Annotated in this window: 50 protein-coding genes and 2 tRNA genes (2 of these 52 cut by a window edge); 14 read left to right on the top strand and 38 right to left on the bottom strand. The window is 59.6% G+C overall.

All coding sequences use genetic code 11. The annotated features are described in order from the left end of the window. Positions 1-82 carry the start of a hypothetical protein gene (locus ABWV42_RS15085; protein WP_353340893.1) on the bottom strand. 332 nt of this gene lie to the left of the window's left edge, so 82 of the gene's 414 nt are visible here — the first part of the coding sequence; its start codon is at positions 80-82; its stop codon lies beyond the left edge, outside the window. Positions 83-99: 17 nt separating this feature from the next. Next, entirely contained in the window at positions 100-1,200 is a 1,101-nt protein-coding gene (locus tag ABWV42_RS15080) for a PQQ-dependent sugar dehydrogenase (RefSeq protein WP_353340892.1), read from the bottom strand. 146 nt (positions 1,201-1,346) lie between these two features. Between ABWV42_RS15080 and ABWV42_RS15075 the strand changes: the two genes are divergently transcribed. From ABWV42_RS15075 to ABWV42_RS15055, 5 genes are all read left to right on the top strand, one after another. After that, complete coding sequence (locus tag ABWV42_RS15075; RefSeq protein WP_255106713.1) at positions 1,347-2,531, top strand: ABC transporter substrate-binding protein; 1,185 nt, start codon at positions 1,347-1,349, stop codon at positions 2,529-2,531. 96 nt (positions 2,532-2,627) lie between these two features. Beyond that, the gene (locus ABWV42_RS15070) at positions 2,628-3,410 is read left to right on the top strand and encodes an ABC transporter ATP-binding protein (RefSeq protein ID WP_255106711.1); all 783 of its coding nucleotides are present in this window, start codon (positions 2,628-2,630) and stop codon (positions 3,408-3,410) included. A 138-nt stretch (positions 3,411-3,548) separates the two neighbouring features. Beyond that, positions 3,549-4,256 carry an ABC transporter ATP-binding protein gene (locus tag ABWV42_RS15065; protein WP_255106709.1) on the top strand — a complete coding sequence of 236 codons (708 nt, stop codon included), beginning with the start codon at positions 3,549-3,551 and terminating at the stop codon, positions 4,254-4,256. Between the two features lie 48 nt (positions 4,257-4,304). Further along, entirely contained in the window at positions 4,305-5,315 is a 1,011-nt protein-coding gene (locus ABWV42_RS15060; protein ID WP_353340891.1) for a branched-chain amino acid ABC transporter permease, read from the top strand. After that, positions 5,312-6,613 (top strand): branched-chain amino acid ABC transporter permease, encoded by a 1,302-nt coding sequence (locus tag ABWV42_RS15055; RefSeq protein WP_353340890.1) that lies wholly within the window; start codon positions 5,312-5,314, stop codon positions 6,611-6,613. The genes ABWV42_RS15060 and ABWV42_RS15055 overlap by 4 nt, the downstream gene beginning before the upstream one ends. 93 nt (positions 6,614-6,706) lie before the next feature. On the opposite strand, the gene ABWV42_RS15050 is transcribed toward ABWV42_RS15055, so the two are convergent. After that, positions 6,707-8,254 carry a helicase HerA-like domain-containing protein gene (locus ABWV42_RS15050; protein WP_353340889.1) on the bottom strand — a complete coding sequence of 516 codons (1,548 nt, stop codon included), beginning with the start codon at positions 8,252-8,254 and terminating at the stop codon, positions 6,707-6,709. A gap of 121 nt (positions 8,255-8,375) precedes the next feature. Continuing rightward, on the bottom strand, positions 8,376-8,651 hold the full coding sequence (locus ABWV42_RS15045) for a hypothetical protein (RefSeq protein ID WP_353340888.1): 276 nt from the start codon (positions 8,649-8,651) through the stop codon (positions 8,376-8,378). 34 nt (positions 8,652-8,685) lie between these two features. On the opposite strand from ABWV42_RS15045, the gene ABWV42_RS15040 reads away from it, so the two are divergent. Beyond that, complete coding sequence (locus ABWV42_RS15040; RefSeq protein WP_353340887.1) at positions 8,686-9,267, top strand: invasion associated locus B family protein; 582 nt, start codon at positions 8,686-8,688, stop codon at positions 9,265-9,267. Positions 9,268-9,338: 71 nt separating this feature from the next. Here the strand turns inward: ABWV42_RS15040 and ABWV42_RS15035 are convergent, their stop codons facing one another. From ABWV42_RS15035 to ABWV42_RS15020, 4 genes are read right to left on the bottom strand one after another with little or no spacing between them, the layout of a single operon-like run. Next, positions 9,339-10,547: a beta-ketoacyl-[acyl-carrier-protein] synthase family protein gene (locus ABWV42_RS15035; protein WP_255106699.1), complete on the bottom strand. Its 1,209-nt coding sequence runs from the start codon at positions 10,545-10,547 to the stop codon at positions 9,339-9,341. 27 nt (positions 10,548-10,574) lie between these two features. Further along, positions 10,575-10,832: an acyl carrier protein gene (locus tag ABWV42_RS15030; RefSeq protein ID WP_255106698.1), complete on the bottom strand. Its 258-nt coding sequence runs from the start codon at positions 10,830-10,832 to the stop codon at positions 10,575-10,577. Positions 10,833-10,864: 32 nt separating this feature from the next. Further along, positions 10,865-11,956, bottom strand: a complete 1,092-nt coding sequence (lpxD, locus tag ABWV42_RS15025) for a UDP-3-O-(3-hydroxymyristoyl)glucosamine N-acyltransferase (protein WP_353340886.1) — start codon at positions 11,954-11,956, stop codon at positions 10,865-10,867. A 25-nt stretch (positions 11,957-11,981) separates the two neighbouring features. Then, a complete protein-coding gene (locus ABWV42_RS15020; protein WP_353340885.1) occupies positions 11,982-13,595 on the bottom strand; it encodes a L,D-transpeptidase family protein in 1,614 nt (537 codons plus the stop codon). Positions 13,596-13,907: 312 nt separating this feature from the next. Here ABWV42_RS15020 and mepK point away from each other — a divergent pair, with 312 nt between their 5' ends. Beyond that, on the top strand, positions 13,908-14,477 hold the full coding sequence (gene mepK, locus ABWV42_RS15015) for a peptidoglycan L,D-endopeptidase MepK (RefSeq protein WP_255106695.1): 570 nt from the start codon (positions 13,908-13,910) through the stop codon (positions 14,475-14,477). A 303-nt stretch (positions 14,478-14,780) separates the two neighbouring features. On the opposite strand, the gene ABWV42_RS15010 is transcribed toward mepK, so the two are convergent. The 23 genes from ABWV42_RS15010 to ABWV42_RS14900 all read right to left on the bottom strand — a co-directional run bounded on the left by ABWV42_RS15010 (position 14,781) and on the right by ABWV42_RS14900 (position 42,119). Continuing rightward, positions 14,781-15,443, bottom strand: a complete 663-nt coding sequence (locus ABWV42_RS15010; protein ID WP_353340884.1) for a cytochrome b/b6 domain-containing protein — start codon at positions 15,441-15,443, stop codon at positions 14,781-14,783. Beyond that, the gene (locus ABWV42_RS15005; protein WP_353340883.1) at positions 15,436-17,046 is read right to left on the bottom strand and encodes a tetrathionate reductase family octaheme c-type cytochrome; all 1,611 of its coding nucleotides are present in this window, start codon (positions 17,044-17,046) and stop codon (positions 15,436-15,438) included. The genes ABWV42_RS15010 and ABWV42_RS15005 overlap by 8 nt, the downstream gene beginning before the upstream one ends. A 112-nt stretch (positions 17,047-17,158) precedes the next feature. Then, positions 17,159-18,514, bottom strand: a complete 1,356-nt coding sequence (locus ABWV42_RS15000; protein WP_353340882.1) for an MmgE/PrpD family protein — start codon at positions 18,512-18,514, stop codon at positions 17,159-17,161. A gap of 138 nt (positions 18,515-18,652) precedes the next feature. After that, positions 18,653-21,220 (bottom strand): calcium-binding protein, encoded by a 2,568-nt coding sequence (locus ABWV42_RS14995; RefSeq protein WP_353340881.1) that lies wholly within the window; start codon positions 21,218-21,220, stop codon positions 18,653-18,655. Positions 21,221-21,402: 182 nt separating this feature from the next. Then, entirely contained in the window at positions 21,403-24,705 is a 3,303-nt protein-coding gene (locus tag ABWV42_RS14990; protein ID WP_353340880.1) for a calcium-binding protein, read from the bottom strand. Between the two features lie 199 nt (positions 24,706-24,904). Beyond that, on the bottom strand, positions 24,905-31,576 hold the full coding sequence (locus ABWV42_RS14985; RefSeq protein WP_353340879.1) for a hypothetical protein: 6,672 nt from the start codon (positions 31,574-31,576) through the stop codon (positions 24,905-24,907). 289 nt (positions 31,577-31,865) lie between these two features. After that, positions 31,866-32,315 (bottom strand): hypothetical protein, encoded by a 450-nt coding sequence (locus tag ABWV42_RS14980; RefSeq protein WP_353340878.1) that lies wholly within the window; start codon positions 32,313-32,315, stop codon positions 31,866-31,868. Positions 32,316-32,427: 112 nt separating this feature from the next. After that, on the bottom strand, positions 32,428-32,715 hold the full coding sequence (locus ABWV42_RS14975) for a hypothetical protein (protein WP_353340877.1): 288 nt from the start codon (positions 32,713-32,715) through the stop codon (positions 32,428-32,430). A gap of 4 nt (positions 32,716-32,719) precedes the next feature. Further along, positions 32,720-33,427 (bottom strand): hypothetical protein, encoded by a 708-nt coding sequence (locus ABWV42_RS14970; RefSeq protein WP_353340876.1) that lies wholly within the window; start codon positions 33,425-33,427, stop codon positions 32,720-32,722. A 37-nt stretch (positions 33,428-33,464) separates the two neighbouring features. Then, a tRNA-Arg gene (locus ABWV42_RS14965) sits at positions 33,465-33,541 on the bottom strand. Between the two features lie 63 nt (positions 33,542-33,604). Beyond that, positions 33,605-33,671 (bottom strand) — tRNA-Arg (locus ABWV42_RS14960). A 55-nt stretch (positions 33,672-33,726) separates the two neighbouring features. After that, positions 33,727-34,947 (bottom strand): cysteine desulfurase, encoded by a 1,221-nt coding sequence (locus tag ABWV42_RS14955; protein WP_353340875.1) that lies wholly within the window; start codon positions 34,945-34,947, stop codon positions 33,727-33,729. Then, positions 34,947-35,528 carry a Yip1 family protein gene (locus ABWV42_RS14950; protein WP_353340874.1) on the bottom strand — a complete coding sequence of 194 codons (582 nt, stop codon included), beginning with the start codon at positions 35,526-35,528 and terminating at the stop codon, positions 34,947-34,949. The genes ABWV42_RS14955 and ABWV42_RS14950 overlap by 1 nt, the downstream gene beginning before the upstream one ends. Further along, on the bottom strand, positions 35,525-36,010 hold the full coding sequence (locus ABWV42_RS14945; RefSeq protein WP_255106679.1) for a YIP1 family protein: 486 nt from the start codon (positions 36,008-36,010) through the stop codon (positions 35,525-35,527). Before ABWV42_RS14945 ends, ABWV42_RS14950 begins: the two co-directional genes overlap by 4 nt. Continuing rightward, positions 36,010-37,296, bottom strand: a complete 1,287-nt coding sequence (locus ABWV42_RS14940; protein ID WP_353340873.1) for a SufB/SufD family protein — start codon at positions 37,294-37,296, stop codon at positions 36,010-36,012. The genes ABWV42_RS14945 and ABWV42_RS14940 overlap by 1 nt, the downstream gene beginning before the upstream one ends. Next, entirely contained in the window at positions 37,296-38,051 is a 756-nt protein-coding gene (gene sufC, locus ABWV42_RS14935) for a Fe-S cluster assembly ATPase SufC (protein ID WP_255106675.1), read from the bottom strand. The genes ABWV42_RS14940 and sufC overlap by 1 nt, the downstream gene beginning before the upstream one ends. 43 nt (positions 38,052-38,094) lie before the next feature. Then, complete coding sequence (locus ABWV42_RS14930; protein WP_353340872.1) at positions 38,095-38,409, bottom strand: heavy metal-binding domain-containing protein; 315 nt, start codon at positions 38,407-38,409, stop codon at positions 38,095-38,097. Between the two features lie 3 nt (positions 38,410-38,412). Further along, a complete protein-coding gene (locus ABWV42_RS14925; RefSeq protein WP_353340871.1) occupies positions 38,413-38,613 on the bottom strand; it encodes a hypothetical protein in 201 nt (66 codons plus the stop codon). Beyond that, the gene (locus ABWV42_RS14920; RefSeq protein WP_353340870.1) at positions 38,613-38,807 is read right to left on the bottom strand and encodes a hypothetical protein; all 195 of its coding nucleotides are present in this window, start codon (positions 38,805-38,807) and stop codon (positions 38,613-38,615) included. The genes ABWV42_RS14925 and ABWV42_RS14920 overlap by 1 nt, the downstream gene beginning before the upstream one ends. Further along, a complete protein-coding gene (locus ABWV42_RS14915) occupies positions 38,804-39,073 on the bottom strand; it encodes a hypothetical protein (RefSeq protein WP_353340869.1) in 270 nt (89 codons plus the stop codon). Before ABWV42_RS14915 ends, ABWV42_RS14920 begins: the two co-directional genes overlap by 4 nt. Before the next feature lie 3 nt (positions 39,074-39,076). Next, positions 39,077-40,600 carry a Fe-S cluster assembly protein SufB gene (gene sufB, locus ABWV42_RS14910; RefSeq protein WP_353340868.1) on the bottom strand — a complete coding sequence of 508 codons (1,524 nt, stop codon included), beginning with the start codon at positions 40,598-40,600 and terminating at the stop codon, positions 39,077-39,079. Positions 40,601-40,617: 17 nt separating this feature from the next. Beyond that, positions 40,618-41,661 carry a cysteine desulfurase family protein gene (locus ABWV42_RS14905; RefSeq protein ID WP_353340867.1) on the bottom strand — a complete coding sequence of 348 codons (1,044 nt, stop codon included), beginning with the start codon at positions 41,659-41,661 and terminating at the stop codon, positions 40,618-40,620. Continuing rightward, positions 41,658-42,119 carry an Rrf2 family transcriptional regulator gene (locus ABWV42_RS14900; RefSeq protein WP_255106661.1) on the bottom strand — a complete coding sequence of 154 codons (462 nt, stop codon included), beginning with the start codon at positions 42,117-42,119 and terminating at the stop codon, positions 41,658-41,660. The genes ABWV42_RS14905 and ABWV42_RS14900 overlap by 4 nt, the downstream gene beginning before the upstream one ends. Before the next feature lie 160 nt (positions 42,120-42,279). On the opposite strand from ABWV42_RS14900, the gene ABWV42_RS14895 reads away from it, so the two are divergent. The 6 genes from ABWV42_RS14895 (at position 42,280) to typA (ending at position 47,357) form a co-directional block, all read left to right on the top strand. Further along, the gene (locus ABWV42_RS14895) at positions 42,280-42,936 is read left to right on the top strand and encodes an alpha/beta hydrolase (RefSeq protein ID WP_353340865.1); all 657 of its coding nucleotides are present in this window, start codon (positions 42,280-42,282) and stop codon (positions 42,934-42,936) included. Positions 42,937-42,939: 3 nt separating this feature from the next. Then, positions 42,940-43,170: a hypothetical protein gene (locus ABWV42_RS14890; RefSeq protein WP_255106658.1), complete on the top strand. Its 231-nt coding sequence runs from the start codon at positions 42,940-42,942 to the stop codon at positions 43,168-43,170. Further along, on the top strand, positions 43,170-44,336 hold the full coding sequence (locus tag ABWV42_RS14885; RefSeq protein ID WP_353340863.1) for an HD domain-containing protein: 1,167 nt from the start codon (positions 43,170-43,172) through the stop codon (positions 44,334-44,336). The genes ABWV42_RS14890 and ABWV42_RS14885 overlap by 1 nt, the downstream gene beginning before the upstream one ends. 100 nt (positions 44,337-44,436) lie before the next feature. Further along, the gene (locus ABWV42_RS14880) at positions 44,437-45,057 is read left to right on the top strand and encodes a YitT family protein (protein ID WP_353340861.1); all 621 of its coding nucleotides are present in this window, start codon (positions 44,437-44,439) and stop codon (positions 45,055-45,057) included. 86 nt (positions 45,058-45,143) lie between these two features. Next, positions 45,144-45,479 (top strand): DMT family transporter, encoded by a 336-nt coding sequence (locus ABWV42_RS14875; protein WP_255106652.1) that lies wholly within the window; start codon positions 45,144-45,146, stop codon positions 45,477-45,479. 60 nt (positions 45,480-45,539) lie between these two features. Beyond that, on the top strand, positions 45,540-47,357 hold the full coding sequence (gene typA / locus ABWV42_RS14870; protein ID WP_353340859.1) for a translational GTPase TypA: 1,818 nt from the start codon (positions 45,540-45,542) through the stop codon (positions 47,355-47,357). Positions 47,358-47,422: 65 nt separating this feature from the next. Here typA and ABWV42_RS14865 read toward each other — a convergent pair whose 3' ends face one another. From ABWV42_RS14865 to recA, 5 genes are all read right to left on the bottom strand, one after another. After that, a complete protein-coding gene (locus tag ABWV42_RS14865; RefSeq protein WP_255106648.1) occupies positions 47,423-48,205 on the bottom strand; it encodes a class II glutamine amidotransferase in 783 nt (260 codons plus the stop codon). Positions 48,206-48,224: 19 nt separating this feature from the next. Beyond that, a complete protein-coding gene (locus tag ABWV42_RS14860; protein ID WP_255106646.1) occupies positions 48,225-48,512 on the bottom strand; it encodes a DUF1330 domain-containing protein in 288 nt (95 codons plus the stop codon). A 78-nt stretch (positions 48,513-48,590) separates the two neighbouring features. Then, positions 48,591-51,263: an alanine--tRNA ligase gene (gene alaS / locus ABWV42_RS14855; protein ID WP_353340857.1), complete on the bottom strand. Its 2,673-nt coding sequence runs from the start codon at positions 51,261-51,263 to the stop codon at positions 48,591-48,593. 98 nt (positions 51,264-51,361) lie between these two features. Beyond that, positions 51,362-51,892 carry a hypothetical protein gene (locus tag ABWV42_RS14850; RefSeq protein WP_353340943.1) on the bottom strand — a complete coding sequence of 177 codons (531 nt, stop codon included), beginning with the start codon at positions 51,890-51,892 and terminating at the stop codon, positions 51,362-51,364. 23 nt (positions 51,893-51,915) lie between these two features. Beyond that, on the bottom strand, positions 51,916-52,998 hold the full coding sequence (gene recA, locus ABWV42_RS14845) for a recombinase RecA (RefSeq protein WP_303623691.1): 1,083 nt from the start codon (positions 52,996-52,998) through the stop codon (positions 51,916-51,918). A gap of 194 nt (positions 52,999-53,192) precedes the next feature. On the opposite strand from recA, the gene ABWV42_RS14840 reads away from it, so the two are divergent. Beyond that, a complete protein-coding gene (locus ABWV42_RS14840) occupies positions 53,193-53,789 on the top strand; it encodes a sulfotransferase family 2 domain-containing protein (protein ID WP_353340856.1) in 597 nt (198 codons plus the stop codon). Here ABWV42_RS14840 and ABWV42_RS14835 read toward each other — a convergent pair. Both ABWV42_RS14835 and ABWV42_RS14830 read right to left on the bottom strand, forming a co-directional pair. Further along, positions 53,771-56,074 (bottom strand): hybrid sensor histidine kinase/response regulator, encoded by a 2,304-nt coding sequence (locus tag ABWV42_RS14835; protein ID WP_353340854.1) that lies wholly within the window; start codon positions 56,072-56,074, stop codon positions 53,771-53,773. The two genes, ABWV42_RS14840 and ABWV42_RS14835, sit on opposite strands and share 19 nt — an antisense overlap. A 105-nt stretch (positions 56,075-56,179) precedes the next feature. Beyond that, positions 56,180-57,218, bottom strand: partial view of an RsmB/NOP family class I SAM-dependent RNA methyltransferase gene (locus ABWV42_RS14830; protein WP_353340853.1) — the 3' portion only. Its footprint extends 113 nt past the window's final position; only the last 1,039 of its 1,152 coding nucleotides appear in the window; the start codon falls outside the window, past its right edge — the gene reads right to left on this strand; it ends in the stop codon at positions 56,180-56,182.

The raw sequence follows: 57,218 nt of genomic DNA, 5'->3' as shown, positions 1-57,218 counted from the left end.
CGTAGCTGTCGAAAACCGAATCCTCGGCGAGGGCTGGCAGTGGCAGCAAAAGCGCCGCAAGGGCGAGTTTTCCAAGTTTCATCAATAGCTCCTTTTTGTTCAATTTTTGGGTGTGATCCGGAACACCGAACCGTTATCTTCCGCTATAAACCAAATGCTTCCGTCCGCAGCCTCACGTATATCACGAACGCGCGCGGTGCGGTTGCTTTTCAGTTGCTCCACTTCTTTTAAAGTAACGCCTGAAAGCCTTGAAATATAATCATATTTCAAGCTTCCAACAAAGGTATCTCCGCGCCATTCCGGGAAGAGACGTCCCGAGTAGATCATCATGCCGGAGGGCGCAATCGACGGGTCCCAGAAAAAGGCGGGTTGCTCCATGCCGGGTTTGGCCGTGCCCTCGCCGATCTTGAACCCCGAATAGTGACGGCCGTAGGCAATGACGGGCCAGCCATAGTTAGCCCCTTTGCGGATGCGGTTAACCTCGTCGCCGCCCTTGGCCCCGTGTTCTACGGCCCAGAGTTGCCCCTTAAGATCAAGTGCTGCGCCCTGAGGGTTGCGGTGGCCGTAAGACCAGATTTCAGGTTGCGCGCCTTCGAGGCCGACAAAGGGATTGTCCCGCGGGATCGATCCGTCGCGGTTCAGGCGGATAATCGCGCCGTTGTGCGAGGCGAGATCCTGCGCCGAAGGCCGGTCACCGCGTTCGCCGATGGTGATGAACAGCTGGCCATCCCGGGATTCGACGATGCGGCTTCCGAAGTGGCGGCCACCGGAAGAGCCGGGCGCCATTTCGAACAGCGTCACGACATCCTGAAGGCGCGTTTGGCCCTGTGGCAGGATGGCACGGGCCAGTGCGGTTCCGGAGCCGCCTTTCTGGGCCTTCACATAGGTAAAGAGAATCTCGCGGGTCGACGCGAAATCGCGGGGGACCAGAATATCGAGCAGACCACCCTGCCCCTGTACCTTGATGTCGGGAAGTCCGGTGATTTCCACGCGCCGCCCGTCGGTGCCGACACGCCAGAGACGTCCGCGTTTTTCGGTGACCAGAAAGCCGCCGTCCGGCAGGAAAGCAAGCGACCAGGGGCCTTTGAACCCGTCGGCCATGCGGGTGACGGTGATCTTGCCGGCGCTGGAATCGATGGATTGCGCGGACAGTGGCAGGGCTTGCAGGACAAGCAGGGCCAGGATCATGAGGGGCTTCATACGACAGTTCTCCCTGTTGCGACGACAGACAACGAATTAGTTTCACGCTTCCCTAGGGAAACGGCGTCTGCCCCCCTTTTCTTTTGTTTTTTTCGGCCATAGGCTCGGGTCTGGAACAACAATATCCACTTAGGGAGTGTGAAAACATGAAAAAACTGCTGATGGCATCCGCAGCGGCTTCTCTGATGGCGGGCGCGGTTTCGGCCGATGACGTCAAACTGGGCGTGATCCTGGGCTTTACCGGTCCGATTGAATCGCTGACCCCGGCCATGGCCGCCGGTGCAGAAGTTGCAATGAAAGAAGTGTCCGACAGCGGCAAGCTCTTGGGCGGTTCGACCGTTACCCCTGTGCGTGGTGACTCGACCTGCGTTGACGCGGGCGCGGCATCGGCTGCGGCAGAGCGTCTGATCACCGCAGACGGCGTCAAGGGCATCATGGGCGCGGACTGCTCGGGTGTGACCGGTGCGATCCTTGCAAACGTGGCCGTTCCGAACGGCATGGTCATGATCTCGCCGTCGGCGACCTCGCCCGCGCTGTCGAGCGCAGAGGACAATGGCCTGTTCTTCCGCACCGCACCGTCGGACGCCCGTCAGGGTCAGGTTCTGGCGCAGGTGATGAAAGACAAGGGTATCAACTCGGTCGCGATCACCTACACCAACAACGACTATGGCAAGGGTCTGGCAGACAGCATCTCGGCGGCCTTCACCGCGCTGGGTGGCGAAGTGACCGCAACCACCGCACATGAAGACGGCAAGGCCGACTACTCGGCAGAAGTTGCAACGCTGGCAGCCGCTGGTGGTGACCTGCTGGTTGTTGCCGGTTACGTCGACCAAGGTGGCCCGGGCGTTATCCGTGCAGCCCTCGACACCGGCGCATTCGACACCTTCGCCCTGCCCGACGGCATGATCGGTTCGGCGCTGGAAGCGGCCTTTGGTGACGAGATCGAAGGTTCGATCGGCACCGTTCCGGGCAGCGAGTCGGCAGACGCTTCGATGGTAACCGAAAAGGTATCGGCAACCGGTGCGGACGCATCCGGCCCCTACATCGGCGAAAGCTATGACGCGGCTGCCCTGATCATGCTGGCCATGCAGGCCGCTGGGTCTTCGGACGCAAGCGCCTATGCTGCCAAGATCATGGACGTTGCCAACGCTCCGGGTGAGAAAATCTATCCGGGTGAGCTGGGCAAGGCGCTGGACATCATTGCCGGTGGCGGCGATGTCGACTATGTGGGCGCGACCGCGGTCGAGCTGATCGGTGGCGGTGAAGCCGCTGGCGGCTATCGTGAGATCGTGATCGAAGGTGGCAAGATCACCACGGCCAAGTTCCACTAAGCCAGCAAGAGTTCAATCTAGGGCAGCCCGGATTTCCGTTCGGGCTGCTCCACCATTTCAGAAGGCGCGCCAAAAAGCGCCTCGGGGGATAACCACATGATCGTCGTCGAAGACGTTCACAAGCATTTTGGCGGCTTTCGTGCCGTCGATGGGGCCACGATGTCCATTGCACCGGGATCGATCACCGGCCTGATCGGACCAAACGGCGCCGGGAAAACCACCCTCTTCAACGTGATTGCCGGGGTTCTGAAACCCACCAGTGGCCGGATCACCATGGATGGCGAGGACATCACGGGCCTGCCGCCGCACCAGCTGTTCCACAAGGGATTGCTGCGCACCTTCCAGATCGCGCATGAGTTCAGTTCAATGACCTGCCGCGAGAACCTGATGATGGTGCCGGGCGGTCAATCCGGTGAAACGCTGTGGAACACATGGTTTGGCCGCAAGCGTATCGCCGACGAAGAGCGCGCGTTGCGGGCCAAGGCGGACGAGGTTCTCGAGTTCCTGACCATCAGCCATATCGCCGATCTGAAGGCCGGCGAGGTGTCAGGTGGCCAGAAGAAGCTGTTGGAACTTGGCCGCACGATGATGGTCGATGCCAAGATCGTCTTTCTGGATGAGGTGGGCGCCGGTGTGAACCGGACCCTGCTTTATACCATCGCCGATGCCATCAAGCGCCTGAACCAGGAGCGCGGCTATACCTTTGTCGTGATCGAACACGACATGGAGTTCATTGGCCGTATCTGCGATCCGGTGATCTGCATGGCCGAAGGCAAGGTTCTGGCACAGGGGACGCTGGACGAGATCAAGGCCAACGAACAGGTGATCGAAGCCTATCTCGGCACCGGTCTCAAGAACAAAGAAATGATGGAAGCCTGACGAGAGGCCATGCCCGCCACGAAGGCGGGTGCCTCTTTGCGGGTTGGTGCGCCAACCCGAGCGACGTCTACCCTTTTCGCGCAGATACGCCCGAGCGGCGACAGGCGGACAGGGTGAGCCAGGAAGGATAACGACAAGATGAGCTTTCTGATCGGACAGAACATGACCGGCGGATATGGCAAGGGGCCGGACATCCTGCACGATTGCACGATCTCGGTCGACAAGGGCGAGATCGCCGTGATTGTCGGGCCGAACGGTGCCGGCAAGTCAACTGCCATGAAGGCGGTGTTCGGGATGCTGAACGTGCATACCGGCAGCGTGCTTTTCGATGGTGAGGACATCACCAAACTGAGCCCGCAACAGCGGGTTGTGAAGGGCATGGGCTTTGTGCCCCAGACCCACAACATCTTTACCTCGATGACGGTGGAAGAGAACCTCGAGATGGGGGCCTTCATCCGCACCGATGACATCAGCGAGACGATGGAACAGGTGTATGACCTGTTTCCGATCCTGAAAGAAAAGCGGTACCAGCACGCGGGCGAGCTTTCGGGTGGGCAGCGTCAGCAGGTGGCCGTGGGCCGCGCGCTGATGACCAAGCCGAAGCTGTTGATGCTCGACGAGCCGACGGCGGGTGTGTCGCCCATCGTGATGGACGAACTGTTTGACCGTATCATCGAGGTGAGCCGCACCGGCCTGCCGATCCTGATGGTGGAACAGAACGCCAAGCAGGCGCTCGAGATTGCCGACAAGGGCTATGTGCTGGTCCAGGGCAAGAACGCCTATTCGGGCACCGGGAAAGAGCTACTGGCCGATCCCGAAGTCCGCAAATCGTTCCTGGGAGGCTAAGCCAATGACCAAGAACACGACTGACGAATTCACGAGAGAGATGACCTGATGGACTTTCTGAATGGCCTTGTGGCCCTCTCCAACTTCGTGCTGATCCCCGCGATCGCCTATGGCAGCCAGCTGGCTCTTGGCGCGCTTGGGGTGACGCTTATCTATGGAATCCTGCGCTTTTCGAACTTTGCCCATGGCGACACCATGGCCTTCGGAGCCATGCTGGCGGTGCTGGTGACATGGCTACTGCAGGGCATGGGTATTTCCTTTGGCCCGCTGCCCACGGCGCTTTTGGCCCTGCCCTTCGCGATTGTCGGAACCATGGCACTGGTGCTGATCACGGACAGGATGGTTTACAAGTTCTACCGCGACCAGAAGGCCAAGCCGGTGATCCTCGTGATCGTGTCGATGGGTGTGATGTTCATCATGAACGGCCTTGTGCGTTTCATCATCGGCCCAAATGACCAGAAGTTCGCCGATGGCGAGCGCTTCATCATCTCGGTACGCGAGTTCAAACAGATGACCGGCCTCCGGGAAGGTCTCGCGATCAAGACGACGCAGGGCCTGACCGTTGTTGTCGCGGTGATCTGCGTTGCGGCGCTGTTCTGGTTCCTGAACCGCACCCGCACCGGCAAATCGATGCGCGCCTATTCGGACAACGAGGATCTCGCGCTGTTGTCGGGCATCAACCCCGAGCGGGTGGTGATGTATACCTGGATGATCGTGGCGGCACTGGCGACGATTGCCGGCGTCCTTTACGGCCTCGACAAGACGTTCAAACCCTTCGTGTACTTCCAGCTGTTGCTGCCGATCTTTGCCTCGGCCATTGTCGGCGGGCTCGGTAGCCCCTTGGGCGCCATCGCGGGCGGTTTCGTGATCGCCTTTTCGGAAGTCACCATCACCTATGCGTGGAAGAAGGTTCTGACCTACTGGATGCCCGAGGGGCTGGAACCCAGCGGTCTCGTTCAGCTTCTGTCCACCGACTACAAGTTCGCGGTCAGCTTCGTGATCCTGATCGTCGTGCTTCTGTTCAAGCCAACCGGCATCTTCAAGGGGAAATCGGTATGAGCGATACAGTGAAAAACACTGCCCTCTTCGCAATTGTTGCGGCGCTGATCATCGGCACGGGTGTCATTCAGTCGTGGAACTCGGCGCTGTTCATCCTGAACATGGGGCTGATCTCGGCGATCATGGCGCTTGGGGTGAACCTGCAATGGGGCTTTGCCGGCCTGTTCAACGTGGGCGTCATGGGTTTTGTGGCCCTGGGTGGTCTGGCGGTTGTCCTGACCTCTATGCCGCCGGTGGGGGAAGCCTGGGCCGCAGGCGGCACGCGGGTGATCTTTGCGCTTCTGGTGGGTGTTGGCACCATCGCGGTGGCGATCCTGCTGAATGGCCGTCTCAAGGGCCGTATGCGTGGTCTGGCGATGCTGGCCGTGCTGATCGCGGGCTTCTTCCTCTACCGTGGCCTTTTCGATCCGGCGGTGAAGGCCATCGAAGCTATCAACCCGGCGGCGACCGGTAACCTGGGTGGCCTTGGCCTGCCGGTCCTGTTCGCGTGGATCATCGGCGGCCTTCTGGCGGCGGGTGCGGCCTGGCTGATCGGTAAAACGGCGCTGGGTCTGCGCTCGGACTATCTTGCCATTGCGACGCTGGGCATCGCGGAGATCATTCTTGCGGTTCTGAAGAACGAGGACTGGCTGGCGCGGGGCGTGAAAAACGTGGTGGGCCTGCCCCGCCCTGTGCCGCGCGAAATCGACCTCCAGAACTCCGAGACCTTTGTCAGCAACGCGCAGTCACTTGGGCTCGATCCGGTGGTGGCCTCGACGCTGTACGTCAAACTGGGCTACTCGGTTCTGTTTACCATCGTACTGGTGATCATCCTCGTAATGGCGCAGCTGGCGCTGAAATCGCCCTGGGGCCGCATGATGCGTGCGATCCGTGACAACGAGGTGGCCGCAGAGGCGATGGGCAAGAACGTGACCCGCCGCCACTTGCAGATCTTCGTTTTGGGTTCTGCGGTCTGTGGCATCGCGGGTGCCATGCTGACCACGCTGGATGGCCAGCTGACGCCGGGGACGTATAACCCGCTGCGCTTTACCTTCCTTGTCTGGGTGATGGTGATCGTGGGCGGTTCGGGCAACAACCTCGGTTCGGTTCTGGGTGGGTTCCTGATCTGGTTCCTTTGGGTGCAGGTGGAACCGCTGGGCCTTGGCCTGATGCAGCTGATCACCTACGGCATGGCCGAGGACAGCGCACTCAAGGCACATCTGATCGACAGCGCCGCGCATATGCGCCTGTTGACGATGGGTGTTGTGTTGTTGCTGGTGCTGCGGTTCAGCCCACGGGGCCTGATCCCCGAGAAATAAGGACTGTTACGATAGGTCCAAAAGAAAGGCCGCTCGAGTGAGCGGCCTTTTTGCCTCCGGCGGGAGTATTTTGGGTGCATCGAAGCGGGGCTGTCAGCGCCCCTTGAACAAGCCGCCGAGGATGCCCCGCACGATCTTGCGGCCGGTGGTGCCGGTCAGTTCCTTCATCACCATCTTGCCCATGGCGGTGCCAAAGCTGTCATCCTTGGAAATGCGCATGCTGCGCGAGGACGAGCGGGATACGCGGCTGCCGGAATAGCGGCGGGCGGCGTTGAATTCGCGTTCTGCCATCGACATTTCCTCTTCGCGGGCCTCGGCGGCTTCGGCTTCGGAGGCGGCCTTTTCGGCGCGTTGCTTGAGGATTTCATAGGCCGAGCGGCGATCCTGAACGGTTTCATATTTTCCGGAAACCGGAGAGGTGGCGATGACCTGTTTGCGCAGTGTGTCGTCAAGCGGCCCCAGTTGCGAGGACGGTGGGCGGATCAGGGTGCGTTCGACCACGCCGGGGATGCCCTTTTTCGCCAGCATCGAGGTGACTGCCTCGCCCACCCCGACCTCGCGGATGGCCTGTTCGGTGTCAAAGCGCGGGTTTTCGCGGTAGGTTTCGGCCGCGAGGCGCAGTTGTTTCTTGTCACGTCCGGTAAAGGCGCGCAGGGCGTGCTGGATGCGGTTGCCCAGCTGGCCCAGCACATCCTCGGGCACGTCGGCGGGGTTCTGGGTGACAAAGTAGATGCCGACGCCCTTGGAACGGATCAGGCGGGCGACCTGTTCGACCTTATCGACCAGCGCCTTTGGTGCGCCATCGAAAAGGAGGTGGGCCTCGTCGAAGAAGAACACCAGCCGGGGTTTGTCAGGGTCGCCCACTTCGGGCAGCTCTTCGAAGAGTTCGGAGAGAAGCCACAGGAGGAAGGTTGCATAGAGGCGCGGAGACCCCATCAGCTTGTCGGCGGCAAGGATGTTGACGCGGCCGCACCCGTCCGGGTCGGTGCGCATGATGTCGGAAAGCGCAAGTGCGGGTTCGCCGAACAGCTTGGTGCCGCCCTGGTTTTCGAGGATCAGGAGACGGCGCTGGATGGCGCCGATCGAGGCCACCGAGACCGCGCCGTAGCGCAGCGAGAGTTCCTTGCGGTTTTCGCCCACCCAGACCAGCAGCGCCTGCAGGTCCTTGAGGTCGAGAAGCGGCAGGCCCTGTTCGTCGGAGAGGCGGAAGGCGATGTTGAGGATACCTTCCTGTGCCTCGGTCAGGTCCATCAGGCGCGACAGCAGCAACGGCCCCATTTCCGCAACGGTGGTGCGCACGGGATGGCCCTGTTCACCGAAGAGATCCCAGAAGGTAACCGGGAAGCTTTCGTAGGTGTAGTCATCAAAGCCGATCTTGGTGGCGCGGTCGGTGAAGGCCTGGTGCAGCTTGAACCCCTCGCTGCCCGCCGCTGCCAGTCCCGAGAGATCTCCTTTCACGTCCGACAGGAAGACCGGCACGCCGGCCTTGGAAAAGCCCTCGGCAAGGATCTGAAGCGTGACCGTCTTGCCGGTGCCGGTGGCCCCCGCAATCAGGCCGTGGCGGTTGGCGTATTTGAGCTTGAGGCCCTGTTTGGTGGCATAGGCTTCTCCGCCACCGCCGATGAATACTGAATCTTGCACCTGTTACGTCCTTTGCTGCTCACTGCCCGCGCCCTTCGAAAATACAATGTTAAGGCTTTCCTGCCAGTGTTGTTTGCATTCGTTTTTCCCTTTGTACGGGAAAGAGCGAAATTCCTCCCTGTCAGACTGGGCCGGGCAAAACACGTCCGGCCATTTTTTCGTGGAAAATCAGGCTGAAATAAGAAATTTTTCCTGTTGACGGGTGCCGTTTCATTTCGTAGCGTTTCGGCAATGAATAAGTCGGCCAGTCCGACGGGGAGTGAAAATGGAAAAGAGGCCTGCGGGCCTCTTTTTCTTTTACCCTCCCAATACGGTGCATTCGGCGGGCGAAATTCTGCTGTAGTGCTGCTAAACCGTTTGGTTCGCCTGACAATTGACGTTGGGCATGGTAAGCCATGTTCGACTCGGATCTGATTTATACGGAAATACCAATGTCCAAGATTGTGAAAATTCTTGCCGCTGTCTCAATGCTCGCAGCGACGCCCCTGATGGCCCAGGTCGGATCGCTGTCTGACGGCTCTCTGATGGAAAGCAAGCCGGCGGCCCCGCCGCGCCCCCCTGTGCCTGAAAATGTCACTTCGGAAATCATCGGTGACTGGGATCTACGGTGTTCGAAGGAGGGGCCAGATCCAAAGCCCTGCGTGCTTTATCAAACACTCGTTGATCAGGAAAACTATCCGATTATCGAAGTAGAACTGGCAAAAATGCCGGAAGGTGGCACCGTTGCTGCCCAAGCGACATTCATTGCTCCTCTGCAAACGCTGCTTGGCGCGGGCCTTGGCATTGCAGTGGATGGCGTTCTCGTCCAGCGTGTTCCATTCATTTTCTGCCATGGCGGCGGATGTATCGCCCGCATGAGTCTTTCCCCGATCGAGGTGAAGGCGCTCAAAGAAGGGACGGAGGGAGTAGCCGTGATCTACCACGCTTTGACACCTGAAAAGCCCGTTCAGGTGCGACTGTCCTTGACAGGGATCACCAAGGCATATGACAGGGCGACGCCCGTTCCCCAGTAAAGTTACCTGCTTGATACCAAACACAGACGCCGCACTGGATTACAGTGCGGCGTTATTTTTTATCAACCGGATCAGACTTTGCGCAGGGCCAGGACCGCGTTCAGGCCGCCAAAGGCGAAGGCGTTGGAAAGGGCCACGTCGACCTTGGCTTCGCGCGCCTCGTTCGGCACGACGTCAAGGGCGCATTCGGGATCGGGCTCTTCATAGCTGATGGTGGGCGCGATCACGCCATCCCGCAGAGCCATGATACAGGCCAGAAGTTCTACTGCACCGGTGCCGCCGATCAGGTGGCCATGCATCGACTTGGTCGACGAGATCATCAGATCATCCGCGTGCTGGCCAAATACATCTGCCACGGCGGCGCATTCCGTCTTGTCATTGGCGGCGGTGCCGGTGCCGTGGGCGTTGATGTATCCCACCTCGTCGCGGTTGATGCCGCCATCGGCCAAGGCGCCCGAGATCGCCCGTGCCGCGCCCTGTTTCGAGGGCATCACGATGTCGGAGGCATCTGACGACATGGCAAAGCCCACCACTTCGGCGAGGATTTCCGCGCCGCGCGCCTTGGCGTGTTCGTATTCTTCGAAGACAAACACCCCTGCCCCTTCGCCCTGAACCATGCCATTTCGGTTGGCCGAGAACGGACGGCAGGCATCCTTGGACATGACGCGCAGGCCTTCCCAGGCCTTGACGCCGCCAAAGCACAGCATGGATTCCGACCCGCCAGTTACCATCACGGGGGCCGCACCGTAGCGTACCAATTGGAAGGCCTGGCTCATGGCGTGGTTGGACGAGGCACAGGCGGTGGCCACGGTAAAGCTGGGGCCCTTGAGATTGAACTCCATGCTGATGTGGCTGGCCGCGGCGTTGTTCATGAGCTTGGGCACAACGAAGGGGTGCACGCGGTTTTTTCCGTCCTCATAGACCGTGCGATAGTTCTCGTCGAGCGTCTGCATACCTCCGCCCGAGGTGCCAAGCACAACGCCGGAGCGGGCCGCCATTTCGCCAGAAAACTCAAGGCCGGATTGGGCGATGGCCTCGCGGGCGGCAACCAGGGCAAACTGGGTAAAGCGGTCATAGAGCGCGTTTTGCTGGCGGTTGAACAGGTTTTCGGCCTCAAAGCCGCGCACCTGACCGCCGATCTTGATTGCAAGACGGTCAACGTCGCGCATTTCAAGGGGGCCGATACCACAGCGCCCCTCTTTCATCGCATCAAGCGTATCGGCCACGTTGTGGCCAAGAGCGTTGATGGTTCCGGCGCCGGTGATCACGACACGTTTCATGGATCAATCCTCCGGATCGGGGAAAAGTCAGGACTGGTCGGCAACCAGCTTTTCGATACCGGCAATGATGGACGCCACCGAGGAAATGTCAAAATCGCTCTCGGTGGGTTCATTGGCGTTGAAAGGTACGGTGATGTCGAAGGCTTCCTCGATCGCGAAAATGCTCTCGACCAGACCAAGGCTGTCGATGCCCAGATCCTCAAGCGTGCTTTCGAGAGTGACGTCGGATGGCTCGAGAACGGCTTGTTCCGCGATGATTTCGATAACCTGGTCCTTGACGCTCATTGTGTCTTCCTTTCGCCAATACTGGCAGTCATTTAGTCATTGGTTTCCGAGTTGGAAACTTTTTTCTGCAGCGCCGCCACGTCAGCGAACAGCCGAGGCAGGCGACGGAGCCCCTTATACATCTCCAAATGTGACTCCATTTTGACAGCCGGATAGCCAAGCAGAACGCGGCCTGCCGGCACCTTGGAGAGGATCTTGGTTGCGCCGCCGGCAATCACGTTGTCACCGACTGTCGTGTTGTCGCTGACCCCGCACTGGCCACCCATCACGACGTTCTTGCCGATCTTGGTCGAGCCCGCGATGCCGCACTGCCCTGCAAGTAGCGTGTTCTCGCCGATTTCAACGTTGTGGGCGATGTGCACCATGTTGTCGAGTTTCACGCCGTTGCCGATGCGGGTGTCACGGATGGTGCCGCAATCGATGCAGGCGTTGGCGCCGATCTCGACGTCGTCGCCGATGGTGACCGAGCCAAGGGAATGAATGCGGGTCCAGGCCTGTGATTTCACTTCGCCCTGATCGCCAAGGGTTTCACGCGCGGATTCCACGCCGGATTTCTCGGGGGTGACAAAGGAAAATCCATCCGAGCCGATACGCGCACCGGGCTGGGCGATGAAATTGCGGCCGATGGTGGCGCGGGCTCCGATCGAGACCATCTCGCGCAGGAAGGCGCCCTCGCCCAATGTGACGTCTGCGCCGACATGGCAATGCGGGCCAATCACGCAGTTGGCGCCGATGCGGGCACGCGGGCCGATGATCGCAAGCGGGGCAATGGTGACGTTCTCGCCGATTTCGGCGCTGGGGTCGATCACGGCCGAAGGATGGATGCCCTCGCCAAAGTGCTGGCCCGGGTCCATCATTTTCGAAAGTCCGGCCATGCCATAGCGCCCGCGCGGCGAATAAAGCCCACCTTCAAGGCCAAGCGCCTGCCAGTCGGCATCAGGCCAGACCATGGCGGCACGCGCCTTGCCCTGCGACAGGCCAGCGGCGAACTTGGGGTTTGTCAGAAGCGCAAGATCATCCGGGCCAGCCATTGCCGGCTCGGATACTTTTTCAACCAAAAGGTCAGTATTCCCAAAGGCTTCTGCGCCGATGGCATCAGCAATCTGCTGGATCGTATGGGCCATGAATTCCTCGCAATTTGCGAGGGTTTTAGCCCTGAACCGTCCGCAAGACCACCCCTTCATTGGCCATCGCCTGCCAGATCTTGGCGTCACGACCATAGACGTCGCGGCGATACTGAACCGGGCCTTTGGCGTTGGTAAAGGCGGTGCGGTAGATGATGTGGACCGGAACGTGTTTCTTCAGATCGACCTGCGTCTCACGTCCGGTTTTCAGGATCTTGTGGAAGTACGGCTTGGGATTGTCCTGCTGTACAGCCAGAAGGGCATAGGCGAAATCAAACGGCTGATGCAGGCGGATGCATCCATGGCTGAAGGCGCGCACCTCGCGGGCAAACAGGCTCTTGGCGGGGGTGTCGTGCAGATAGATGTTGTGACGGTTCGGGAACATGAACTTCACAAGGCCAAGCGCGTTGCTTTTGCTGGGCGGCTGTTTGATGTCGAAGGGAAAGGTGTTGGCGCTGAATTGGGTGAAGTCCACGGCCCCGCGGTTGACCACTTTCCCCCGCGAGTCGATCAGCTTGAGATAGCTGACCGCATTCGGGTTTTTCTTCAGCATCGGAAGATATTCCTTGGTCGCAATCGAACGCGGAACATTCCACGTCGGGTTGATGACCATGTGCTCCATCACGTCCGAGAATTCGGGGCTGCGACGGTCATGCTGGTTCTTGCCGACAACCGAACGGGTTTCAAAAGTGACCTTGCCGTCGTCAATGATCTTGGCCTTGAAGTCGGTCAGGTTGACCATGACATGCCGTTCACCGCGCGGTTTGTTCAGCCAGCGTTCACGTTCCATCGCGACAATGACAGATTTCAGGCGCTCGACCGGCGTACGGTTCACCTCGGCAATGGTCGAGGCGCCGGCGACGCCGTCGGATTCAAGCCCGTGGTCGATCTGGAAGGCCTGAACGGCTTTTTCCATTTCGGAATTAAAGGTGCCTGCGGCGCTACGCTGAAGGTATCCGAGTGCAATGAGGCGATTGCGCAGAGCGACAACCGCGTTGCCCTTGTCACCGGGTTCAAGCTTCTTGGCTTTGACTTTGGGCCCCCAGCCGCCACGAGCGGCCTCACGTTCGAGGCGCAGCTTTTCCTTCATCAGGCGATTGTATTCCGGCGTGGTTGGCGGCAACGCACGGATGTAGTCGGTCGGATCGGAGATTAGGAGTTCAGACAGGTAGAGGCCGCGATCTCGCACCGGCGCCTTGCGGACAATGCCCTCGTCGAGCTTAGAGGGCACGAACATGCCGGTCTGAACGTCGCGGGCATATCCCAGGTAAGCCTTGGCAAGGGCCACTTCGAGCTTGCCAAGGTCGCGTGGTGTCTTGGCCTCAGAAAGCTGCTGATAAAGTGCGTTGAAGTCATAGCGTGCCGCGGGAAGACCGTGTTCATCCGCGTTTTCAAGCGCCTGCAACAGGGCGCGGCGGCGTTCCAGATCATCGGCATCGGTGCCGGTCCAGATCGGGCGATAGCCGTTTTCGCGGTAGAATTTGGCGATATCCGCATCACGCGCAGCGGTTTCGGCAACCGCCTGTTTGAAAGCCGTCAGTTCAGCTTGCGCAGGGGTCGCAAAAAGGCCCCCGTGCGCTGCCAGAACAAAGCCGGCAATCACAAAATGTCGACGCAGTGAATGAAATGACAGCAACATATGGTCTTCCTCGCGCAAATAAACCGATGCGTTTCTACGTTTGTCCCGAAAAAAACGGGGTGTGTCCATTCACAATTGGTAATGCTGCGGCTCAAGGGGAAAATGCGCGACTTCTACGCCACATCAGCGAAATTTACGAAGTTTCAGCAGATTTCCGCCTAAATTATTCCACATTCCGCGCATGCCGGAAATGAACACTTGGTCAGAGAATCGCTTTGTGGCATAAGGTGCGCATCTGGGGATGGATACAACGCGACCACGAAAAATCGTGGCGATATCAAAAAGGTAGCGACGGGACAGGCGCTAGAAACGATGAACGATAACAGTTCTGTGAGCTTTACGCGGCGCGGCTTGCTGCGCGCATTTGCGGCAACCACACTCGTAGCCGCACCAACCTTCTCCAATGCAGCGGGTTTCCTCAAGGGCGCTGGCGATATCCGCCGCATCCGTATGTACTCGGGCCGCACCGGCGAGCGCCTCGATACGATCTACTGGATCGAAGGCGAGTACATCAAAGAATCCGTGAAAGAAATCAACAAGTTCATGCGCGACTGGCGCACCAATGGCGTCAAGACCATGGACCTGCGTACCATCGACATCATGGCCGCCGCGCACAACATGATGGATGTGAACGAACCCTATATGCTGCTGTCGGGCTACCGCAGCCCGCAAACCAACGCGATGCTGCGCAGCCGGTCGCGCGGTGTGGCCAAGAACTCGCTGCACATGAAGGGTCAGGCGGCTGACCTGCGTCTGGGATCACGTTCGGTGAGCCAGATGGCACGTGCCGCAAGCGCCTGTCGTGCGGGTGGCGTGGGCCGCTACTCGGGGTCGAACTTCGTGCATATGGACTGTGGTCCGGTCCGCACCTGGGGTCGTTAACGCCTTTCAAAACTCACGCTTACCAAGCCGGTTTCCAGTGTTTGGGACCGGCTTTTCTTATGCCCGGAAGTCGGGATTGCGGGCTTCGGCCGTGAAGGTTAACCGGAATTTTTGCAAAATCAGGCGTCTGTTTCGCGTCGGTATCACGTCGGTATTGCAGAGGTGTATTGACTGATTTTGCGTAATGCGCCCTGTCAACGCCCCTCGCGCGCGTTGCCTGAACAAATGAAAAGGCGCCCGTGAGAGCGCCTTTTCTGGCAAAGGCCCAAGGGTAGGAATAAAACGGCCTTTGCTGTCCCTGCCCTAGCCCTGCAAGGGTTTTAGGCGGTTTGGCTCGTTGGTTTCAAGATAGGCTTCCTGCTCAGGCGTCAGGTCGATCTCGTCATAGCCGGTGATCATCGGCTGCACGTGGCTTCGGAAGCCATGCCCCACCGTCAGCAGGTAGATATGCACGATGATGAACGCCCCGATCACATAGGCCGACAGGAGATGCAGGTTGGCAATCAGGGTGATCGCGACGATTGAGTTGCCATCGGCCCAGAAGTTGTAGGTCAGGTACAGGAGACCGGTGACCCAGATCGCCGGGAAAATGAACCACTTGAGCACAAAGTAGGTCGCGGCCTGGAGCGGGTTGTGCTTGCGCCAGAAGATCTTTTCATAGGGGTGTTCCTCCCCCTTGAAAACACCGTAGGCATAGAAGCGGGCCACCGACAGCATGCCTTCGATCTTGGGGATGAACTGACGCCATGCGCCGGTGGTGAACAGCCAGAAGGTTGCAAAGATCCAGAGCGCCAACAAAACCAGCGCGGCCAGCGTGTGCAACATGACGGCCGGTCCAAAGGGGATCAGGCCGTGGACGCCATTCAACCCCATGCCGGTTACCATAAGGGCCAGGATCAGGAGCACCTGTGCCCAGTGCCAGAAACGTTCGAAGAACGGGTAAATCTTGACGATACGTTTATTCATGGCTGCCTCCGTTGCGGCTGAAGAGGCGCAGGGCCGCATGACCAAGGACGCCAAGAAGTGTGAGCAGGATCAAGGCCTTGCCAAGCAACCCGACAAGGCTGTTGGTGTTGGTGCCGGGCATGAAAACACCGGCCACATTGGCAAGACGCCCGTCTTCGGCATGGCATTCCACACAGTCCACCGCCTGTTCCGCCGGGGCCACCATGTGGGTGATCGGCCAGTACATGTAGGTATCCACGAACCCGTATTGCCCGGAGTACGGTTGATTGGCGGCCTTCATGCCTGCCTCGATCGCCTTGGGCCAATCGAAATTGGTCCAGAAGGCGGTATCGGTCTTTGGCCCCCAGACATGGGTATAGACCAGCGTGTTGTTGACGCTGTCATAGGCCTGCCGCCCTTCCATCCGTTTGAAAGGCCAGATGCGAGAGGTGCCGTCCGTGGGATCCCCCTTGATCTGGTTCACGTCGACAACCTGTGTCGGGTCGATCTTGCGGTCGATGGTCGAATACTCGACCTGACCGTCAAACCACGCATAGTGCGGGGTGGCATCTTCGGCATAGTCGAAATGGCCCTTGGTCGACATGTAGGTGTGCATGTGTTTGCCGCTTGAGGAGACATAGTTGTCTTCCTTGATGATCGAGCCGTCCTCGTTCAGCTTGCCCGCTGTCGACCAATCCCAGAAGGATTTGGTTGGCACGCCGCCACGGGCGTATTCCGGGATGTGACAGGTCTGACAGGCCAGCTTGTCGGTGTGATCGTTCAGCTTGAGGCCCTTGATGTTCGCCGGGTGCGGATCGTTGTCATGGCAGGACTGACAGGTTGCGGCACTGCGGGCCTCGCCCGGTTTTCCGGTGCCGTGTGGATCGGAGGCGGTCACGTTGTAGCGCGAACCGGCCCATTGGTGGCGGTCGCTGACGTGGCAATCGGAACAGACCATGTTCTCGCCGTCCTTGGACATGTGCACGTCGACTTCGCGTGGCGGATCATACAGCACAGACGAGAGATCGCCGTGTTTCACGTTGTCTCCGCCGCCGCCGTAAAAGTGGCAGTTGCCGCAATTGTCCCGGTCGGGCATGCCGACGCTCATCGCGGCCTTCTTGAGATCAACGACCCAGGCCTTGGCGCCGGTGATGGTTTTGCCCTTTGCCTCCATTGGCGGGTGCCCTGCCCCGGTTGCCAGCTTTGTGTATTGGTCCGATTTGTCATGGCAGACAAGGCAATCCTTGGCGTTGGTGTCTTTGGGTGGCTCTTGCGACATGTCCTCCCAGCCATAGCCCGCGTGACAGGAGGTACAGCGCGGTTCGTTGCCTGCGACCGAGCCGCAGAAGGCGTTGATCACGTTCTTCTTGCCAAGACGCTGGCCGGTTTCGGGTTGTTCGTAGTCCCAGCGGAAGTGGATCGAGTGCATGAACTGGTCATCCGCCTCGGTGTGGCACTCAAGGCAGGCCTCGGTCACCTCGGGGCCGGAGGTGAAGTCCTTTTGCAGGCCGGGAAATTTCGAGTGGTCGGCGGTGGATGAGCTAATCGCCGGTTCATTGGCCAGGGCAAGGCCGGCCACTCCCACGGCCAGCCCAAGGCCCAATACGGCCCGTTTGAGATACATCTTGATCCTCCCTTGCATAAAGCTGGGTATGCGCGCGTTTCATTGTTAAAACACGCATCAAGGATGTATCTTTGATGTATATCAATTTATAGATATATTGTGTTTGGAATGATTATGTGGGGTTGGTGCAGAGCGTCATCAGGTAGGTCAGCTCGTCTGCATCGAGGCCGTCGAACCGTCCGCTGAGGGCTGCAATCTTGGACGCGCGATCGTTGCCAAGCACCGGATCGGCGAGACGGTGGTACTTGGTGATGATCTCGCTGTCGCTTAGGGGCATGTCTGCGTCCCCTCTCGGCGTGCGCGGGGCGTCTTCGATACGCTGACCGGACTTCAGGACAAGCGTGACCTGAGCCCACCGCTTTTCTGTGCTAATTGTTGTAAAATGATCATCATCAATCAGTTTTGTTGCCCTTGATAGCCTCAAAATGTCGGGATCAGACAAGGATTGCTCGCTCAGTTCGCTCACGCCAATCTGCCCACGCACCGCCATGGCAGCGACCGGAAAAGCGATGGAATAAGCGAATTCGTCCTGCGTCATCGGCTCATGTCCGGCAAGACGCGTGGCATAGTGAAAAGTCTTGATCTCGATGCTGTCGATCATGTCATGGCTGAGGGCGTGCTCCTGCATCAGGTCCTGCACGGCGTCGACCGACGGGTGCGACCAGCGGCAGCAGGGATAGGCCTTGTAGTGGGTGTGATCCACCACGCGCCAGCCCTGCCCGAGGTCTTCCCAGAACGGCTCTGACCCCGGCCCTTCACAGGTCAGCGCAGGCGCGCCGGTAAAGCCGTCGGCAGCAAGATAGGCGGCGGTGACACCGGACGGCGCGCCCCACCCCACCCCGTCTCGCACATTGGTGGGAAAATCGATACAGCGCATCATCTGGCTGCGCGGGCCGTGGTATTCACCGATCCCGGCGGCGTGACGGATGATTTCGGGATCATTGCCGCACAGCATGCGCGCCCCCGCCGCCGCCACGCCGACAGCGGTCCAGGCGCCGGAGGTGTGGTAGTCGGCGCAAGTAGCGTGCTGGACAAGGCCCGCGCGGTAGCTAACTTCATAGGCAACGGCGAGAATTTCGGCAAAGCGGAGACCGGTCAGCGCCCTGCCCTGCGAGGCTTCGGCCTGCGCCATGGCGATCATGGCCGGAAAGATCGCAGAGCCCGCGTGGCCCTTGCAGGGCGTGGTGCCGTCGTGGGCGTCGATGCTGTCGACGGTGAAGGCTCCGGCCATGGCTGCGCCTGCAGGGCTGGCCTCGCGCCCGTCCATCAGCATCTTGGCAGAGCCTGCCGTGCCCGCCCCGAACAACGCAAGCGCACCTTTGCGCGCAATGGCGGACATGGGGGTCGTGCTGCCAACGGCGGCAACGCCCATGGTATCCAGGAAGCTGCGCCGCAGGATGGCGAGCACCTCCTCGGGCAGGTCGTCGTAGGCCAGGCTGGCGGCGAAGTGATCGAAGGGAAGTGGCATAGTGGTGTCCGCAGTTGTGTTCCAGCCACGTGAGCGCATCTTGATGAGTCGGACAAGCCACCAAACCCGCCGCGTTGCAGCAAAAAAGGCGGCCCGAATGCGGGGCCGCCCTGATGTATTGGCCAGATAAAATTTGCTTTAGAAGAAGGCCATGTCATCGGCCAGATGGGCCAGCGCTGTGAAACCATTCAGGCGTAGTGTGTTGCCACCGCCAAAGTCAAAATCGATGTGGGTGCCGCTGCTGTCGTCCCCGTAGATGGTCAACACCTGCGCGATGGTCAGACCACCGCCCCAGAGCGCGCTTTCGTCAAGCAACAGCGTGTCGACGTCGTTGACAAAGCGGGTCACAACATCGTTTCCGGCCCCGAACATGAAGGTGTCGCTGCCCACGCTGCCGTTCAGGGTGTCATTGCCAGCGCCACCGTCGAGAGTGTCGTTGCCCGATCCGCCGGCGAGTTTGTCGTTGCCGAGACCACCGTTCAGCGTGTCATCGCCCTTGTCACCGAAAAGACGGTCATTGCCGGCGTCTCCGTTCACGAGGTCACGCCCGCGACCACCGCGGGCAATGTCGCCGAAGGAGCCACCGTTCAAGACATCCTGGCCGTCGTCACCAAAAAGCGAGTCACTGCCCACACCGCCGTTCAGCGTGTCAGAGTTGTTTCCGCCAAGCAGTGTGTCGGCTCCGTCTCCACCATCGAGAAGATCAACACCATCGTCGCCGCGCAGGCTGTCTTTGCCCTTGCCGCCAAGCAAAGTGTCGTCACCACTCCAGCCGACAACGGTGTCATTTCCGATGCCTCCGTCGACCGAGTCATTGCCCTCTGCTCCGTCGGCCGAGTCATTGCCGTCGCCACCAAGAACCGTGTCGTCAGCATTGCCGCCCCAAAGGATGTCGTTGTGGTTACCGCCGCTCAGGAGATCCTGACCGTCGGCGCCATAGAGCATATCGTTTCCGTCCTGACCAAAGAGCTGGTTCGTCGTTCCGGCGTCGTGTTGGCTAAAGGCAAAGTGGCCGGCGTGCATCTGGTCATGGCCGGTGCCACCGCGCAGGATATCCGATCCCGCACCACCGTAAAGGACATCATCCCCGTCATTGCCATTGATCGTATCATTGTCATTGTTGCCAGAGATCGTGTCGTTGGAGGCACCCCCAAAAATCTTGTCGCGCCCGTCACCGCCAAACAGAAGATCGTTGCCAGCATCGCCCTGCAACCTGTCATCGCCAGAGGACCCGAACAGGTAATCGTTGCCATTGCCACCGATCAGCAGGTCACGACCACGTCCGCCGACAATGCGGTCGTTGTTGTCGCCGCCATCAAGGGTGTCGTTACCGCGCAGGCCGTGCATCGCGTCTTCTCCGGCGCCGCCGTTCAGGGCCTCGGCGGCATTGGTGCCAAGGATGGTGTCATTGCCCGCCGTTGCCGTCAGCAGGCCCGCCGCCGGGGCAAAGAACAGCTCGGTGTCGATGTTTGCGTTGCTGTGGAACGAGGTTGGCAGGTCCATGATGGCCACAACCGACCCCGGTGTCGCGCCGTATCCCATGAGAACGAAGGTGTCCGAGAAGATGTTTCCGGGGGTGGTCCGGTCCATCTGCATGGTTACGGTGACGTGGAGATTGCCACCGATATTGGTGGACGTGATACCAAGCGGCGCGGTCGAGTTCGAATAGTGGCCGGTGCCCTGTTCGGTGATCGTGGCCCAGTTGTTCCACTTGGTGACACTGCCGCCATCAAGGAACAGGATGCGTTCACCGATTTCGTAGTCGAGGATCGCGCTGCCATCAAATTCGCCATGTTGCGCGGCAAAGGTATCGTTTCCAGTGCCGCCGGTCATGTTGGTGACGCCAAAACCGGACTGGATGAAATCGTCACCGGAACCGCCATCGAGCACACCTGTGAAAGGTCCGCCACCAAGACCACCGTGGATGGTGTCGTTGCCAGCCCCACCCTTGATCGTGTCGTTGCCCCACCCGCCGTCAAGGCTGTCGTTTCCGTCTCCCCCTTCAATGGAGTCGTCACCGTGGCCGCCGGAAATGCTGTCGTTTTCCGTACCTCCGATAAGGGTGTCATTGCCATTGCCGCCGATAAGCGTGTCGTTGCCAATTCCACCATAGAACAGGTCGTTGCCTTCGCGTCCTATGATGGCATCGTTCCCCGCTCTCCCCCACGCGGTGATCGGAGATATCGAAGAGAACTGGCTGAAATCGAGTATATCCGCTCCTGAGCCACCGAAGATCGTATCAATGTTGTTGCGGATATAGTCGGGGAGAAGAGCCACATTGACGGGTGCAAAGACCGGAGCGAAGTCGACCGTCAGAGGCTCTGATCCAAACACGAAGTTCAAATGGCCGGAGTCGCCAACGGTATATTCCTGCGTCAACCCGGTTTCGAAGGTACCTGCATCGATAAAGGCGTTGGTGATCTGCACATGGGTTGCGCCGAACGCGTCGAAAAAATCGATGGTATTGATCGTGCCCGAGTCCGGGTTGATGCCTCCAATTTCGGAAGGCCCGTCCATAAAAAGCCCGCCCCCGGTAAACACGGTTACAAAAGACGTGAAAGCGTGCGACCAGATATAGCTAAAGCCCGGAATAGTGGGGGAGAATATGCCTTCGAGCGGAGCACCGGGGTTAATCGGATCTGCGGTAAAGGCCGCGTCCATGAAGTTGTAGGTCCACGGTGTAAAAAAGTTAAACCTGATGATCATCGAAATCCCCCTTCATCAATTCCGGGTGCGTCCTATCCCCTTTGGGGTCGCGCGGGGCACCTTGAAATCGCTTGTCGTAAATCCCCGGCGCGCCTGGTTCACGCGCCGGGTTCGTTTTCGCATCGTCCCACGTGGTTAGCACGTGAAGCGATTTCTGTCACCGCCTAGAATTTGGGCAAGGGTCAGACGATGATCAGGTCCTGATCAAGGAAGTTGGTGCGGGTCACGCCGTCAAAGGTGATGGTGTTGCCGTTGCCGAAATCAAAGATCACCGTGCCGGTGCTGTCATCAGCGTAGGTGTCGACCACCTGCTGCGCCGTCAGACCACCGCCCCAGAGCGCATCATCGAGGGTAAAGCTGTCGAGGCCCTTCTTGTAGTCGGTGATCCGGTCGGCCTCGAACGCGGTGCCGAGGAAGACGAAACTGTCGGCGCCCCTATTGCCGGTCAGCACGTCATTGCCGCCGCCCGCCTGGATGGTGTCGGCCCCCTTGCCGCCCTTGACGGTATCAGCCTGGGCCGCGCCGGTGGTCAGGGTGTCGAGCCAGAGGTCGTTGCCGTCGCCAAGGGTGGCGTTGTCCTTGCCGTCGCCACCGGCAACGGTGTCGCCGCCGCGCCCGCCGAACAGCACATCGCCCTGATCGCCGCCATAAATCTTGTCGAACCCGTCGCCCCCGGCGATGCGGTCCGAACCGGCCTGACCATAAAGAACGTCATTGCCGCCACCGCCGGTGATGGTGTCGTTGCCGCCCTGCCCGTAGACCGTGTCACGCCCCGTCACGCCGGCCTCGGCGACGTCGGTGAAGAGATCGTTGCCGCCGCCCATGCGCACGAGATCGGCGCCCTCGCCCGCGTCGACGGTATCATTGCCGCCATGGGTGTTGATGGTGTCGTCGCCCGCGCCGCCAAGGGCGCTGTCGTCTCCGGCATTGCCTTGCAACAGGTCATTGCCCGCGCCGCCGTCAAGCGTGTCGCCCATTGCGCCGCCCTTCAACAGATCGTTGCCATCCCCACCGGAAAGGCTGTCTGCACCGTTGGCCCCGTCAAGCGTGTCGTTGCCGTCGCCGCCGTTCAATTCATCCGCCCCGCCAAAGCCCTTGAGGGTGTCGTTGCCGCCATCCCCGTTCAGGGTGTCATTGCCCGCACCGCCATCTGCAAAATCATCGCCATTGTCGCCGTTGAAGGTGTCATCCCCACCCAAAAGCGCAATGGTGTCATCGCGGTCGGTGCCGTTCACGAAATCATCTCCGGCGGTCGGCCCGGGCGGCAGGTCTCCGCCCTGGATGCGGATCGCCTGGATCGAGCTTTGCGAGCTGAACTGCACGTTGGTGTCATCGGTAAAGACAAGCAGCGCGGTCTTGTTGTCGATCACCTGAAGGTCGACACCGAACTGATCATCGTCGGTATTGACGCTTGCGGTGCGGCTTTCGGTGACGATCACCCCGTCCAGCGTATAGACGCCATAGCGCACGTCCTTGCCGTCATTGGCGGTGTTGACGGTATAGGCCAGCACCAGCTGCCCGTTTGGCAGCACCACCATGTCGAAGGCCTGATCCTGGCTGATGGTGGCCACATCGGGCAGTGATCCGTCATCGGTTGACTGGCTGTGCAGCTGGAGCGGGCCGCCGTCCGTGGCCCCGGCAGCGGTGAACTTCTGCATCATGAAGGTGTTGTCGGCGGTGAAGTAGACAACGACGAACCCACCATCCGGGTTTTCGGAAACGCGCACCGGCGACCAGTTGTTGATTTCCCCCAGCTCGGTCGGGCCGGAAATCGAGGTGCCGGCGGCATTGTAAAGCTGCACGGTCAGGTGGTTCTCGAAGGGCGTGCTGCGCTGATCGCTGTTCCAGACGGTCACAAGCGTGCCGTTCGACAGGACCGTGGCATCGGCGGCCTGTGCGGCCTCGAGCGTGGGTTGCGGAATGAACGCGGTGCCCTGCGCGGTGCCCGCGTTGTTGAAAAACTGCCCCGTCAGCAGATCATCGGCCGCGCCTTCGTTGTCGGTGAAAGAGACGAAGAAACCGGTGCTGGTGGCGTGGACTTCGATCTCTTCGCTCTGGCCCGCGTGAATGGTGAATTCCGGGGTAACAATACTGCCGTCGGGGGCGTAGATGCGCGCCAGCACGTGATCGCTGAAGTTCTGGTAGATGACCGCGAAATTGCCATCCGAAAGCGCCGCCACCGAGAGGTTGTCGGCGCCCGAGATGATGGCAAGATCGGTGACGCTGTCGTCGGAGAGATCCACCTTTTGCACATAGCCCGTCAGGTTGGTGTGGTCGTAAACCACGATCGCGCTGCCGTCGTTCAGGATCGCCAGCTCGCCATCCTGGGCCAACTCGCCGTTGAAGGCGCGCGAGACGGTGAATTCATCGCCTGTGGTGCCTGCCGCGTTGGGATCGATCATCTGGTAGACTTCGCCCTCGGGGTCCTGATCGATGCGGAAGACTGATCCGTCGGTGGTGACATAGAGGTATTCGCTGTCACGCGGTGAAATGCCGGTCTGGGTATATTCGTCAAAGGCGGTTCCGGTTTCGTCGAAGAACACGACGTGCTGGGCGTTGGTCGGGGTAAAGCCGGTTTCGGTGCCATAGGTCAGCGCCACTTCGCCATTGGCCAGAGCAAAGAGCGACACCCAGTCCTGCGCGCCGGCGTAGTTGTCTACATTGACCAACTGTTCGGCCACGGCTGTGGTGCCGTCGGCGTTCAGGATCTTGAGGTAGACCGCACTTTCCGAGGTGTCGGGATCGCCTCCGGAGGTCTTGTCGGTCGACCATGCCACCGCGATGCGGCCATCGCTCAGGACTACGGTGTCAATATGGCCGTGGCCCGTGGCAAGCACATGGGTGCCTTCGTGGATGGTAAAGGTCGTCCCGTCCAGGGCGAGGTTTGTATCGAAGAACTGGCCGCGCACTTCGGCCTCGGACGAACCGTTGCGCACGAGGTATGTCATCAGGTAGCCGCCTGCGACTTCGACCACATTGCCGCCGCTCACGGATTCAAAACCGCCACTGGGATCGGTGTTGACGCGGGCGGCCTCTGAGCCATCCTGATTGAGTTTCAAAAGCCACTTGCCCGAGGTGTAGAGAATGCTGCCATCGGCCTGCAGCAGCAGCTTTTCGGCGGGGGTGGCGAGATAGTCCGTGGCGCCGGGCGTGATCAGGGTTGCTGGTCCAAGGAGGCTGCCGGTGGCGGAAATCTCGACGCGGTAGATGTCATTCTGGAAGAACCCGCCGAGCGAGCCGCCAAAGGCCACCGAGAACCCGCCGTCATCACGCTGGAACACGCCGCGGATCTGAATGTCAGCGCTGGGATCGTCATAGGGCGTGCCGGTGGCAAAGCGCAAAGGCCCAGCCAGAACGGGCGTGCCGTCGGTGCCGTAGATCATCAGGCTCGGGACAAAAAAGCTGTTTACGGGTTCGCGGGTTTCACCGATGGAAACGATATAGCCTTGCGGCAGGGTGAACAGCGGTTTCTGGATGGGGGACATGAATGACTCCGTACAATCTCGCAGGCGGAATGGGTTTGCAGCGACACACCAATCGGGCTTGAACCGCGGAAATTCAGAGAGCGGAAACAGCCCGGAAAACTCGAAAATTATTGGTAACAATCATCCGCAAGGATTCCCCCACGTCAAGGTGGCAATCCTGAAGGAGCGGCTTTGCATCAAAAGTCGCGCGAACTTTGCCTCAGAATATGAAATCATGCTCCGAATAGACGAGGCCAGAGCCGATCTCGAGGACCGAAATGCCTTTCAGGCGCAATGCGTGGTTGCCGACGGACACCACGGCGTCGCCCTCGATCTCTGACAGGTGGTTGGTGACGAGGTCCTCGAAGCTCTCGATTTCGGCGATTTGCGAGAAATCGATCTTTTCACGGTCATCGGCGTCGAAATCCCGAAGGGTGTCCTTGCCGAAACCGTCCTCGAACACAAAGAGATCAAAGTCCGACCCGCCAACAAGCGTATCCCTGCCAAATCCGCCCGACAACGTGTCATGGCCCGCCCCCCCGTTCAGGAGATCACGCCCGCCCTGTCCGAACAGGCTGTCGGACCAGCCTTCGCCGTACAACCGGTCGCGTCCAGCGCCACCAAGCAATGTATCATTGCCGGCACGGCCGAAAATCGTATCGTCCCCGCGGGAACCAGACAGGTTTTCCGCTGCAGAAGTGCCGTTCAAAAGGTCGTCGTGACCAGAGCCGATGACGAATTCAATGCTGCGGAACCGGCTTGCGAGACCAAGATCGACCTCAACACCGGCCGCATCGTTTTCAAAGCTGATCGTGTCCTGCCCTGCTCCGCCGACATAGGTGTCAAAGCCGGGCCCACCCTGCAACAGGTCATTCCCAAGGCCTCCCGAAAGCACGTCATCGCCCTCGCCGCCCAAAAGCGTATCGGCGCCGGCGTCGCCAAACAGAAGGTCGTCACCGTCGAGACCGCTGAGCCGGTCGTTGCCGTCGAGACCATGGATGACGCCATTGAATCCGGGCACGTTCAGGACATCGTCACCCTGCGTGCCCTGGATCTGATGGAAAGGCGCACGAATTGCGAACTCTACTGAGGCCACCGAGGTTTCAGGCGTGGCATCCCCGTTGTTGGCCGTTGCCGCAAGCGAGAGCGAAACGGGACCGGTTATGCTGCCGGCACGTATGACCAGTTCAAACTGGCGGGTTTCTCCGATGTCCAAACTCTCGATGGGGAAATCGGCAATGTCATATTCGACACCGTCGAGTTTGATGGCCACAAGTTCTGCATCGCCGGAAATGCTATCTTGAAGACGTATGCCACGGGCCTGCGCCGTGCCGTTGTTTGCCAGCGTCACGATCGCCTCAAACGTCTGGCCTTCGACAAGCGCGGACTCCTCAAACTCCATCTGAAGGACAAGATCGGGCACATCGGCAATCTGTACGGTTGACGAAATGAATTGCGTTACGGGTTCCGAAACCAGATCGTTCACGATTGCGAAAATCTGGTAGGTGCCGATCGGCAACCCATCCACATTGGCGGTCAATGACTTGCCGGAACCGGTTTCGGCGGCGAAGGTATCAATCAGGATTGCATCGCCAAGATCGTCTCCGGCACTGTGTCCTGTTCCTTCGATGGCGTATAGGGCGACCTCTACGTTCTGGCCGGTAAGCACCTCATAGCTGATGTCCAACGTGCCGGTGGCCGCGTCCAGAACAGGTGTCCCGAAGGACAGCGACACATCCTCGAATGGGGTCCAGGCATCGTAGGCCAGATTTCCAAGCCCCGTCGCATCAACGACGGCAATCCGCCAGACGCCTGACGCGGGATTGGCCACAACGACGGTTCTTGCGTAGTCCGTTGAAAGGTCCGTATCCGGTGTCACGCCATGGGCGGCAAAATCGGCTTCGTCGATAACCGTGCCATCAGGGGCAATGACCTGAAGGGCCACATTGGCCGAAGGATTGTCCCAAGAAACACTCATTATCAGGGTGGCTTCGGTTCCGGACATTTCCCAAGCGTTGCCAGAGGTCACGGTACTGGGCGAGGACGCCTCGCCATTTGAAAGAGGCGGCACGAACTTGTCGGCATTGCGGCGGCCAACATCGAGATCCAGCGTGAAGGTGTCGAGGTCAAAACGGACGATATAGTCAAGTTTGGAGCCGCCACGGTCAAAGCCGAGCACAAGCTCGCCGATCATGTTCTTGTCATCGCCGTTTCTGTTCTCGGCTTCGAAATAGACAAAGGCGCGGGTGGCGTTGTTATCGCTGGATTCGCTAATTCTCTTCAGGTTTCGCTGACCCTCGTCGGTGATTGCGTCGTAGTTCTGCAAGACGGACTTGATCGTTGACCAGGTAAGGTCGACGCCGACAGAGGCGTAGAAATGCGCCTTCCAGGCGTCTGTATCGTTGAACACCACTCCGGCGTTGAGATCGGCCTGGAGCAATCCCCCAAGGAAGCTTGCGCTGCCATCAAGCGAGGCGCTGAACCCATCTTTCCAGTCCAGCGAAAGCGAGGCATTCGCCTCGATCAGGGAAAGATCTTCGGTGAGATTCAAGAGATCGAACTGGCCCTCCAGATAGAACGAGGAGGTGGAAACCCTGGCTTGGGTTTCGAAGGTGGCAAAGCTCGGGATCAGCCAGTACCCGTCGACTTCGCCTTCGATGAACAACGGGTCGTTCGTGCTGGCGCCGGAAATGTTCTCGAGCCCAAGCTCGGCGCTCTTGAGAAACACGCCATGCGAAACATAATAGCCTTCGCGGGCGACAGACACGCCCACGTCGATCTCGTCCAGAGCGAGCCGCTCGACGCCTTCGTCGATGACCGTCACGAACTCGAGTTCGGCAAAGACGGTATACCTGCCCAGAACGATGATGGCCTGGCCGCCAACTTCGAGCGCGCCGCTGGTGTTGTCGAAATCAAAGGATACCCCCTTGAACCCGACACCCCGATAGCTGAACTGCGTCTCAAGGGTCGCTTCGACACTTATCAGGGCATCGATCGATCCATCGCCATCCGCGTCCGTAATGACGATTTGACGCCCTTCGCCAAATTCCAACGCGGCGGGATCCTTGCCTGACCCGAAGTCCAGAGTCAGCTTGCCGATCTTGTAGAAATCGAATTCGAACTTTCCGTTGAGCCTGATTGCATCGTCGAGCGGATCGGAAATGCTGCCGCTGTCATAGGTCAGGCGAACGTCTTTCGCGTCCACCGGCAGGACATCGAGGAACATGAAGTCGTCGATGTCGGACAGGTACAGATGCTGGGCGTAGCTCGCATCAAAGACGGGGCGAAGCCCGTTGCTGTTGTATTGAAGCCCTCCGCTGGAGGAGGCCGTAAAGCCGGGCCGGTTGTTGAGAGGATTGAGCCACTCAAGGAAAACGGCGTCTGTAAGCAGGGTAAGCCCGCCGGGCTCAAGCTTGAAGTCTTCCGAAGAAATCTCGGGGGCAACAAAGTTGATACCGAGGAATTCAATCTGGATTCTGGCTGTCGATCCGATGGAGATTTGCCCGGTTGTCAGGTCAATGGTGTAGTCGAACTGGAGCTGGCCATCGACACCAAAGGGGAGCTGGCCCGGCGCGGACAGGTCCAGAAGGGCGTTGGACACAACCAGTTGCCCGTTTTCGACCCGATAGCTGTCTGCGTCGCGGAACTTGAGGATGTGATCGATATCGGCGGGCGTATCCCTGTGGCGGATTTTCAAATCGCCACTGGACGTTGATACGCCTCCGACGGTGGTCCATTCCCCTGCCAGAAGCTTGAGGGAAAAGTTCGCGGCCACAAGGGGGTCGGAGGTCGACGAGGAGTCAAGGATCGTTCCGATCGCGGTCTTGTCGTTGGACAGGACGCCGTCAGACGAAAAGAGCGGGGTCAGTGTCGCGAGGACGGTTTCCTCGGTCTCTTCCACCCCGTCCAGCAAGAGCGGAACCTTGATCTCGACAAGGCTTTGTCCCGGCTCGAACACGACGAGCATCTCGCTTGGGCCGGAAAAATCGGAGCCCGCAATCGCGCCATCGGACAGCGGAGTGGTCAGTTCCAGAAGGACACTTGCAGGTTGGCTCAGATCTCCGGCACGGGTGATTTTGAAGGTAAGGTCTTCGCCTTCCACGGCGCTGGCGTCCTGCACGGCGAAATAGTTGGACGTATTGCTTTGGCCGTCTTCGGGCAAAAGTTCGACATCGGCCAGCGGAATGCCGGCGTTGTCGAGGGCGATGTTCGAGAACCCCAGTTGGGTGCGATCAACTCCGACCAGATCAATTGTCGTCCCGTCGCCGAGGTCGAGGAAAGGCGACGTTCCATCGGCATAGTTCTGTAGTGCCGAAAAGATGCGTCCCGCTTCGAAGTGCGTCAAATCAAGGATGTCTTCGCCCAGGGTGAAATCGGTGATGACATCATGGCCACCATTGGGGCGTACGACAAAGGTATCCCGGCCCGACCCGCCGGTCAGGCTGTCATCGCCGTACCAGCCGATCAGCGTATCATCCCCCGCATAGCCGACGAGGGTGTCATCGCCATAAGCCCCGAAGAAATAGTCGTTGCCACTTTGCCCATAGGCAAGATCGTTGCCAACGCTCAGGCCGACGACGATGGTTTCAAATCCCGAAATTGACGTGAAATGTTCGGAGCCATCCCAGAGTGTGATTTTCGAGGTCGAAGAGAATTCGACCTCTCTGGCGATGGTTCCCTGATGGATCGTGCCATAGTTCAGATAGAGGATATCTGTCCCGTCATGCCCCTTGAGGGTGGAGTCTAGAGCGAACCCTGCGAGAACAGTGTCGTCCCCCTGGGTAAAGGTGGCGTCAATCGTCTCGATGTCGGTTGTCGAGTGGTAGTTGAGCAATAGACCGTCCAAAGGCGTGCCAAAGTAGAAGGCGATGCCCGTGGTATCATCTTGCAGAGCAAGGTGCAGATGATCCGTTCCTTCCCCACCATCTGCCTGTTCGAACAGCCCGGTTGAACGGAGATAGTCATTTCCGGCGCCGCCAAACAATTGATCACCGTCTGTGCCGAAAAGCCTGTCGTCTCCTGACCCTCCGGACAAGGTATCGCGCCCCTCACCACCAATCAGGGTGTCTTCGCCCGCGCCGCCTTCAAGAAGGTCGTCGCCCGCTCCTCCGCCCAAGTCGTCGTCGCCCTCCTCACCAAGCAGATGGTCATTGCCTTCCTGCCCCGAGAGATAATCTGCACCGGTCCCGCCACTGAGCGTATCGTTGCCCAAAGCGCCCCAAAGCGTGTCATCCCCGCCTTCCGCCTCGATCTTGTCGGCAAGAGCGGTCGCGTGAACAAAGTCGTCCCCCCGTGACAGGACGGCGGTCACCCGTTCAAACCCGTAGATCCCGATGTTGTGTTGCGTGCTGTCCGACAGGTCGATGATGTTTCCGACACCGCTTCTGTGCAATTGCAGGGAAACAGACTCGGCCCAGCGTCCGTTCCAATAACCCGAATAATCGAGAATAAGGTGATCCGTGCCGCTCTCGCCCCGCAGATAGTCAACGAGGAAACCGGCCATCACCGTGTCATCGCCCTGCGTGAGCGTGGCGCGGATCGTTTCTATTGCTTTCCATTGCAGAAGGTCGCCACCAATGGATAGAGAGTTCCGGGACAGGTCGAACATTCGGCCCTGCGTAAGAGATGCCAGCGAGAATTCGAGACGGTCAAAGCCGCTTCCACCGTTTACGACCCCAGTTGAGGCAAGCATAACGAGCCAGTCATCGCCACTGCCGCCAACAAGGGTATCACGCCCCCCCCCGCCGATCAGCCGGTCGCTTCCGGCGCCTCCCAGAATGCGGTCATCGCCCTGTTCCCCGTCAAGCGTGTCTGCGCCTCCGCCGCCTTTCAACGTGTCGTTGCCGCCGCGTCCGTAAAGGGTATCATTTCCGGAAAGGCCTTCAAGGCTATCAGCGCCCTCTCCCGCGATGACCCGGTCATTTCCATTGGAGAACCGACCCGTCAATATTTCGAAGTTGCGGTCATTGAAAAGTTCGGTGTTCCCGTTCGAGAGGGCAATGCTCGAAGAGGACCCGAAAGAGAGATTGACGCTTGTGGCCGTCGCTCCGGCCCAGAACTTGCTGTAGTCTACGTTCAGGATATCGGTGCCTGCGCCAGCGTCGATCCAGCCGGTGAAAAAGCCCCCCTGCAGCGTATCGTCGCCCTGGGTGAGGAACCCCGAAATCTCTTCGATGCCTTTTAGCTCAAGGATCTGGCCGGCGCCGTCGTAAATGCCGCTGAACGCATCGAGACGTAGGCCGGCAATCTGGTTCTGGAGGTCCAGCGTCAGGCGGTCGAAACCGGTACCTCCGTTAATCAGGCCGCGGGACGACGTGCTGTAGATCGTGTCGTCGCCCGATCCCCCTTTCAGGGTGTCCGCGCCGCCCCCGCCATACAGGGAGTCGCTGCCGCTTCCCCCAAGAAGGCTATCGCTGTCGATGCCTCCGTAGAGCGTATCATTGCCGAGGCCGCCCGACAGCGTATTGTCTCCAGCCCCGCCACCCAGATAGTCGTGGCCGTTTCTGCCGAACAGCTGGTCGTTGCCATCGCCGCCCTCAAGGCTATCGTCGCCCTCACCGCCATCAAGAAGGTCGGACCCGCTGCGGCCATAAAGGCTGTCCGATCCGCCCAGACCAAGGATGGTATCGTCACCGTCGGTGCCATGGACGCGATCATTGCCGTTCGACAGCACCGCATCCAGCACATCAAAAAACGAGACGGAAAAGAACTGGGACGTGCCATCGGAAAGCACAACCCGCTCTCCCGAGGGGTAGTGCATGAAGAGCGTGACGGCATCGGCGTCGAGACCATTCCAGCTTTGACTGTAGTTCAGCCTGAGCCCGTGTGGACCAGCGGGGGGATATAGATCGGTAACAAGAAACCCACCATCAATCCACGTCAGGTTCGTCATTAAAACACCTTGGCAAAACTCAAGAATTGCAATCTTTTGGCATGCTAGCCGCGCCGCTAATTGGCGTCAATCAATAGCCGGACAAGGCCCGCGCGCAACGCTGCAAACAGGCGGTAACGTGGAGGAATGGAATGGGAAGTGGCGCACCTTAGAGGATTCGAACCTCTGGCCTCTGCCTTCGGAGGGCCTTCAGGCTGTGCATGTTCGCCCTGTGTTCGCCTTTGTTCTCGGTTTTTCCGGCCTTTACGCTTGAATTTGGAGCCATTTCTGGGGCGGCCCCAGAAACGAGCTAATCACTGCCACAAACCTTCATGACCCTTACTGCGTTGTCGATGTTTGTCTTGGCCAGAAAGTCCAAACCTTCAGCATCAAAAACCATTCTCTGCTCAATATGGCCCTTTCGAATTGCTTCTCGACTGAAGAAAACACATTCAAGATTACCATCTGACAATTTCCCCCAAACGCCATGAGCAAATTGGTCACGAATTTTGACTGCGTACTCCATTTGCTTATCAAAATCCAAAATGAACTCATCTTCGGCCCATCTAGATTTATATTCTGAAGAGAAATGCTTCATTCTCTGTTTGAAACCGCATTCGGCGATCTTCGTGAACCGATTTAGGAACCCCTCTGGTGCTTGATCCAAATTCCCGTTTGGACAGTGCATCCCAATTATTGCTCTTAATAGTTCATGTTCATACGCAGAGAACGTGGCAACAACTCTTCCAATGCGTGCCATGTCTTCCGTGCTGAGTTTATAGAAATCACCCTTTGGCTCCAATGCATTGACCTCTGTTTGAATTATGAGCCACAGTTGTTTATTGATCGTGGCGAAAAATCAAAGTTTACCTTCATGGAAACGCGTCACCTTTCTTAATTATGACTGTAGGCTGGCCAGGTTGAACTTCAGGTTTCCTTGGCAACATTCGCACGGTTCTTCGCAATACATCGTCTAAGAACTCTTCGAAGACTTCCGTTGGCTGGCTTTCGTAGCTCTTCTGGTAATCGTCAAAAAGCGCGGGCCCAGTTATTCTACAAAGATAGTCGGTACCGTCGATGGTGACCCAATAATGAAGATCATCGACATGGTTCTTGGCGGGCCACGGTCCCTCTTTCAAAGTAATGTTCATAATTTTCATTCTCCTACTTTAGTTTTTCCACCTCTGTCAGAAAGTGCTCGGAGAGCTGACGGCGGTCAAAAGTCTGTATTTCCTTTAGTCGGTGGTCATAGACTGGAAACAAGATGCTGCCATTTTCTTCATTGAATAGTGGCTCGACGCGGTAAGCTCCCACTTGGTATCGAACCCTACCATCGCATGAGATTTCATTATTGTTGGGATCACTTGCAGAGTTCACAATGTGTGCTTTTGGATATGCCGTAGTATCGTCAGCTTTGTGAACTTCCTGTTTGGAAATAGGTATGCGAAACGCCCCAAACATATCTCTTAGCCCAGCTATGTCAGATCTATGTGGATGATCGGGGACCATCGAATTGTATGTAGAGCGCAACATTTCGGACATGCTAACTAGCCAATAACGTGTGACCTGGATCTGAAATCTTTCCCTTGAAGAGGGTAAATGCTTAGAGGAATTTGAAGCAGCACGGGCATGCTCGTCCTCCAAGGCTCTTATCAGGCAGTCGAAGTAGGCGTCGTTGTCTCCTGCATCATGAGGCGATTTATCGGGTTTAAAGCCTTCAAGTTTTGATAGAGCAGCCCGCCAGCGCGAGAACAAAGTACTATTTTCCTCGAAAGCGCGAAAAAAAGCGTACTCAATCAATTCAGAAATACTACAGCTTCGCACATCCATCAGAAATTTCTCAAATCGAATCCCGTTAATCTTAGAGTTCAAGCTAACTCCAAGTTGCGAGTTTGAAAGTGTGAATTGTTGGCGATCCCGACAGGATTCGAACCTGTGACCTCTTGCTTCGGAGGCAAGCACTCTATCCAGCTGAGCTACGGGACCGCTCGATTCTGGGGCGTAAACCCCAGAAAATTTTACACACACAAAAAATTACCGAGTAATTACAATACCTTAGAAGAATTGAACGCATGCCTTCGGAGGGCAGCGCTCTATCCAGCTGAGCTAAAGGTGCGCGTGTTGCGGGGTATAGCCAGAGAGGCGACGCCCCGCAATCGGGAAAATGGCAATCAGCCGAACAATTCGTGTGCCAACTCCAATGCTTCGACCAGCGCGTCGACCTCGTCGGTGGTGTTGTAGAGGCCGAAGGAGGCGCGGCAGGTGGCGGTGACGCCGAGGTGATCCATCAGCGGGCCGGCACAGTGATGGCCGGCGCGCACGGCAACGCCTTTCTTGTCGAGGATGGTCGAAATGTCATGCGCGTGGCCTGCCCCGTCCAGCGTGAACGAGAAGATCGCGGCCTTGTCGGGCGTGGTGCCCTGTACCTGCATCCAGTTGAGGCCGTTGAATTTCTGCATGGCATAGTCGCGCAGTCCCGCCTCGTGTTTGGCGACATTATCCATGCCCAGCTCCATCAGGTACTCAAGCGCGACGCCGAGGCCGATGGTCTGCACGATGCCGGGGGTGCCTGCCTCGAACTTCATCGGTGGATCGTTGTAGATCACCGCCTCTTTCGAGACTTCCTTGATCATGTCGCCGCCCCCGATGAAGGGTTGCATCTCGGCCATGCGTTCGGCCTTGCAGTAGATCGCGCCCGAGCCGGACGGCCCATAGAGTTTGTGGCCGGTGATGGCGTAGAAATCGCAGCCGATGTCCTGAACATCCACAGGCGCGTGGACCGAGCCCTGCGAGCCATCGACAAGAACCGGCACGCCTTGGGCATGGGCGGCTTCGGTGATGGTTTTCACGTCGACCATGGTGCCAAGGACGTTGGAGCACTGGGTCACGGCGATCAGCTTGGTCTTTGTGGTGATGGCGTCGATCACCGCCTGCGGATCAAGCGCGCCGGTGGAATCCACGTCGACCCATTTGATGACCACGCCCTGACGTTCGCGCAGGAAGTGCCAGGGCACGATGTTTGCATGGTGCTCCATCACCGACAGGATAATCTCGTCGCCCGCCTGCATGCGCGGCATGGCCCAGCCGTAGGCCACCATGTTAATGCCCTCGGTGGTGCCCGAATTCAGCACGATCTCGTCTTCGCTGGCGGCGTTGAGGAACCTCGCGATGATCCCGCGCACGGCCTCGTACTTGTCGGTCGCGAGGTTCGACAGATAGTGCAGACCGCGGTGCACATTGGCGTATTCATTGGCATAGGCATTGGTGACCGCGTCGATCACCACCTGCGGCTTCTGGGCCGAGGCTCCATTGTCGAGATAGACCAGCGGCTTGCCGTTCACCTCGCGCGAGAGGATCGGGAAATCGGCACGGATCTTTGCCACGTCATACATCAGTTAATTCCTATTGCGGTGACGCCCATGAAAGACAGGAACACGGACATACCCATGATCATGCCGACAACCGTCAGGGCCAGTGTGAAGACAGACGCGCCGATGCTGGGCAAGCCATGCGCGACCTTGATGAAGTTCAAAAGCACCCAGATCGCGTAGAGCTTGATGCCGAGAGAGATGAGGCTTGAAAACAGCGGCATCAGGAACAGCAGGAGGACCGAAAGGATATCACCCGCCACCAATGCCAGCATCAGCCAGGCAATCACCGAAACCAGCGTTGTCAATTGGCCGGTGCCCCCGACAATCTTGCCACACCAGAACAGACCGAAGACCAGGATCACGTTGAAAGACAACGCGAGTGTCAGGAAAATGAACGGGCCCTGGATCACCGGGATCGGAAAATCCGGTGGCACTGGGAACAGGGCCAGGTTCAGGTAGTAGAGGAAGGTGTTCAGGATCGCACCAAGCGCAAGGGCGCTCCAGCCGTCTTCACGGCTGAGGTTCATGGCCGCGATGCGCTGAGCTGCGGCGCTCGGGCTCTTGACGGTCAGAACCAGCAGATCAATCAGGAACGCCATCATGCTTCAACCCTGCCCGCCTGCCGGAGGCCGGCTGTCCAGAACCAGAGGAAAAAGCCGAACCAGATCGCGCCAACAAGGGTTTGCTGGACGCTTGGCCCGATAAAGCCCGCTACCAGCCCGTTCAGCAGGACCAGCGGAGATGCCGCCAGCAAGGCCCAGAACAGCGCAACGCGGCTGCCATAGCCGCCACCTTTCCAGCCGAACATCTTGAGGATTACGCCAACCACGGTGGCAAGGATGTAGAACACCAGCGGCGCAATGAAGATCCACGCCATCAGCGACCCGCCCATCAACGGATTGAGCTCCTGCCCCTCAAGGTGGGCAATGCGGGCGTTCTGAGGCCAGGTCGAGACAAAGAAGATCACGCAGGCGGCCATCAGGATCACCAGCGTACGGTCTTCGCGCTGTCCCATGGCAAGATGACGGGCCACCACCTTGTGGGGCCCGCCATAAGTTGCCGCAATATCGCGGAGGACCGACATCAGGCCTGACGTCTCCGGGTCAGCCAGCCTTCGAGACGGTCGATGATTTCAGCCGCGAGTTCCTCGTCCTCGATCTCTTCCACTGCTTCGGCAAGGAAGGCGAGTGTCAGGAGGTCGGTGGCGATGTCCTTGGGCACGCCGCGGGCACGCAGGTAGAACAGGCCCTCTTCGTCGATCGCACCCGAGGTCGAGCCATGCGAACAGGCCACGTCATCGGCATAGATCTCAAGTTCCGGCTTGGCGAGGAACTGGCTGTCGTCATCCAGAAGCAGCGATTGGCTGATCTGGTAGCCGTCGGTCTTCTGGGCGCCGGGTTGAACAAGGATCTTGCCCTGGAACACGCCAGTTGCACCGTTGCGCAGCACCTTCTTGAACACCTGGCGGCTTTCGCAGTTCACCGCGTCGTGGGTGATGAAGACGGTGTCGTCGTGGTGGAAGTCGCCATCCCCGACACAGGCCCCTGCCACGTGGGCAATGGCATCGTCGCCGGTCAGGGTCATGACGCATTCGTTGCGGGTCATGACGCCGTTCACCGTGAGGGTGAAGGATTTGAAGACGGACTCGGTGCCGAGACGCGCGAACATGTGGGTCATGGCGCGACGCTCGTGATCGCGGCCCTGCGCACGGACGTGGTGCAGCTTGCCACCGTCGGCGATGTCGATCTCCATGCACTTGTTAAAGCGCGCGGCCGCGGGGCCGTTTTCAAGGATGGTCGCCTCTGCCCCGCTCTCGACACGGACAACGTGGTGCAGAAACACATCCGAGTCGTCGGCTTCGTGGGTGTAGATCAGGCTGATCGGCTTGGACGGTTTGCCGGTCACGCGGATGGTCACGCCGTCACCGGCATAGGCGGTGTTGAGCGCAGCCAGCGGGCGCTGAACCGGATCGTGGCCGGTGGCTTCCAGCGTGCCGTAGAGGTCTTCTGCCCAGTGGTCATCTTTGCAGCAGACATCTTCCAGACGGTCGATCTGCACCCCTTCGAGGCTCAGGTCATCGGAGAGCTCGGCGCTGAACACACCGTCAACGAACCAGATCTTCAGACGATCCACATCGTGGAACATCAGCGGTTCATCCGCTTCCAGAACCGACGCCTTGGGCGCATCGGGCTGAACCAGCGTGTCGGGGCGGGTGTATTTCCAGTACTCGTCGCGACGATGCGGCAGGCCCATCGAACGGACACGGCCAAGGGCGGCTTCGCGCGCCTCCTTGGTGCATCCGACGTCGGGCATCACCATGGCGCCAAGACGCGCCTCGGTGGCCGACAGTTTCAGATCATCCAGAGCCATTATGCCATCTCCGCGAGGATGTCGGCATAGCCGTTGTTTTCAACTTCAAGCGCCAACTCGGGGCCACCGGTTTTCACGATGCGGCCGTCTGCCATGATGTGCACCACGTCGGGTTTGATGTGGTCCAGCAGGCGCTGGTAGTGGGTGATGACAAGGAAGCTGCGGCCCGCGTCACGCAGGGCGTTCACACCTTCGGAGACCAGCTTCATCGCGTCCACGTCGAGACCGGAGTCGGTCTCGTCAAGGATGCACATCTTCGGCTCGAGCATCGCCATCTGGAGGATCTCGTTGCGCTTTTTCTCACCGCCTGAGAAGCCGACGTTGACCGGACGCTTGAGCATGTCCGCGTCGATCTTGAGGTTCTTGGCCTCGGCGCGCACCACCTTGAGGAATTCGGCAGCCGACATTTCGTCCTGACCACGTGCCTTGCGCTGTGCGTTCACGGCGGTGCGCAGAAAGGTCATGTTGCTGACGCCGGGGATTTCCACCGGGTACTGGAACGCAAGGAACAGGCCGGCTGCGGCGCGTTCTTCGGCTTCCAGTTCAAGCAGGTCTTCGCCATCAAGGGTGGCTTCGCCCTCGGTCACTTCGTATCCGTCGCGGCCCGACAGAACATAGGACAGCGTCGATTTGCCGGACCCGTTCGGACCCATGATCGCATGTACCTTGCCCGCTTCCACGGTCAGGTCCACGCCTTTGAGGATCTGCTTTTCCTCTTCTTCAAGTTTGACCTTCAGGCCTTTGATTTCCAGCATCTTTTCTTCCTTCGCGTATCCTGTGGCCAAGCGGCCCCTGTCCTTAGTCCAGCACCACTGCGGTGCCCGAAGCCGAGACCATCAGCATCGACTGGCCTACAACTTCGTAATCGAGATCGACGCCGACAACGGCATCTGCGCCCACGGCGGTGGCGCGTTGTTGGAGTTCTGCAAGCGCGGTGTCGCGGGCGTCCTGCAGTTTGCTTTCATAGGCGCCCGAACGGCCGCCCACGATATCGGTGATCGAGGCAAAGACATCGCGCACCACGTTGGCACCCATGATGGCCTCGCCAACAACGATGCCGCGGTAGTCGATGATCTTGCGTCCTTCGATGTTCGGTGTGGTTGTCACGATCATGTCTTATCCTCCGATATACTTGATCAGCATCATCACGCTCATGGCGACCATGCCGGCAAAGGCCGAGGTGACCAGCACGGAGCCGCCAATCAGGCCTTCGGTCTTGCCCGCGCGCTTGCGCAGGCCAAAGCCCACCATCGAGCCAAAGGCAATGCCCGCGCCAACGCCGACGGATTGCTGCATCAACTGGTTGATCGTTTCCATCAGTGACGGCTCCTGCGGATGATTGTGAGGATGATCCGGGCAGCGGCCCAGCCGGCGATGGCACCGAGACCGATGCCAACGACCGGGTTGATGAAGTCGAACTTGTTGAGGTTGACCCAGATCACGCCCAGCAGCCCGCCCAAAACAGGCAGGACATAGGGTAGCCAAGATTCGATCTTTGCCGCTTTTGTCATCTCGTCCAATATTCCCAAGTTTTCCTGAACTGGTCCGAAGAAAACCAAACAATCAACAGCACCGGCCCGCCAAAAACCATCATGCTGATGAAACCTGCCAAGGGACCCCCGTTTGCAAAAGCCATGCCAACTACAAAAAGTAAGACAATAGAAACCGGAAAAAGCACCTTTCTGAATGCCCAGAAGAATGCGACCTGACGCACACCTTCTTTGGCATTGTAGTGGAATGTGTCCACTTCGCTTCGGCTTCGGTTTCTATCGCTCATGGCTTAGCCAACAGACCCTTCCAGCGAGATCGCGACAAGCTGCTGCGCTTCCATGGCGAATTCCATCGGCAGCGCCTGGAGCACTTCCTTGGCAAAGCCGTTCACGATCAGCGCCACGGCTTCTTCCTCGTCCATGCCACGTTGCAGGCAGTAGAACATCTGGTCATCATCCACCTTCGAGGTTGTCGCCTCGTGTTCCACGCGGCTCGAGTTGTTCTTGACCTCGATGTAAGGCACCGTGTGGGCCCCGCATTTGTCGCCGATCAACAAAGAGTCACATTGCGTGTAGTTGCGCGAGTTTTTCGCCTTGGGGTGCATCGAGACCTGACCACGGTAGGTGTTCTGCGCATAGCCGGCAGAAATCCCCTTGGAGACGATGCGGCTCTTGGTGTTGCGGCCAAGGTGGATCATCTTGGTGCCGGTGTCGGCCTGCTGCATGTTGTTGGTGATCGCGATCGAGTAGAACTCGCCCTGGCTGTCATTGCCGCGCAGGATGCACGACGGGTATTTCCAAGTCACCGCTGAACCGGTTTCCACCTGCGTCCACATCACCTTGGAGCGGTCGCCCCGGCAATCGGCGCGTTTGGTCACGAAGTTGTAGATGCCGCCTTTGCCTTCTTCGTCGCCCGGATACCAGTTCTGGACGGTCGAATATTTCACCTCGGCGTCTTCCTCGATGATGATCTCCACCACTGCCGCGTGCAGCTGCGAGGTGTCGCGTTGTGGCGCGGTACAGCCTTCGAGGTAGGACACGTAAGAGCCCTTGTCGGCAATGATCAGGGTGCGTTCGAACTGACCGGTGTTTTCCGCGTTGATGCGGAAATAGGTCGAGAGTTCCATCGGGCAGCGTACGCCCGGCGGCACATAGACGAACGAGCCGTCCGAGAACACGGCCGAGTTCAGCGTGGCATAGAAGTTATCGGAGACCGGAACGACCGAGCCGAGGTACTTTTTGACCAGTTCGGGATGTTCCTTGATCGCCTCGGAGATCGAGCAGAAGATCACGCCCGCCTGTTTCAGTTCTTTCTGGAAGGTGGTGCCCACCGAAACCGAGTCGAACACGGCGTCGACAGCAACCTTGCGGCCTTCTGCCGGGGTTTCATCTGCACCTTCGACACCGGCAAGGATCATCTGTTCCTTGAGCGGGATGCCCAGCTTTTCATAAGTGGCGAGCAGCTTGGGGTCGACCTCGTCAAGCGACTTGGGCTTTTCTTCCATGCTCTTGGGACGGGCATAGTAGTACTGGTCCTGGAAATCGACTTCCGGGTAGTCCAGCATGGCCCAGGCGGGTTCTTCCTTTTCGAGCCAGCGACGGTAGGCCTCGAGACGCCATTCGGTCATCCACTCCGGCTCTTCGTTCTTGTCCGAGATCAGGCGCACGATGTCCTCGGTCAGCCCTTTCGGGGCATATTCCATCTCGATCTCGGTTTCCCAGCCGTACTTGTACTTGCCGCCAACCTCGCGAACCGCATCAACCGTTTCCTGATCGACGCCTTCCTTGACCTGTGTCTGTTCCAGACTTGCCATGTTTTTCTCCTGTTCGCTCACGCCGCACGGGCGCGGTGTTTCCTGTACCGGGTCAGCCACGCATCCGCGAAACCCAGCACGTCCTGTTCCGTTGTTTCGGGCCCCAGAGAGACCCGGATCGCCCCTGCGGCGACCTCGTCTTCGTATCCCATTGCCTTGAGCACGCGGCTTGCGCGCACCTTGCCGGACGAACAGGCAGAGCCTGCGGAAATCGCATAGCCTGCGAGGTCCATCTGCATCACCTGTGTCTCTCCCTTCCAGCCCGGCGTGGCCAGGCAGAGGGTGTTGGGGAGGCGTTTCGCCCCTTTCCCGACAAAAATGGTATCTTTGGCGTCGACGGCAAGGGTCTCTTCCAGCAAATCGCGCAGATTTGCAACCCGATCCCAGACGCCATCGGCCAGATCGCGCGCTGCGGCCGTTGCGGCGGCCGCAAAGCCTGCGGCGCCGATCACGTTTTCGGTGCCAGACCGGCGGCCCATTTCCTGTCCGCCGCCCTTGATCATGGCCTGCACGTCGGTTCCGCGCTTGACGACAAGGGCGCCAATCCCCTTGGGGCCGCCCAGTTTGTGCGCCGAAATCAGAGCCATCTGGCAACCAGCCCAGTTGAAGGCAACCGGCAGCTTGCCAAAGGCCTGTGTCATGTCGCTGACGGCAAGTCCCTCGGGCAGCGTCTGTATCACGCCGGTTTCCGAATTGGCGGCCTGAAGCGTCGTGCGTTCCGGTGCCGGAACAGAGACGATCCCATTGCCATCAACTGCAAGATCGGACGTCACCCAGGCCCCCACCGCGTCGTGTTCGATGTCGCCTGCATGAAGATCACGCCCCGCCAGCGCCAGCGCGGCGGCCTCGGTCGCTGTGGCGGTGAAGATCACGTCGGCACCATCCGCGCCAAAGGCGGTGGCGATGTCGCCCCGCGCGCGTTCCAGAACGCCCTTGGCCGCGCGTCCTTCCGCGTGGACCGAAGACGGGTTGCCGACCACGTCCATCGCATCAATTATCGCCGCCCGCGCCTCGGGGCGCAGCGGCGTTGTTGCGTTATGATCGAGGTAGACGCGGTTCATTCAGCATCGACCACGGCAAAGATGTTGGGAATGGCCGGACACGGGGCCAGTTCGTTTTCAACCACATCCGACAGGCGGGTCTGATGCAGGAAGACATAGACGTTGGCCGAAAGACCCTCCCAGAGGCGGTTTGCCATCGACTGCGCACGCGATCCCGAAACGGCACCAGTCGCGCCAGCACCGGTGTGAAGCGCGGAGACGGTTTCATCCACCGCCGCCAGCACGTCAACGATGCGAATGTCCGAGGTGGACTTGGCAAGACGGTAGCCACCGCCCGGCCCGCGCACCGAGTCAACCATGCCAGCACGACGCAGTTTCACAAAAAGCTGTTCCAGATAGGGCAGCGAAATGTCCTGTCGCTGGGAAATGTCGGAGAGCGTCACCAGCGTATCGCTGGGCTGAAGGGCGATATCGACCAGTGCGACAACAGCATAGCGGCCTTTCGTCGACAGTTTCATCCTGTTCCTCCAGCGAATAGATTGACGTCGCGCGCCACAGGGCATACATCCCTAGCAGCGCTGTCGGATTAGCCCGACGGTAAGTTAGAACCGTTCTAAGGTGCCCGAGGAAATTCGTCAAGAATATACTTCGGCACATGTTCAAAAGACAGGGAGCCCCATGCCCGAGGTCATTTTTCCCGGACCCGAAGGCCGTCTCGAAGGCCGTTACCACCCGCAAAAAGAAAAAGACGCCCCAATCGCGATTGTGCTGCATCCGCATCCACAGTTCGGCGGCACGATGAACAACAAGGTGGTCTATAACCTCCACTATGCGTTCTACAACATGGGCTTCACCGTCCTTCGCTTCAATTTCCGCGGCGTTGGCCGCAGCCAGGGCGAATATGACCAGGGGGTTGGTGAACTTTCCGATGCGGCTTCGGCGCTGGATTATCTCCAGTCTATGAACTCGAACTCCAAGCACTGCTGGGTTGCAGGCTTTTCGTTCGGCGCGTGGATCGGCATGCAGCTTCTGATGCGCCGTCCCGAGATCACCGGCTTCATCTCGGTCGCCCCGCCGGCCAACATGTACGACTTCTCGTTCCTGGCGCCCTGCCCGTCTTCGGGCCTGATCATCAACGGCACCAATGACCGTGTTGCCCCGCCCGCCGATACCGAGGCGCTGGTTGGCAAGCTGCACGAGCAAAAAGGCATCACGATCACCCACGAACAGATCGACGGTGCGGGCCACTTCTTCGAGACCGAAGAGTACATGAACACGATGGTCGGTAATGTGACCGATTACGTGAAGCGCCGTCTGACCGAGAACACCCGCTAAGCGATGGCCTATTACGACGACCTTGCCAACAAACTGGCCCTGCAGGTGATCGAAGCGGAACGCGCCACCGGTGACGATATGCTGGTCCAGGACATCGCCAAGGTCTTGCAGGCCACTTCTTCGACCATGCACGAGGCCTTTATGACCGCCGTGCGGGTCTATGCCGCCAATGACCGCGCCCGCGAGCTTCTCGCGGCGCGGCTCAAGGCCAAGGGATTTGAACTGGCCGAGTGATGAACGACAGGATTGCCCGGCAGTTTGCCTTTCTGAACGAGGCGGATCGCCTGAAATCCGTCTTGCGGTCCAACGTGTTGCAGGATCTGTCCCGGCGCGAAAATAGCGCCGAGCACAGCTGGCACGTCGCCCTCTATGCCCTTGCTTTTGCACCGATTTCGGCAGATGGCGTATCGGTTCCAAGGGCGATCCGGATGCTGTTGCTGCATGACCTTGTCGAGATCGACGTTGGTGATCATCCGATCCATGAAAATGTGGACTGGGCCGAGGTGGCGGCGCGTGAGGAACAGGCCGCCCGTCGCCTGTTTTCGCTTTTGCCTCAGGATCAGGCGACAGACTGCCTTGCGCTCTGGACCGAGTTCGAGGCGGGCGAAACCCCGGATGCGGGTTTTGCAAAGATGCTGGATCACAGCCAGCCGCTGTTTCAGGCCCTCTGTGCGCCCGAGCCCCTGCCGGAACATGTCGAGATCGTGCGCGAGAACCTCGATACAGGCCGCGCCCGCAGGCTTCAGCACGTGTTTCCGGCGGCCTATGCCCATGCCAACGCGCTGTTGCACGGCACCTCGACCAGCGACGCGGGCGATGTCACCACGCGCATCGATTTCCTGAACGAGGCGGATCGCCTCAAGTCGGTCATGCGCGCAACCATGACACTGGACGCGGCGCGGCAGGAGAACTCGGGCGAACACAGCTGGCATATCGCGCTTTATGCGATGATCCTTGCCGAACACGCCAATCGCCCCGTGAACGCCGATCGCGTGATCCAGATGCTTTTGATCCACGACCTTGTCGAAATCGACGTGGGCGATGTGCCGATCCATTCGCAGGATGGCGCAGCGCATGGCAGCGCGGAGATCCAGGAGGCCGAGGCCCGCGCGGCGGATCGCATCTTTGGCCTGTTGCCGGAGGATCAGGCAGCCGAACTGCGCGCCCTCTGGGAAGAATTCGAAGCCGCCGAAAGCGATGATGCGGTGTTTGCCAAGTCCATCGACCGGGTGCAGCCCTGCCTTGCCAACCTCAAGACCGGCGGGCGGTCGTGGGTGGACTACAACGTCACCTACGAACAGGTGGAAGCGCGGGTCGGCACCAAGGTGACGCGCGGCGCTCCGGCGGTCTGGGCGCATCTGCAAGTCCCGATCCGGGCGTGGTTCGAGGCCAATACCTGACGATAAATCATGCGAATACCGGCCATATTTGCACCTGATGCATGGCCGGTATGCCCCTGCTGCGCTGGACAAAACCGCCGAGGGGCGGAAAAACCGGCGCATGACATTCCTGCTTGAAACCGCCCCTGCCGACAGACATGCGCCGCGTGAAGACGTGCAGGGCCTTGTCGTGGGCACGCTGCTTGTTGCCCTGTCGGTCCAGTTTCTGCAGGCGAGCCAGTTGATCACCGGCCAGATTGCCGGCCTTTCCCTGCTGACCGCCTATTGGGGTGGCTGGAGTTTCGGGGCGGTGTTCTTCGTGCTGAACCTGCCCTTCTATACGGTGGCGATCTACCGGATGGGCTGGCGGTTCACGCTCAAGACCTTTGCCGCCGTGGGCGCGCTGACGCTCTGGACCAGCCTTCTGCCTCAGGTCATGCAGCTGAGCGATCTGCACCCCGGCGCGGCGGCGGTTCTGGCCGGTGTGACCGCTGGGATCGGCCTGCTGGTCCTGTTCCGCCACGGGGCCACCCTTGGCGGCGTGGGGATTGTGGCGGTCTGGTTGCAGGACACGCGCGGTATCAAGGCGGGCTGGGTTCAGCTTGGGTTCGATGCCTGCGTCTTTACGCTGGCAATCTTCCTGTTTTCGCCTGCCACCGTGGGCTGGTCGCTTCTGGGGGCCATTGTCACCAACGTCGTGATTGCCACCAACCATCGCCGCGACCGCTATATCGCCACCTGAAACACCGCCCATTGATAAGAATCCGGATTGGCAAATCGCTTGCGGGGCTGTAGCGGGGGATCAAGGACGGCGCAGGAGTTCAAGCGATGGCCAAGACCTATATCATCCTTCTTCTGGCAGTGATTGCCGAGACGATTGCCACCACGGCCCTGCAACTCAGCCACCAGTTCACACGGCTGATCCCCTCGCTTGTGGTGCTGATCGGCTATGCCATTTCCTTTTACCTGCTCAGCATGACGCTTCGAGTTTTGCCCATTGGCATCACCTATGCGATCTGGTCGGGGCTGGGCATCGTTCTGGTGGCGATCATCGGCTATTTCTGGCTGCAACAGAAACTGGACCTGCCCGCAGTGATCGGGATCGGCATGATCCTCGCCGGAATCGTGGTCATTAACCTGTTTTCCAAGACCGCAGGCCATTAAGGGGCTGGCCTTTTTCGCGCCCGCAGGATACCGGAGGCGCGAACAGGAAAGGCATATCAAATGGACCTTCGTAATATTGCGATCATCGCGCACGTTGACCACGGCAAGACCACCCTTGTGGACGAGCTGCTGAAACAGTCCGGCGCATTCCGCGAAAACCAGGAAGTGGCCGAGCGCGCCATGGACAGCAACGATCTCGAGCGCGAACGCGGGATCACGATTTTCGCAAAACCCACCAGTGTTGAGTGGAAAGGCACCCGCATCAACATCGTGGACACCCCCGGCCACGCCGATTTCGGCGGCGAGGTCGAGCGTATCCTGAGCATGGTGGATGGAGTTGTGCTGCTGGTGGATGCCGCCGAAGGCCCGATGCCGCAGACCAAATTCGTGACCTCCAAGGCGCTGGCGCTGGGGCTGCGTCCGATTGTTGTTCTGAACAAGGTCGACAAGCCGGATGCCGAACCGGATCGCGCGCTGGACGAGTGTTTTGACCTGTTTGCCTCGCTGGATGCCAACGACGACCAGCTGGACTTTCCGCACATGTATGCCTCGGGCCGGAATGGCTGGGCCGATGCCGAACTGGACGGTCCGCGCAAGGACCTGCACGCCCTCTTCAACCTGATCGTGAACCATGTTCCTGCCCCCAAGCAGGTCAACCAGCAGGATGATGATTTCCGCATGCTGGCGACCACCCTTGGTTCTGACCCCTTCGTGGGCCGCATCCTGACCGGTCGCGTGGAATCGGGCACTCTCAAGGTCGGCGCAACCGTGCAGGCGATCAGCCGCATCGGTCAGAAAATCGAACAGTTCCGCGTCACCAAGATCCAGGCCTTCCGTGGTCTGGCCCAGCAGGACATCGAAGAAGCACAGGCCGGTGACATCGTGTCGATTGCCGGTATGGCCAAGGCCACCGTGGCCGACACCATCTGTGCGCTGGCCGTCGAAGAGCCGCTCGAAGCGCAGCCGATTGACCCGCCAACCATCACCGTGACCTTTGGCATCAACGACAGCCCGCTGGCGGGTCGTGACGGCAAGAAGGTTCAGTCGCGCGTGATCCGTGACCGTCTCTACAAAGAGGCCGAGTCGAACGTGGCGATCAAGATCGCCGACACCCCCGGCGGCGAGGCTTTCGAAGTTTCGGGCCGTGGCGAACTCCAGATGGGTGTTCTGATCGAGAACATGCGCCGCGAAGGCTTTGAACTGTCGATCTCGCGTCCGCAGGTGATCATGCGCGAAGAAGACGGCCAGAAGATGGAGCCGGTCGAAGAAGCCACCATCGACGTGGACGACGAATACTCGGGCGCCGTGATCGAAAAGCTGACCGGCTCTCGCAAGGGTGAGCTGGTCGAGATGCGCCCCGCCGGGGCTGGCAAGACCCGCATCATCGCACACGTGCCGTCGCGTGGCCTGATCGGCTATCACGGCGAATTCCTGACCGACACCCGGGGCACCGGTGTTCTGAACCGCGTGTTCCACGGCTGGACCCCCTACAAGGGCGCCATCCCCGGCCGTCGTGCAGGTGTTCTGATCTCGATGGAGAACGGCCAGTCGGTTGCTTACGCCCTGTGGAACCTTGAAGATCGCGGCAAGATGATGATCGGCGCACAGGCCGACGTCTATACCGGCATGATCATCGGTGAACACAGCCGTGACAACGATCTCGAAGTGAACCCGCTGAAGGGCAAGAAGCTCACCAACGTGCGGGCCTCGGGTTCGGACGAAGCGGTACGCCTGACCACGCCGATGACCCTCTCGCTGGAAGAGGCGATTGCTTACATCAACGACGACGAACTGGTGGAAGTGACCCCGAACAACGTACGTCTGCGCAAGCGCTATCTCGATCCGCACGAGCGCAAGAGGATGTCGAAGCAAGGGTAACGGGTTTTACCTGTTCCAATGTGAGAAATCAGAAACGCCGGAGATTACCTCCGGCGTTTTTTGTTTCAGATCAGCGGCTTGAAAGGTTCGATCGAGAAAGACCCGTCTTTCGAGAAGCGGCAGAAGCTTCCTGCCGGCACCTCTTCCCATCCGTCCTCGGCCTGTACCAGAGGTTCGCTGACCACGGCGCGGCCTTTGCGGCTGTCGCTCCAGCGGTGATAGACCGTGGGCGCGCGCTCGTCCGAGGCATAGCGGATCGCATACAAGGTTTCGCCGTCGGAAAACGCCGCCCCGATGCGGACATGTGGCTTGGCGCCCTTGTCGCGGCTCATGCGCTGCAACACGCCCACGGCGATCTCCATCGCCTCCTTGGGGCCGTGATCCAGACCCTCGGCGAGACCAAGCAGGAAAATCACCTCGCTGTCGGTGGCCCCTTTGCGTTCGGGATAAAGCTCGTCGGGGATCAGCATGTCGGCACGGCGGCGGAAGGTTTCAAAGCCCCCGATCTGCCCGTTGTGCATGAACGACCAGTTGCGCACCGCGAAAGGGTGGCAATTGTTGCGGCTGGTGGCGGTGCCGGTCGAGGCCCGCACATGGGCCAGGAACAGGCCCGATTGCACCTGCGCGGTCAGGGATCTGAGGTTGGGATCGGACCACGCGGGATGCGTGTCGCGATAAAGCCCCGGCTCGGGACGGCGATCATACCACGCAAGACCAACACCGTCGGCGTTGGTCTGGGTCTTGCATTCGACCGCTTGCATGCTTTGCTGGATCAGCGAGTGATCTGGCCTGATGATGACATCTTCGAGATAACAGGGGTGCCCGATATAGGCGGCCCATCGGCACATCTGGCCAGTCTCCTTCTGATTATTCGCTGGTCTCCACGACCATCAGTTCACGTTCCGAAGCACCGCGCGCATGGCTGAGCGCCTCCTGGTATTCCGGGCTGTTGTAACACGCGACTGCGGTCTCGACATCCGGGAATTTCGCAACCACGTTGCGCGGGCGCTCCTTGCCCTCAAGCTGCACGAACTTGCCGGCACGGGCGATAAAATGGCCGCCATGTTTGGCGATAGCCGGCCCGGCCAGTTCGGCGTATTTGCCATAGGCCTCGGCGTCAGTGACGGTCACATGTGCAATCCAGAGTGCGGGCATGGGAATCTCCCCCTTGTTTGATCTGCCCGGCAGTTTAGACGATGTGCCGGACAGTCCAAGCTTTTTTTGACCAAATGGTCAGCCCGCAATCACGGCCTCGGCAGCGGCCATGGCGGCGTCGGCGTTGCTGGCATCTTTGGCACCACCTTGTGCCATGTCGGGACGGCCACCGCCGCCCTTGCCACCAAGGGCCTCGACCGCGGAGCGGACAAGATCAACCGCCGACAGGCTGTCGGTCAGATCGTTGGTCACACCGGCAGCGACTGCTACCTTGCCGCCTTCGTCGGCGATCAGCAGCACGGCACCGCTTTCAAGGCGGGTCTTGTGCTCGTCCAGCAGCGGACGCAGGTCCTTGCCCGAGACGCCGGTCAGCACCTGGGCAAAGAACTTCACGCCGTTCACGTCCTTGGCTTCGGTGGCACCGCCCTGCCCGGCACCACCGGCCATCGCCAGTTCGCGGCGCAGCTGGGCCACCTCGTTCTGAAGCGCCTTGCGTTCGTCCATGATGGATTTCAGACGGTCCATGACATCGGCAGGCTGTGCCTTGAGGGCACCGGCGACCTGCGCCATGCGGCCTGCCTCACGCTCGAGATGTTCAAATGCGGCCTCACCGGTCAGCGCCTCGATCCGGCGGACACCGGCCGACGACGCGCTGTCGCCGAGGAGGACGAACACACCGATGTCGCCGGTCTGCTTGACGTGGGTACCGCCGCAGAGTTCGATCGAATAGGTATCGCCGCCCATGCCCTTGCCGGTGTTGGCACGGCCCATCGAGACAACACGTACCTCATCCCCATACTTCTCGCCAAACAGCGCCTGAGCGCCGATCTCGCGGGCGTCGTCCGGGGTCATGATGCGGGTTTCGACAGCTGTGTTCTGACGGATGTAGGCATTCACGTCGAGACCCACCTTGTGCAGCTCTTCTGCGCTCAGGGCCTTGGCGTGGCTAAAGTCAAAGCGCAAACGATCCGCCGCGTTCAGCGAGCCGCGCTGAGCAACATGATCACCGAGGTGTTCACGCAGGGCCTCGTGCAGCAGGTGCGTGGCCGAGTGGTTGGCGCGGATGGCGCTGCGGCGGGTGTGATCCACCTCCATCGCCACCGGATCGCCCTTGGCAAAGGTGCCCTGATCCACCGTGACCTTATGCGCGAACAGCTTGCCCTCGGCGAATTTCTGAACGTCTTCGACCTTGGCAATGTCATCGCGGTTCTCAAGACGCGCCACATAGCCGTGGTCGCCTACCTGACCGCCGCTTTCGGCATAGAACGGCGTCTGGTTCATCACCAGCCACCCGGTTGCGCCAGCCTCAAGCTTATCGGTGGCTTCGCCGTCAACGACGATGGCCACGACCTGGCCTTCAGCGCTTTCGGTGTCATAGCCCAGGAACTCGGTCGCGCCGGCTTCTTCGGCCAGGTCAAACCAGACTTCGCTTTGTGCCGCATCGCCGGAACCGGCCCAGGCCGCACGCGCCTTGGCCTTCTGTTCGGCCATGGCGGCGTCAAAGCCCGCGGTGTCCACTTCGCGGCCCTTTTCACGCAGGGCGTCCTGCGTCAGGTCAAGCGGGAAGCCATAGGTGTCATAGAGTTTGAAGGCCGCATCGCCCGCCAGCGGTGCGCCCTCTTCCAGACCGGCCAGCTCGTCATCCAGCAGCTTGAGACCGCGATCGAGCGTCTGCTTGAAGCGGGTTTCCTCAAGGTTCAGCGTCTCGGTGATCAGCGCCTGCGCCTGGGTCAGTTCGGGATAGGCCTGGCCCATCTGCTGAACCAGTGCCGGAACCAGCTGGTGCATGACCGGATCTTTCGCGCCCAGAAGGTGGGCGTGACGCATCGCGCGGCGCATGATGCGGCGCAGCACATACCCACGGCCATCGTTCGACGGCATCACGCCATCGGCAATCAGGAACGAGGTCGAGCGCAGGTGGTCTGCGATCACGCGGTGATGCACGTTCTTGTCGCCATAGGGATCGGTCGAGGTGACATTGGCCGAAGCCTCGATCAGCGATTTGAAGAGATCGGTGTCATAGTTGTCATGGCTGCCCTGCAGCAGAGCGCCGATCCGCTCGAGGCCCATGCCGGTGTCGATCGACTGCATGTCGAGATCCACCATCGAGCCGTCTTCGAACTTTTCGTTCTGCATGAAAACGATGTTCCAGATCTCGATGAAACGGTCGCCGTCTTCTTCCGGGCTGCCCGGAGGGCCACCCCAGATGTGATCGCCGTGGTCATAGAAGATCTCGGTACAGGGGCCACAGGGGCCAGTCGGGCCCATCTGCCAGAAGTTGTCCGAGGTGGCGATGCGGATGATGCGATCTTCCGGCACGCCGACTTTCTTCCAGATTTCAAAGGCTTCATCGTCGGTGTGGTAGACCGTCGTATAGAGCTTGTCCTTGGGAATATCGAATTCCTTGGTGATCAGCTCCCAGGCAAAGGGGATGGCCTCGTGCTTGAAGTAATCACCGAACGAGAAGTTGCCGAGCATCTCGAAAAACGTGTGGTGACGCGCGGTATAGCCGACGTTGTCGAGGTCATTGTGCTTGCCGCCGGCACGCACACATTTCTGCGCGGTGGTAGCGCGCACGTAGTCGCGCTTGTCGACGCCGGTAAAGCAGTTCTTGAACTGCACCATGCCCGAGTTCACGAACATCAGCGTGGGGTCGTTGCGGGGCACCAGGGGCGAGGACGGCACGACTTCGTGGCCCTGCTTGGCAAAGTAGTTGAGGAAGGTCGACCGGATGTCGTTCAGGCTGGGCATGAGATAGGTCTCTCGCGGCTGATTTATTGGTTCCGCCCGGGTTTAAACCCCCTGCCCGCCCCTGTCCACATGTCAAAGCAGACTTGCGCCAACTGGTCCTATAACGGGTCGATTTTCCTCAGAATATCACCCTCGCGGATGATGCCGTCCCGTTCGATACTGCAAAGTACGCCGCGCAGGCGCAGTTCCGGGTGGCCAGGCATGGTGATCCAGTCTTTCGCCTCGCTGCCATAGCGCGCCTTCCACTTGACGCAGCCGTCGTTGAAGACCTCCGAGACCTTCAGCACCGCTTCGCCGATTTCCAGGAACTGGCCGACGGGCAAATTGGCTTCGGACAGGTCCATATCGGCGATGAAGGTATCGCCGGGATGCACGGTGTTTTCGCGGTCGCGCCAGACCAGATCCAGCACCCGGTGTTGCAGGATCGACACCTGAATGCCGGGATGCGGCGCGCCGTCTTGGGTGCGCAGCCACGGCTGATCCTTCCAGCGTTCGCCGGGGATGCCGTTTTCACGGGTCAGGGTGATTTCATCCACGAAGCGGCGCTTGTTACGCTCGGGCCGCAGGCACAACATGGAAATGGCCGCCCCATCCTTGGGGGCGGCCAACACATGCGGGAGCGCCCGCATCAATTCTTCGGTCGTGACGTGATTCAAGCGTCGTCTTCCATCAGCACATCATTGTCTTCTTCGCCGGGCGGCATATCGAAGTCGAGGCCGTGGGCAGCACGGATCTTGTCTTCGATTTCATAGGCCATACGCTTGTTTTCCCGCAGGAAATTCTTGGCGTTCTCGCGGCCCTGCCCGATGCGTTCGTCGCCATAAGAGAACCACGAGCCGGATTTCTCGACCACGCCCGCCTTGACACCCAGGTCAAGAAGTTCGCCCATCTTCGAGATGCCTTCGCCATACATGATGTCGAATTCCACCTGCTTGAAGGGCGGCGCAACCTTGTTTTTCACAACCTTCACGCGGGTTGCGTTGCCGACCACCTCGTCACGGTCCTTGATGGCGCCGATGCGGCGGATATCCAGACGGACCGACGAATAGAACTTGAGCGCGTTACCACCGGTGGTGGTTTCGGGGCTGCCGAACATGACGCCGATCTTCATGCGGATCTGGTTGATGAAGATCACCATGCAGTTCGAACGCGCGATAGACCCGGTCAGCTTGCGCATGGCCTGGCTCATCAGGCGGGCCTGAACACCGACGTTCGAATCGCCCATGTCGCCTTCGAGTTCCGATTTCGGGGTCAGGGCGGCCACCGAATCGACCACCACCATGTTGACCGCGCCAGAGCGCACCAGCGTATCGGTGATCTCGAGCGCCTGTTCGCCGGTGTCGGGCTGCGAAATCAGCAGTTCGTCAAGGTCGACACCCAGTTTCTTGGCGTATTGCGGATCAAGCGCGTGTTCCGCGTCGACAAAGGCGCAGACGCCGCCCTTTTTCTGCTCTTCCGCGATGCAGTGCAGGGTCAGCGTGGTCTTGCCAGAGCTTTCCGGCCCATAGATTTCAATGATGCGGCCCTTGGGCAGGCCACCGATGCCAAGCGCGATATCGAGCCCCAGCGATCCGGTCGAGGTGGCCTCGATTTCCTGGATCGGGTTGTCCGCGCCGAGTTTCATGATCGAGCCCTTGCCGAACTGGCGTTCGATCTGGGCCAGGGCGCTGTCCAGCGCCTTTTGCTTGTCTGCCGTTTTCTTGCTGCTCATATCAAACAGTTCTGCCGTTGCCATTGGTTCGCTTCCTTATTCCACACACCGTTGCCGGCGGCAATGATTGCCTGCGTTCACCTTGTGTTCTCACATGTTATGAGATCAAAAGGAGAACATTTCAACAAAATTCTCTATAAACAGCTTTTTCAGAGAGGTCTTAAAGAGTAGTTTACCAGCCAAGAATGATCTTGAGCAGACTGTATTGAGGCCGCCAAATGCTTGTTTTCTGGAAAGAAAAACTCGTTATCTTATCCGTTCCCAAAACCGGCACCACGGCGATAGAATCCGCGCTCGCCCCCCACGCCGACATGGTTGTCTCCAACCCGCCGCAGCTGAAACATGCGCCGGTCTATCGCTACAACCGGTTTTTCCGGCCGATGTTCGAAAAGGCCTGCGGCGAAGAAAACATGCAGACCGTGGCGGTGATCCGGGAACCGATCAGCTGGCTGGGCAGTTGGTATCGTTACCGGCAGCGCGATGCGATGAAGGGGCACCCGAACGCCACCCACGACAAGACCTTCGACGAATTCGTCGATGCCTATTGCAAGGGAGACCGCCCGGCCTTTGCCAATGTGGGCAGTCAGGCCAAGTTCATCGAACCGCGCCCCAACGGCACCAAGGTCGATTTCCTGTTCCGCTACGAAGACCAGGACAAGCTGCTCGGGTTTCTTGAAGAGCGGCTGTCGCGCAAGATCACGCTGGGGCGCGAGAACGTCTCGCCCAGCATGGAACTGACCCTGTCAAAGAAAGTCGAAGACAAGCTGCGCCGCAAATGTGCCGAAGAGTTCGACCTTTACGCCGGAATTTCCTGAGCCTCGCCAAGGTGTTCCATGACAATGCCCGTCAGGTCATTGAGTGAAAACGGCTTGGGCAGGAAGGTGGAATTGGCGATCTTGGCCTGCCGGTCGGAAAAACTGTCTTCGGCATAGCCGGACATGAAGACCACCTTGACCTCAGGGCGGCGCTGGCGGGCTTTCTGCACCCAGCTCGGGCCATCCATGCCGGGCATCACCACGTCGGTCACAAACAGATCGACATGCAGGTCGGCATCTTCCAGCGTTTCCAGCGCCTCTTCGCCGGTGCCCGCCTCAAGCACCGTCAGCCCGCGCAGGCGCAGGGCACGCGAGGCAAAGCTGCGCACCGGCGCCTCGTCCTCGACAAGCAGAACAACGCCACCCTGTGGCCGTAACTGGGCCGCCTGACGTTCCGCTTCTATCACCGGTTTGGGCACATCGTAGAGGTCATGCTCGGAGAACATCAGGGTAAACTGCGTGCCCTCTCCCGGTGTCGAATCGACAAAGATATAGCCGCCGGTCTGTTTCACGATGCCATAGGCCGTTGACAGGCCAAGTCCGGTCCCTTCGCCGGTGCGCTTGGTGGTAAAGAAGGGTTCAAAGACTTTCTGAAGTTTGTCACCGGGAATGCCGACACCTTCGTCGCGCACCCTGACACAGACATAGGTTCCCGCCGGCACCGTGGCCCGATCCCGCTTGAGCGGCTTGTCGAGACGCAGGCTTTCGGTCTGGATGATGATCTCGCCCCCCTTTGGCATCGCGTCGCGGGCATTGACGACAAGGTTCATCAAGACCTGCTCCAACTGCCTCTTGTCGGCGCGGATGGCGCTGAGCTCGGGGTCGTGCATCAATGTCAGCCGCACCTTTTCCCCCACGAGTCGGTTCAGGAGATGCGTCAGATCGGCCAGCGTATCGCGCAGGTCGAGCACCTCCGGGCGCAGGTTCTGCTTGCGGGAAAAGGCCAGAAGCTGGCCCACAAGTGCCGCGGCGCGGTTCGCGTTCTGATTGATCTGCACGAGATCACCATAGTCTGGGTCCCCTTCGTCATGGCGCAGCAGCATGAGGTCGCAATGTCCCGAAATCGCGGTCAGCAGGTTGTTGAAATCATGCGCGACGCCGCCTGCCAACTGGCCAATGGCCTGCATCTTCTGGCTTTGCACGAATTGCGCTTCGAGCGATTTCAACTCGGTTGCATCACTCAAGACCGCAATCAGGAAAATCCGCCCGCCTTCAACCACCCGGTTCAGGCTCACCTGGACAAAGACTTCGCGATCCTCGCGGCGCAATAAAAGGAACTCCGAATGGTTGCCCCCGTGCCCTGCCGCGGCCTCGGCCAGCCAGTCGTTGATCGACCGGCCCAGCCCCTCCATCAACCCCTGAAGTTCCACGGTTTGGCGGAAATCCCGCTTCACCAGCGCCCGCGCGGCGCGGTTGGCCGAAACAACCCGCCCGTCGACGGCAATCTTCAAGAGCGCGATCGGCAGGTCCTCGAACATCACCACATCGCCCGGGATGCGCGGCGCGGTGGTTGGCAGGAGATAGATTTCGCGGCGTCCGGCGCTGGTCGGGAACTCGGCCACCAGGCATTTCTTGCCACCCTCCTCGGTCAGGATGGTGTTGGCCTCGCCCTGGCGCGGACCGTCATCGCCAAAGATCTCGCGCAGGGCCGTGCGGCGTGCGCCCAGCAACTCGCGCGCGGCGGCATTCATGAACAAAACCGCCCCCTTGGCACTGACCGTTAACATGGGCAGACGGGGGATTCCGGCGCCTTCCGTGTTGGTCAGATAGCTGTGTCGATGCACCTGCCACTGGAATATGCCCGGTGACACGGCCGCCACATGTATGGCGATCTTGCCGTCGCGGGTGTGAAACTCATCACTTGTCGCGCCCTTGTCCGCTGCTGCGGCGAGCAATCGGCTGGTGATGCCCTCTACGTCTGCAAGGGACGCGCCGAGACAGGCGATCATGTCGGTCGCCCCGCCGGATAGTCTTTCACCTTCGGCATTGGCGGCAAGTATCTCGCTGTCGCCATCCGTCAGGTATTGCTGATACGGACCAAGCGCGACCATCGCCCCAAGGCCCTTGGACACCGCCTTTCGGCGCGATTTCATTTGCAGGTCATGCACCCATAAAAACAGCGTGAAAAAGCCGAGAATGGCGCCCGCAACAATCAGAGACAGGCGCGAGGCCTCTTGTGACGCCATGCCGGACAGCAGGAACAGACCAATGGCCGCGCCCCACAACAGACCAATGCGCAGCCAGCTGCGCCATGCCTGCCCGGATTGCAGTGCAGAAACCGTCACGGCGGCCCCCTCTCAAACCTCGTTTCCCCGTTTTAAGTCGTTGCTTCTTAACAACGGCTTAAGCGGACACTACCACAGGTTGAGTACAGTGGCCAAATTTGAGGGTTAGCGCGACAGGATTGTCAGGAAAAAGCCATCACAGCCGTCCAGAAGCGTCCATTGCTTTTCAAAGGACACGGACCATTCGGGATTGGCGGCCAGAAAACGGTCCACGACATCATGGTTTTCCGCCCGCAACAGCGAACAGGTGGCATAGGCCAAACGCCCTTCGTTGGCCACATGGGCTGCCGCTTCCGAGAGGATATCGAACTGGACCCTGTTAAGCTCGTCCAGGTCCCGTTTTTCAAAGCGCCACTTGGCATCCGGTGTCCGGCGCCATGTCCCGCTGCCGGAACAGGGAACGTCGCAGAACACGAGGTCATAAGGCCCCTGCCCCGGAATATCATTCGTCCGCAGCGTGCGCACCTTGGCCCCGGCGCGTTTGGCGCGGTCTGGCAGGTCGCGCATCCGGCCGTGGTTGGCATCATGGGCAAAGAAACTGCCCTTGCAGCGCCCCGCCATCGCCAGCACCTTGCCGCCGCCGCCCGCGCAGTAGTCAAGCACCTTGCAACCATCCTGAAGGTCGAGCGCCTGCACCGCGGCCTGGTTCGAGGCGTCCTGCAATTCCACCAGCCCCTCGCGATAGGCGCGGCTGTTGTTGATCTTGCGCTGCCCCTCGGTCACAAGCAGCGCGGTGTCGGAGATTTCCGATGTCTCGGCAATGATGCCATCTTCCTGCAAAGCACCAAAGGCCTTTTCGGGTGAGGCTTTGCGCAAATTCACCCGCAGGAACACCGGCGCACGCGCGCGCATGGCTTGCGCATTGCCTTCGAAATCTGCCCCAAGCGCCTCCTGCATGGGCGGGACGATCCAATCCGGCAAATCGGGCTGGCCACTGGCCGTGCCTGCCTCAAGTTCGCCCGCCTCCAGAGGGGCCGGCGCATACGGGGGTCCGGTGAAGAGGTCAGAAGGATCAGCACCTTGCGCGCGTAGCAGACCGATCATCAGGCGACGGCCCGTCAGGCCGCCTCCAAGCTCGCTTGCCAAGCGGCGCTGGCGCAAGACGTCGTAGACATGGTCACGCACCGCGGCACGGTCTTTCGAC

The sequence above is a fragment of the Pelagimonas sp. KU-00592-HH genome, from assembly GCF_040369695.1.
In the GTDB taxonomy this organism is placed as follows: Bacteria; Pseudomonadota; Alphaproteobacteria; order Rhodobacterales; family Rhodobacteraceae; genus Shimia.
The sequence above is the reverse complement of the archived record's forward strand: the minus strand, read 5'-3'. Positions and strand labels throughout refer to the sequence as shown.

Excerpts from the sequence above, each read along its gene's own strand:
- ABWV42_RS14925 (WP_353340871.1), bottom strand. The coding sequence starts at position 38,613 with ATGGAAACGATCAACCAGTTGATGCAGCAATCCGTCGGCGTTGGCGCG.
- ABWV42_RS14890 (WP_255106658.1), top strand. The coding sequence starts at position 42,940 with ATGGCCTATTACGACGACCTTGCCAACAAACTGGCCCTGCAGGTGATC.
- sufC (WP_255106675.1), bottom strand. The coding sequence starts at position 38,051 with ATGCTGGAAATCAAAGGCCTGAAGGTCAAACTTGAAGAAGAGGAAAAG.
- ABWV42_RS15045 (WP_353340888.1), bottom strand. The coding sequence starts at position 8,651 with ATGGCTTACCATGCCCAACGTCAATTGTCAGGCGAACCAAACGGTTTA.
- ABWV42_RS14990 (WP_353340880.1), bottom strand. The coding sequence starts at position 24,705 with ATGTCCCCCATCCAGAAACCGCTGTTCACCCTGCCGCAAGGCTATATC.
- ABWV42_RS15055 (WP_353340890.1), top strand. The coding sequence starts at position 5,312 with ATGAGCGATACAGTGAAAAACACTGCCCTCTTCGCAATTGTTGCGGCG.
- ABWV42_RS14945 (WP_255106679.1), bottom strand. The coding sequence starts at position 36,010 with ATGTCGGTCCTCCGCGATATTGCGGCAACTTATGGCGGGCCCCACAAG.
- ABWV42_RS15080 (WP_353340892.1), bottom strand. The coding sequence starts at position 1,200 with ATGAAGCCCCTCATGATCCTGGCCCTGCTTGTCCTGCAAGCCCTGCCA.
- ABWV42_RS14885 (WP_353340863.1), top strand. The coding sequence starts at position 43,170 with ATGAACGACAGGATTGCCCGGCAGTTTGCCTTTCTGAACGAGGCGGAT.
- ABWV42_RS14895 (WP_353340865.1), top strand. The coding sequence starts at position 42,280 with ATGCCCGAGGTCATTTTTCCCGGACCCGAAGGCCGTCTCGAAGGCCGT.
- ABWV42_RS14975 (WP_353340877.1), bottom strand. The coding sequence starts at position 32,715 with ATGAAAATTATGAACATTACTTTGAAAGAGGGACCGTGGCCCGCCAAG.
- ABWV42_RS15020 (WP_353340885.1), bottom strand. The coding sequence starts at position 13,595 with ATGTTGCTGTCATTTCATTCACTGCGTCGACATTTTGTGATTGCCGGC.
- ABWV42_RS15010 (WP_353340884.1), bottom strand. The coding sequence starts at position 15,443 with ATGAATAAACGTATCGTCAAGATTTACCCGTTCTTCGAACGTTTCTGG.
- mepK (WP_255106695.1), top strand. The coding sequence starts at position 13,908 with ATGAACGATAACAGTTCTGTGAGCTTTACGCGGCGCGGCTTGCTGCGC.
- ABWV42_RS15035 (WP_255106699.1), bottom strand. The coding sequence starts at position 10,547 with ATGAAACGTGTCGTGATCACCGGCGCCGGAACCATCAACGCTCTTGGC.
- alaS (WP_353340857.1), bottom strand. The coding sequence starts at position 51,263 with ATGCCCAGCCTGAACGACATCCGGTCGACCTTCCTCAACTACTTTGCC.
- ABWV42_RS15000 (WP_353340882.1), bottom strand. The coding sequence starts at position 18,514 with ATGCCACTTCCCTTCGATCACTTCGCCGCCAGCCTGGCCTACGACGAC.
- ABWV42_RS14930 (WP_353340872.1), bottom strand. The coding sequence starts at position 38,409 with ATGATCGTGACAACCACACCGAACATCGAAGGACGCAAGATCATCGAC.
- ABWV42_RS15075 (WP_255106713.1), top strand. The coding sequence starts at position 1,347 with ATGAAAAAACTGCTGATGGCATCCGCAGCGGCTTCTCTGATGGCGGGC.
- ABWV42_RS15030 (WP_255106698.1), bottom strand. The coding sequence starts at position 10,832 with ATGAGCGTCAAGGACCAGGTTATCGAAATCATCGCGGAACAAGCCGTT.
- recA (WP_303623691.1), bottom strand. The coding sequence starts at position 52,998 with ATGGCAACGGCAGAACTGTTTGATATGAGCAGCAAGAAAACGGCAGAC.
- ABWV42_RS15065 (WP_255106709.1), top strand. The coding sequence starts at position 3,549 with ATGAGCTTTCTGATCGGACAGAACATGACCGGCGGATATGGCAAGGGG.
- ABWV42_RS14840 (WP_353340856.1), top strand. The coding sequence starts at position 53,193 with ATGCTTGTTTTCTGGAAAGAAAAACTCGTTATCTTATCCGTTCCCAAA.
- sufB (WP_353340868.1), bottom strand. The coding sequence starts at position 40,600 with ATGGCAAGTCTGGAACAGACACAGGTCAAGGAAGGCGTCGATCAGGAA.
- ABWV42_RS14995 (WP_353340881.1), bottom strand. The coding sequence starts at position 21,220 with ATGATCATCAGGTTTAACTTTTTTACACCGTGGACCTACAACTTCATG.
- ABWV42_RS15005 (WP_353340883.1), bottom strand. The coding sequence starts at position 17,046 with ATGTATCTCAAACGGGCCGTATTGGGCCTTGGGCTGGCCGTGGGAGTG.
- ABWV42_RS14900 (WP_255106661.1), bottom strand. The coding sequence starts at position 42,119 with ATGAAACTGTCGACGAAAGGCCGCTATGCTGTTGTCGCACTGGTCGAT.
- ABWV42_RS15070 (WP_255106711.1), top strand. The coding sequence starts at position 2,628 with ATGATCGTCGTCGAAGACGTTCACAAGCATTTTGGCGGCTTTCGTGCC.
- ABWV42_RS14955 (WP_353340875.1), bottom strand. The coding sequence starts at position 34,947 with ATGTATGACGTGGCAAAGATCCGTGCCGATTTCCCGATCCTCTCGCGC.
- lpxD (WP_353340886.1), bottom strand. The coding sequence starts at position 11,956 with ATGGCCCATACGATCCAGCAGATTGCTGATGCCATCGGCGCAGAAGCC.
- typA (WP_353340859.1), top strand. The coding sequence starts at position 45,540 with ATGGACCTTCGTAATATTGCGATCATCGCGCACGTTGACCACGGCAAG.
- ABWV42_RS14880 (WP_353340861.1), top strand. The coding sequence starts at position 44,437 with ATGACATTCCTGCTTGAAACCGCCCCTGCCGACAGACATGCGCCGCGT.
- ABWV42_RS14915 (WP_353340869.1), bottom strand. The coding sequence starts at position 39,073 with ATGAGCGATAGAAACCGAAGCCGAAGCGAAGTGGACACATTCCACTAC.
- ABWV42_RS15040 (WP_353340887.1), top strand. The coding sequence starts at position 8,686 with ATGTCCAAGATTGTGAAAATTCTTGCCGCTGTCTCAATGCTCGCAGCG.
- ABWV42_RS14950 (WP_353340874.1), bottom strand. The coding sequence starts at position 35,528 with ATGATGGCGTTCCTGATTGATCTGCTGGTTCTGACCGTCAAGAGCCCG.
- ABWV42_RS14985 (WP_353340879.1), bottom strand. The coding sequence starts at position 31,576 with ATGACGAACCTGACGTGGATTGATGGTGGGTTTCTTGTTACCGATCTA.
- ABWV42_RS14905 (WP_353340867.1), bottom strand. The coding sequence starts at position 41,661 with ATGAACCGCGTCTACCTCGATCATAACGCAACAACGCCGCTGCGCCCC.
- ABWV42_RS14860 (WP_255106646.1), bottom strand. The coding sequence starts at position 48,512 with ATGCCCGCACTCTGGATTGCACATGTGACCGTCACTGACGCCGAGGCC.
- ABWV42_RS14865 (WP_255106648.1), bottom strand. The coding sequence starts at position 48,205 with ATGTGCCGATGGGCCGCCTATATCGGGCACCCCTGTTATCTCGAAGAT.
- ABWV42_RS14980 (WP_353340878.1), bottom strand. The coding sequence starts at position 32,315 with ATGGCACGCATTGGAAGAGTTGTTGCCACGTTCTCTGCGTATGAACAT.
- ABWV42_RS14850 (WP_353340943.1), bottom strand. The coding sequence starts at position 51,892 with ATGCGGGCGCTCCCGCATGTGTTGGCCGCCCCCAAGGATGGGGCGGCC.
- ABWV42_RS14875 (WP_255106652.1), top strand. The coding sequence starts at position 45,144 with ATGGCCAAGACCTATATCATCCTTCTTCTGGCAGTGATTGCCGAGACG.
- ABWV42_RS14920 (WP_353340870.1), bottom strand. The coding sequence starts at position 38,807 with ATGACAAAAGCGGCAAAGATCGAATCTTGGCTACCCTATGTCCTGCCT.
- ABWV42_RS14940 (WP_353340873.1), bottom strand. The coding sequence starts at position 37,296 with ATGGCTCTGGATGATCTGAAACTGTCGGCCACCGAGGCGCGTCTTGGC.
- ABWV42_RS15060 (WP_353340891.1), top strand. The coding sequence starts at position 4,305 with ATGGACTTTCTGAATGGCCTTGTGGCCCTCTCCAACTTCGTGCTGATC.